Here is a 57,084-nt window from a genome sequence, read left to right as displayed (position 1 = left end):
GTTCAATAGCTGGTGCGAAATAGCGATAAGATTCTATTTTTATGTAGCAATACGCCAAAAAGGCTAAAAAATAGCTTATTTATCCCTATTAACAGCATGAATAATTAGCATGTTGTATATGTCATGTTTATTGGTTTTATATTCTGTAAATTCAGCTTATAAGCAGAATAATAGTCTAATGATAGTCTGTTTAAGTTTGTACATTCTTAGGGCTAATAATAATCTAGGTTGACATAAGGTCTTGCCATGCCTCAATTTGTTCATATTAAGCTAGGATTATTGAAGTGACCGGTATTTTGCAGGGTTATAAAACCGTGAGGATGCGCTAATGACAACTTCAACACCGAAACAGACCGCGCAAGATAAGCGCCTGACTGACGGCCCGGACTGGACATTTGAATTGTTGCAGGTCTATCTGGACCAGATAGACCGGGTAGCAAAACATTACCGGCTTGAGACTTACCCCCATCAAATCGAGGTTATCACCTCAGAACAGATGATGGATGCCTATTCAAGTATTGGCATGCCCATTAACTATACCCACTGGTCTTTCGGTAAGAAATTTATCGAAACCGAGCAAAAATATAAGCATGGTCAGCAAGGTCTGGCCTACGAAATTGTGATTAACTCCAATCCTTGTATCGCTTATTTGATGGAGGAGAACACCATTACCATGCAGGCGCTGGTGATGGCTCACGCCTGCTATGGGCATAACTCTTTCTTCAAAAATAACTATCTGTTCCGTGCCTGGACAGATGCCAGCTCGATTGTGGATTATCTGCTGTTTGCACGCCATTACATCAGTGAATGCGAGGAGCGCTACGGTGTGGAGGAGGTTGAGCGGCTACTGGACTCTTGCCATGCGCTGATGAATTACGGGGTAGATCGCTATAAGCGCCCACAAAAAATCTCGCTGGTTGAAGAGACCGCCCGCCAGAAAAGTCGCGAAGAGTATCTGCAAAGTCAGGTCAACTCACTGTGGAAAACATTGCCACGCAAGGATCGAGGCGAAGTTCAGGCGCAGGCTCAGCGCTACCCCAGTGAACCGCAGGAAAATTTGCTCTATTTTATGGAGAAAAATGCCCCACTGCTGGAGTCATGGCAGCGGGAAGTGCTGCGCATAGTGCGTAAAGTCAGCCAATATTTTTACCCGCAAAAACAGACTCAGGTGATGAACGAAGGCTGGGCGACATTCTGGCACTACACCATTCTTAACCATCTGTATGATGAAGGTCAGGTCACTGATCGATTTATGATGGAGTTTTTGCACAGCCACACCAATGTTGTCTACCAACCGCCCTATAACAGCCCTTATTACAACGGCATTAACCCCTACGCCCTGGGTTTTGCGATGTTTCAGGATATTAAGCGCATCTGCCAATCGCCGACCGAGGAGGACTACTACTGGTTCCCGGATATCGCGGGCAAAGATTGGTTAGATACCCTGCATTTTGCAATGCGCGACTTTAAAGATGAGAGCTTTATCAGCCAGTTCTTATCACCAAAAGTGATGCGTGACTTCCGTCTCTTCACTGTGCTGGATGATGATAAACATAATTATCTGGAGATTTCCGCTATTCACAATGAAGAGGGCTATCGTGCCATCCGTAATGAATTATCAGCTCAATACAATCTGAGCAATCATGAGCCAAACATTCAGGTCTGGAACGTAGATCTGCGCGGTGACCGCTCCTTAACCCTGCGCTACATTCCCCATGACCGCGCACCACTGGATAAAAGCCGCCAACAAGTGATGAAACATATTCATCGTTTATGGGGATTTGATATTCATATGGAGCAACTGAATGACGATGGCAGTATCGAGCAACTGGACAGCGTACCGCCCAGAGCGAATAAGCTCTAGATTTTGCCGCATAATCACTATTTAGGACGGGCAGCAGTGGCTAAGCCGCTGGATTGCCCGGCAGCAATCGTTTGGCCTCATCAGTTAACCGTTGTGTTAATACTGGGATGATTTCACCTAGCTTGGGATAGTGCGTCTGCGTCCGTTTCGCTACTTGCGTAATCAATCAGGTATTTGATTTTATCGCCCGTGGCTAACATTACGCTGGGATGAAAAACTCCGCTGGATCGCGTATATTTGTTTTATCTGCATGTCTATATGTTTTACTGGGGATCGTAATGGCTAATGTAATGACGAGTCTGGCTGAGAAAAAACAGTACTTCGACCGTGTGAAGTTAGAAAATTATCGTCAAAGTATGCGTTTGGAAGGCTTAAACAGCACTAATCAAACGTTGCCAACCTCAAAGAACGAAAGGGCTAAACTGAAGCAAAGCCTGATGAATAAATACGCCACCAAAAACCAGCCGAGTTCGCGGTGAACAGCGATAAATACGGTGACGGCCCAGATCCTTATACCTATCCGAACAGTCAGGTGTTAATCAATAAATTCGGTATTACTGATGATGACCAGTTTATTGAGATGGAAAAAGATTTTTCCGAGTTGGCGATTATGGAGATCGAATTTAGCCCACCGCCCTATGACTTACTTTACTGGCGCTCACTGCATCAAGCCTTGTTTGGCGATATTTATCATTGGGCCGGAGAGCTGCGTACCATTGATATCTCCAAAGGCACCAGCCGATTTTGCAATATCAATCGTATTGCCCCTGAAGCTAACCGGCTGTTTAACCAACTGGCACGAGAAAACTATCTGGTTGGCCTGCCCTATGACTCGCTGATTGTAAAACTGGCTGAGTACTACTCTGATCTTAATGTTATCCACCCTTTCCGTGAAGGTAATGGCCGGGCGCAGCGGCTGCTGTTCGAACACATTATTATCAATTGTGGCTTTCAAATCTCCTTCGCTGGCATCAACCCCGATGAATGGATTCAGGCCAATATTGATGGCTACCATTGCCGCTATCAACGCATGACTGCGTTATTCGCCCGCTGTATTAGCTAAACCACACCGAAATTTCTCGCTAAACGTTGTCACAGCCCCCCTACAACTGCCGCGCGTTGCGCCCCTGCCCGCGCGCGTAAACAATACCGTTACGCTGAATAACGAGTATTGACCGCCATGACCAACGCCGAAATCTATCGCCTGATAATGAATCTGATCCGTTTCGGTATCGTGGAACAGGTGGATTTAACCCTTGATCCGCCCAAAGCCCGCGTACGCTGCGGTGAATTACTCACTGACTGGTTGCCGTGGTCGGTGCGCCGCGCCGGAACCGCTAAAACATGGTGGCCGCCGACCGCAGGGGAGCAGGTGATTATTCTGGCCGCTGGCGGCGAGTTATCTGCTGGGGTGATCATTGCCTCTCTATATCAGAAAAGTGCACCCAACATCTGACCACCGCCACCTTAGAAGTAAAGGAAGGCGGCAAAATGACCGGAAATATTCAGCACTCCGGCGGCAGCTTCTCATCCAATGGCGTAGTGGTTGATAGCCACACCCACGGCGGCGTGCAGCGCGGTGGGAGTCACTCGGACGGGCCAAACACATGATCTACTTAGGCATGAATGCCCAGACCGGGCGACGCATTACCGACATGGATCACATCACCCAGTCGATCACCGATATCGTCACCACCCCGATCACCACGCGCTGTATGCGCCGGGGCTATGGCTCGCTGCTGTCTGACCTGATTGACGACCCGCAGAACCCGCTGTTACGGCTAAAAGCTATGTCGGCGGCCTACAGCGCCATCATGCGCTGGGAGCCGCGTGTGGTACTGACCCGCGTGTTATTGGCACAGCCGCAGGCGGGCAAAATGACGCTGGAGCTTCAGGGCCAGCGCACCGATCTGGCTGACAGCTTTAATCTGGCGATCCCCGTTGGAGGCGGTTCATGAGCACTATCGACCTGTCACAGCTACCCGCCCCACTGGCGGTGGAAGCACTGGATTATGAAACCCTGCTCGCTGAACGCAAGGCGGAGCTGATCGCCCTCTATCCCGCTGACGAGCAGGCGGCCATCACCCGCACCTTATCGTTAGAGTCCGAGCCACTGGTCAAGTTATTGCAGGAAAACGCCTACCGTGAACTGGTATTACGCCAGCGGGTTAACGAGGCGGCGCAGGCGGTGATGGTGGCCTATGCCAACGGCAGCGACTTAGACCAGTTGGGGGCGAACAATAACGTTCAACGCCTGATTATCACGCCCGCCGATCCGGATGCCATTCCGCCCGTCGCGGCGGTGATGGGCGGGTAGCTGATGCCTCGGCGCTGAGTCCGTCACCGGCCTGTGTCACTGTCACCGTGCTGGCGCGGGCCGGAAACGGCGAAGCCTCGCCGTAGCTGCTGGAGATTATCCGCACCGCCCTGAATGATGAGGACGTGCGGCCGGTGGCTGACCGTGTCACCGTGCAATCCGCCGCCATTGTCGAATACCAGATTGACGCGGTGCTCTATATCTATCCGGGGCCGGAAGCTGAACCGGTATGTGCTGCCGCGCAGGCCAGATTAGGTGAGGTGCCGGTGCCGTTGCGCCAGTTATGGAGTGCCGACCTGTGCCCGCTACCGTTACTGCCCTATCTGGCGTGGGCGTGGTCGGTTGATCGCTGGGATGAGAGCTGGCCGGAAGCCACCAAACGCGCGGTAGTGAAATCTTCGGCTTACCTACACAAACGCAAGGGCACTATTGGCGCACTGCGGCGCGTGGTGGAGCCGCTCGGCTACCTTATTCGGGTGATTGAGTGGTGGAAAACCAATGAAGCGCCCGGCACTTTTCGGTTGGATGTCGGCGTACTGGAAACCGGCATTACTGACGAAATGTATTTTGAACTGGAGCGGCTGATTGATGGGGCCAAACCGTGCAGCCGCCATCTGGTGGGCCTGTCTATCAATCTGGATGTCTCCGGTGCGATCCCTGTCAGTGTCGCCAGTTACGACGGCGACGAGCTGACCGTTTACCCCTATTTACCTGAAACTATTACTGTGAGCGGCCAGCACTACACCGGCGGCACACTTCATCTTATTGACAGCGTGAGCGTGAACCCATGACCGCAAAATTCTTTGCCATACTGACCCATCTGGGGGCGGCCAAACTGGCGAACGCCACGGCCCTCGGCACCCAACTACAGATCACTCAGATGGCCGTGGGCGACGGTGGTGGCGTATTACCGCTGCCGAACGCCGCACAAACGCAACTGATTGGCGAGAAACGCCGCGCCGCACTGAACTCATTAAGTGTCGATGCGGCCAACAGTAGCCAGATTATCGCCGAACAGGTGATCCCCGAAACGGATGGCGGGTGGTGGATACGTGAAATTGGCTTGCTGGATAAAGACGGTGATTTGGTTGCCATTGCCAACTGTGCCGAAACCTATAAGCCACTGATGCAGGTTGGGTGATGCGGCTAAAAAAGGGGTCGCGACAAATACGGAAGTTGCCACAGGTATCACGATAAATAGCTTAATTACCCCCTCTGCACTAATGAGTCTCTTTAGCAAAAGAGTATTTACCACAAATGATTATATTCGTATTCCGGATGTTCCCGGTGGGCTGATTATCCAGATTGGGCTAATACCGAGCTTACTTCCTTACGTGATTGGAGCACAGGCGTTTACATGGGCGTTACCAATACCTTTCCCAAATAAATTACTTAATGCGAGTTTAACAACCGCATCGACGGCCACACCAAACTCATCGTTTGCAAATCTAGCTCTTAACCCCGCCAATGTCGGGCCAGTGACTCATTTGACGGGTTTTGTGCAAAATCTTCGAACAGATCAGTCCGTGAGTGTTTTTTATATAGCGATAGGATATTAAAATGAAAGCATTATTTAGCCCGACATTAGTGGCATTTATTCCTGAAAATATGGCACAAGATGGTAGTTTTCATGATGATATTACGAAAAGTCTTATCGTGGTGAGTGATGAAGAACAGGCGCTTTATTGGAAACAACCTGCACCCTTCGGCCAAATGCTGGGGGTGGCTGATAATCGTCCGGTGTAGGTCGATATCCCGCCACTATCACCGCCGCCACCCCTGACGGCTGACGAGCTGGCAGCAAAGGCCCGACAGTACCGTGATGATTTTATTGTGGATACTGATCCCATGATGGTGAGTGATTATTCCATTGATGATAAGCCGCTGACGACGCAGCAGCGCGACGAGTTAACCGCCACCCGCGCCACCTATCGCGCATGGCCGACAGTAGAAAACTGGCCATTGATTGAGTTGCCGGAGCTGCCGCAGTGGCTTTTGATTGAAGCGGTGAATCAAGGTTATATCGTTCCCACATGGCCGCTAGCCAGATAAGTCAGTGGGCTTAATATCGTGCGCCACCTCATTGCACTAATAGGGATTGAGGGTTAATGGTGTAAAAGCCACAATAACGACATAACTATCTGTTATTTATAATTAAAATATTACTCACAAAGGAAAGGAAGCTGTGATAATGGTCGATTAGTGACTGGTTTTTTGGTATACCCTATACAGATCATTACATGTCTTTAAGAGATTAAAAAATTATGAACGTTAACGAAGAAAAGCTTTTAAAATCAGGATTTACAAATGCTGAACTACAAAAGATTAAGAATAACGTGGAAAGCTATGGTGGAACCCTTGGGGAAGCCATTCAAGATTTGGCAAATAAATTTAGGGTTGTTCTTTGGATTACATCAGCTTGTCTGATGGTTTTTATCTTCCTCGTGTTATTTTCATCGAAACAAACCGTGGTAGGTGGGGGATTATCTCTTCTGATCGCGGTAGTGATCGTCACTTTCATCCAACCGCCAGTCCTTTCTTATAAGTCATGGCGGTATTGGAGAGGAAATATAAATTAACTGCCATTATTGTCTGTAGCCAGTAAGTCGAAAACTACTTTTGCTTTAATACCGTAGCCCACTATTTTCATTGTTAGTTTTGGCCGACTCATAGTATCTACCTTTCGGTAGTAATCCCGTGGCAACCATTTGAATAATCGCCAGGCTTCTGGTTTTCTTGCCAGCCCGAAGATGCTGTAAACACCTGCACTTAATGTAACTGCGTTATAAAAAGCCAGACCGGATTCTGGTTTAAACCCCATAAATTGAGCAGCCTCCACGACTCCATCAGCAAAAAAACCCTCGGTTTGGTATTGTTCGCCATACAGGCGAGGGATGATTTCTTTTGATAAACCATTAACGCCGTCCATTACAAGTATTGCTCCAGTCAGCATACCAAGAGGCGTCATTGTTGAAATCATTAAAGCGCCGCCGACAATAGCAGCACCGGAAACAACAATATGTACAGCTGAAATAACATACCCGACAATTTTATTATTTTCCCGGACGAACTCCACTTTGGCGTAAAGTTTCGCGGTTTTCAGCCGCAACATCCGGTCCTGCGCCTGAAGGTTTTCCGTCTCCGCTCTCAGACTTTGTATGCAGACCATACACTCTTCGTCCGATGTAGCACGTCGCGCGGCAGCGAACTGTTGCTCAACAACTTCCTTTATTTCCTGAACAAAATTCATCCGGGTCAGACTATCACTAAGGTGGGAAGCGGACAGCGTGTTCGCGATATTAATCAGCTTACGGGCCTCCAGGTTCACCATCGTTTCTGACCAACTTGTAATCCTGCCACCTGACCGCATCCTTGAAAGTAACGTCGCATCCATTTCTTTATCTCCCTGTATTTAGTTACTCATCCGATAATACGGCATTGTGCTCAGGTGTAAACTGCCGTTTTTTTGACCGCATTAAAACTCATGATATTTAAGGCTATTTCCTCTTAGCGTACAAAACCGTTCCATTGGCCCTCAAACCCCAGATCCACATCAGCCAGCATTTCGCGCAAATCCTCGCTGACCTTTTCCAGACTGAGCGAGAACTCAATTTTTCTCGCCTTGCCATCCTTAAAAAACTCGGTGCGGGTTTCACTGATGCCGGTGATCACAAACATGCCGTAGATCCCGCCAGTGCCTTCTATCAGCGGGTAGGCTTTGCCAGTGTAGGCCATGGTGCGCAGTGCGGCCAGCGACACATCGCCGCCGGTCACTTCCGGGTACAATGTCCCGCCGAGGGTAATTTTATCTTCACCGCGGCCAATATATTGATAGCGTGGCGACTTGCCGACCCGACTGTTATTGACGTGCCGGAAGGTGCTCTCCTGCCCCAGATTCTGATAAGGTGCGGTGCGCAGTTCAAACACAAACAACCCGAAAACCATCATCATAATTATTGCTCCCTGTCTGTGAACGTAGAACGGCGGCGGGACTCTTTCTGGCGCTGTAGAGTGGCGATTTTGTCATACAGCATATTGACCAGCTTATTCTCATCTATGTTGGCCGCCTGCTGACCTTGCAGGTTGATGGTGATGTCGTAGCGGTCGCCCTCATGGGTTATCGGGCCACTATTGCGCTGCGCATTGAGCGGCTTTCTCGCCAGCTGTGGAATATCACCGGCCAGTGATAACGAGTCAAAATCATTCGGCGCGATCATCTCCCGCGTGCGGGCCAGCATATCGCTGGCGCTTTGTTGCATGCTGGCCAACAGGCCGGGCTGCGCCGCCGACAGTGCCATCTGTGCATTGGAACCCAGTAGTGCCATTTTCGACTGCAAGCCACCCAGCGCAGAACCGGCTACGCTGGCACTGGTACGCCACGACAACAACGCCGGAGAGACACGCAGCAGGTTAGGCACTAACCGACTGATGCCACCCGATAACCCGCTGAATTTCGGCAGTAATGCACCCAGTCCCCCATTACCGGCCAGTAGCGAGAACCCCAACCACAGGGCCAGCATCGGCCCCAATAATGCCGCCGCCGCCAGCGCCAATCCGCCCAGCGTAATAGTGGCAATTGACAGCGCCGCCACCACTTTCATAATGGTGCCTGCCAGAGAAGAAACAGAGTAAAAGAATTCGGAGAATGAATAGGTTATACTTTAGCCAAGCAAGAGAAGGTTGGAGTTATTATCATGATGTCATGCCCACAATGTGGTGCCGTCACCCGCACCCGTACCAGCAGAATGATAACCGTCAATACCAAAGAGAATTACCACCAGTGCCAAAACCTGCTTTGCAGCTGTACATTCACCACGCTGCAATCAGTCGATAAAATCCTGTCCCACCCCAGCCGTAATAACACCGCCACCCTACCCCGCGATCTGTTTCTGCCGGGGCATCTGGGTGATGATCAGTTTGATTTAGGTTTTTGATACTCAACAGTTTTCAATCAGCCTGCCGCGTGCGGGCTTTTTTGTTTGACTCAGGATCTCTTCTAATGGATTGCTAACCTATTAATCATTACAATCAGTTAAGTGTTAAAACCACTGAGCTGAAGTTAGCATATTAAAAACAAAATGAAATCAGTACGACTTGTGAGTCCACACAATGAGGTGCCTTGCTGAAACCTCTCAGCAAATTCAGTGCGCTGATTATGATTGTCTTTGAAATTTAGAAGGATTACACATTATGTCAAACATGGTTTTTTGCCGTGGGTGCGGTAAAGAAATACATGAATCAGCAAGAGCTTGCCCAAGTTGTGGTGCAACTCAAAAAGTTACGGGCGAGAGAAATCGTATGGTTGCGGCTCTTCTGGCATTTTTTCTTGGCGGATTTGGCGCGCACAAATTTTATCTAGGTAAGATTGGACAAGGGTTCTTATATCTCATTTTTTGCTGGACATTCATTCCCGCGATTATCGCTTTCATTGAATTCATTATTTATCTTTGCAATTCAGATGAAGAGTTTGCCCGAAAATACGGTTAACAAAAATTGGGTGATGAAATCTAGCCACGTATATAGAACCCCGCAATGCGGGGTTTTTTCTTGTCTGGCTCAATACACACTCACTATTAGAACATAGCAAAAGAGCAACAAGAGCTTAAGCTGCAGTCAGCATGTGGACACCATTAAAATAAAATAAATGTATTTCAACAAGTTACGGGCAAGAAAAAGGCCGCTTGCGCGGCCTTTTGTTTCGAGAAATACTCACTCTTTTGGAGTGGCACCCTCTACTCGGCTTTTTAGCTTTTGCCCTGGACGGAAAGTCACCACACGGCGCGCCGTAATAGGAATGTCCTCACCCGTCTTCGGATTACGGCCCGGACGTTGGTTCTTGTCTCGCAGATCAAAATTGCCAAAGCCAGACAGTTTGACCTGTTCGCCATTCTCGAGGGCACGACGTACTTCCTCAAAGAATAACTCGACCAGATCTTTGGCATCTCGTTTGCTAAGCCCTAGCTTTTCAAATAGATGTTCTGACATTTCAGCTTTAGTAAGCGCCATAGGTTCAATCCCTCAAGGATGCTTGGAATCGCTGTTTTAACGCCTCTACACATCTTGCAACGGTAGCGGCGATCTCCTCTTCTTCCAGTGTACGGGCGGTATCCTGCAACACCAGACTAATAGCCAGACTCTTATAACCTTCTGCTACGCCCTTGCCACGGTACACATCAAACAAGTTTACGCCAACTACCTGATTTGCGCCAACTTTCTTACACTCTGCCAAAATATCTTCTGCGGGAACGTTTTCAGCCACCACAACAGCGATATCGCGACGGTTTGCCGGGAAGCGAGAAATCTCGCTGGCCTGAGGCACAGCGCGGTCTGCGAGCTTGTTCCACTGCACTTCGAACACCACAGTTCGACCATTCAGATCCAGCTTACGTTCCAGTTCAGGATGAACTACACCAATGAAACCAATGTGTTCCCCTGATAAATAAATTGCTGCGCTCTGCCCAGGATGCAGTGCAGGATGTGATTCAGCACGGAACTGAACATCGGATAATTTGCCGGTAAGCTCCAGAATTGCCTCCAGATCGCCCTTCAAATCATAGAAGTCGATCGGCTGACGCACCAGATCCCAATGTTCTTCGTAACGGTGCCCTGCAATGACACCCGCCAGCATTACATCCTGTCTAACACCAAGATCTGCTTTAGTATCAGGTACAAAGCGTAAACCGCTTTCAAATAAACGTAGGCGCGATTGTTGACGGTTTTGGTTATAAACCACCGCTGACAGTAGACCGGTCAACAATGACAAGCGCATTGCAGACATATCTACAGAGATCGGGCTTGGTAAGATTAGCGCCTCTTGCTGTGGATGCAGTAGCGCCTGCACTTTGGGGTCAACAAAACTGTAAGTAATTGCTTCTTGATAACCGCGATCCACTAATGCTGTTTTTACCCGCTTCAGCGGTAAGTCAGCTTCGCGGTGTTTGGTCATCACCAGATCAGCTTTAACTGGCACATCAGGAATATTGTTGTAGCCGTAAATACGGGCAACCTCTTCCACCAAATCCTCTTCGATCTCCATATCGAAACGCCAGCTTGGTGCCACTGCCAGCCAGTCAGTGCCAAGCTCAGTCACCTGACAACCAAGGCGACGCAGAATGTCACTCACCTGTGCAGAAGGCACCTGATGGCCGATTAAGCGGTCTAGCTTCTCGCGACGCAGCGTGATAGTCGCGCGTTTTGGCAACGCTTCAGTTGCCGTCACATCAATAACGGGGCCAGCTTCACCGCCACAGATATCAATCAATAGACGAGTTGCGCGCTCAATCGCTTTGTGCTGCAACGCAGGATCAACACCGCGCTCATAACGATGAGAAGCATCGGTATGCAAGCCATGGCGACGCGCACGGCCAGTAATTGACAGTGGATTGAAGAATGCAGACTCCAGCAGCACGTTGCGGGTCTCTTCATTAACACCTGAGTGCTCACCACCAAAGATGCCCGCCATCGCTAGCGGTTTCTGCTGGTCGGCAATCACCAAAGTGTCAGCATTCAGTTTGGCTTTTGTGCCGTCCAAAAGAGTCAGCTCTTCACCTTCGGCCGCCAGACGAACAACAATCCCGCCATCGATGCGATCCAGATCAAACGCATGCATGGGCTGACCTAACTCCAGCAAAACGAAGTTAGTGACGTCAACCACCGGGTCAATTGAACGAATACCGCAACGACGCAACTTCTCACACATCCACAAAGGTGTCGCGGCTTTGACATTGATGCCCTTCACCACACGGCCCAAATAGCGCGGGCAAGCTTGCGGTGCATCTACGCGGATCGGGAAGCTGTCATTGATAGAAGCTACAACCGGACTCATATCCGGTTCAGTTAATGGCAGTTGGTTAACCACCGCCACATCGCGTGCAACACCGATAATACCCAAGCAGTCGGCACGGTTTGGTGTGACACTGATTTCAATGGTTTTATCATCCAGCTTCAGGTATTCCCGCACATCGACACCAATTGGCGCATCCGCAGGTAGTTCGATAATACCATCGTGATCTTCTGAAATTGCCAACTCAGAGAAAGAGCACAGCATCCCTTCTGATGGCTCGCCACGCAGTTTGGCGGCTTTAATTTTGAAATCACCCGGCAGCACGGCACCCACAGTCGCAACCGCCACTTTCAGGCCCTGCCGGCAATTCGCGGCGCCACAAACGATGTCCAGCAAGCGATCGCCGCCCACATCAATTTTGGTCACTCGCAACTTATCAGCGTTGGGATGCTGACCACACTCCACCACGTGGCCAACCACGACACCATTAAATTCGCCGGCAACGGATTCGACACCATCAACCTCTAAGCCAGCCATCGTAATTTGATGGGCTAATGCATCACTGCTAATGGCTGGGTTTACCCATTCGCGCAACCAAAGTTCACTGAATTTCATGAGATATTCCCGCCTTACTTAAACTGTTTGAGGAAACGCAGATCATTTTCGAAGAAGGCACGCAGATCGGTGACACCGTAACGCAGCATGGTTAAACGCTCCATCCCCATACCAAATGCGAAGCCTGAATAGATCTCAGGATCAATACCAACGTTTCTTAATACATTTGGGTGCACCATGCCGCAACCCAACACTTCAAGCCACTTGCCATTCTTGCCCATCACATCCACTTCAGCCGAGGGTTCGGTAAACGGGAAATAAGAGGGACGGAAGCGAATTTGCAGGTCTTCTTCGAAGAAATTACGCAAGAAATCGTGCAGGGTGCCTTTTAAATTGGTGAAGCTGATATCGCGGTCAACAATCAACCCCTCCATCTGATGGAACATCGGTGTGTGTGTTTGATCATAATCATTACGATAAACACGGCCTGGCACGATAATCCGAATCGGTGGTTGCTGGCCTTGCATGGTACGGATCTGCACACCTGAGGTCTGCGTGCGCAGCAGGCGGGTAGCGTCAAACCAGAAAGTATCATGATCAGCACGAGCTGGGTGATGCGCGGGAATATTTAATGCATCGAAATTATGATAGTCATCTTCAATTTCTGGACCAGACTCAACAGAAAAGCCCAGCTCACCAAAAAAAGTTTCGATACGATCGATTGTTCGGGTAACCGGATGCAAGCCACCATTTTCCATACGACGCCCCGGTAACGAGACATCAATGGTTTCGGCTGCCAATCGGGCATTCATAACCGCTGACTCCAGTGTCTCTTTGCGGACATTCAGAGCTTCTTGTACTTCCTGTTTGGCCTGATTAATCACAGCGCCTGCTGCTGGGCGCTCTTCCGCTGGCAGTTCGCGCAACGATGTCATCTGAAGGGTTAAATGGCCTTTCTTGCCTAGATATTCGACGCGTACCAAATCCAACGCGGCAACATCTTGGGCATCTTCTATGGCTGCTTTGGCTTTGGCAACCAGCTCTGCGAGATGTGGCATTGTTTCCTCTTCCTCTGGCCGGTATGGCCCGCTTATAGTGATCTAAATTTAAGTTATATAAATTAGTGTCGTAGAAATTCATGTTCATAGAGAGTAATACTGGCTCCCAGGTCAGGGTAATACCTTGAAGCACAAACAAAAAAGCCTCCACGATGGGAGGCTTTGGCGTTATTTTTCGTTTCAATTCTTACGCACCAGCCTCCTGAAATCAGGCGCTAAAGTAAAAAGAGAAGCGAAAAGTAACGGTATACATCATAACGATGACCTTATTGCTTAAAAAGCTAAAGATTAAAAGAGGGAGACAAGCTCCCTCTTCAATTCTGACTTACGCCAGAGCTACTTTCGCTTTTTCGACCAGTGCAGAGAATGCCACTTTATCGAATACTGCGATGTCAGCCAAGATCTTACGGTCGATTTCAACAGAAGCCTTTTTCAGACCATTGATGAAACGGCTGTAAGACAAGCCATTCTGACGAGCAGCTGCGTTAATACGTGCAATCCACAGTTGGCGAAATTGACGCTTCCGTTGACGGCGGTCACGGTAGGCGTATTGGCCTGCCTTGATTACTGCCTGGAATGCAACACGATAAACGCGCGAACGGGCACCGTAGTAACCTTTCGCCTGCTTTAAAATCTTTTTGTGACGTGCACGAGCTACCACACCACGTTTTACGCGAGCCATGTACTTCTCCTATCGTCTTAATTCAAACCAAAATTACTTATGCGTATGGCAGACATGCTACGACCAAACCTAGATCGTTCTTAGATACCATGCCTTTTGGACGTAAATGACGTTTACGCTTAGTAGCTTTTTTGGTCAAAATATGACGCAGGTTGGCATGCTTACGCTTAAAACCACCGGCACCGGTTTTTTTGAAGCGCTTAGCGGCGCCGCGTACTGTCTTAATCTTTGGCATTGAATATATCCACTTCGCATTGTTAATTACAACGAGCTAGCTAGGCGAACAGATCTCTTGCTGCGCAAGCGCAGGGAGATCTGTTACTTGAATGCCTTACTGTCTCTTCTTAGGTGCGAGCACCATGATCATCTGACGGCCTTCGATACGAGTCGGGAAAGACTCCACAACGGCCAAATCAGAATCCTCAGTCAGATCTTTTTTGACACGGTTAAGAACTTCCATGCCGATCTGCTGGTGCGCCATTTCACGCCCACGGAACCGCAGGGTGATTTTGGCTTTATCGCCATCTTCCAGAAAGCGAATCAGGTTGCGTAGTTTGACCTGATAGTCGCCATCATCGGTACCAGGCCGGAATTTGATCTCCTTAACCTGAATGACTTTTTGCTTCTTCTTCTGTTCTTTTGTCGACTTGCTCTTCTCATAGAGGAATTTGCCGTAATCCATGATACGGCAAACCGGCGGCTCGGCATTCGGACTGATTTCTACTAAATCAACACCAGCTTCCTCAGCTTTTTCAAGAGCTTCATTCAGACTGACAATGCCAATCTGCTCACCATCGACGCCTGTTAAGCGAACTTCTGTGGCGCGAATCTCTTTGTTGATGCGATTAGGACGCGCCGGTTGAACTCGTTTTCCGCCTTTAATACTTTATTCCTCCAGTTGATGAAGACTACGGCTGCGAATTTCTGCTAGCAGCTGGTCTACGACCACGTTGACATCTAAGCTTCCCAAGTCTTTACCGCGGCGGGTACGAACGGCAATCTTGCCTGATTCGACCTCTTTATCGCCACAGACCAACATATATGGAACTCGACGCAACGTATGTTCACGAATTTTAAAGCCAATCTTCTCATTTCTCAAGTCCGCTTTTGCCCTAATTCCTGCATCTTGCAGTTTTTTGGTCACTTGTTGGACATAATCAGACTGGCTATCGGTGATATTCATCACCACGACTTGTACCGGAGCTAACCAGGTTGGGAAGAAGCCCGCATACTCTTCGGTTAAAATACCGATGAAGCGCTCTATTGATCCCAAAATGGCCCGGTGAATCATTACCGGCACCTGGCGATCGTTATTTTCGCCGATGTAAGACGCACTTAAGCGGCCCGGTAATGAGAAATCGAGCTGTACGGTACCACACTGCCACGCACGATCCAAACAATCATGCAAGGTAAATTCAATTTTTGGACCGTAGAACGCCCCTTCCCCCGGCTGATAATCAAACGGAATCCCGTTTTCAGTCAGCGCAGCCGCTAAATCGGATTCGGCGCGGGTCCACTGCTCATCGCTACCAATACGTTTTTCAGGGCGAGTAGAGAGCTTGACCACAATTTTCTCGAAGCCAAAAGTGCTGTACATGTCGTACACCATTTTGATGCAGCTGTTCACTTCGTCGCGAACCTGCTCTTCGGTACAGAAAATATGTGCATCGTCCTGAGTAAAGCCACGGACGCGCATTAAGCCATGGAGTGCACCTGATGGTTCGTTACGGTGGCAGCTACCAAACTCGGCCAAACGCAATGGCAGGTCACGGTATGACTTCAACCCCTGGTTGAAGATCTGCACGTGTCCTGGGCAGTTCATCGGCTTGATGCAGTACTCGCGGTTTTCCGACGATGTGGTGAACATATGCTCAGCATAGTTCTCCCAATGCCCGGTCTTTTCCCACAGTACGCGGTCCATCATAAACGGCCCTTTCACTTCCTGATACTGGTACTCTTTGAGCTTCATACGCACAAAAGTTTCCAGTTCACGGAAGATAGTCCAGCCGTCGTTATGCCAAAACACCATACCGGGTGCTTCTTCCTGCATGTGGTAGAGGTCTAGTTGCTTACCAATCTTACGATGGTCGCGTTTGGCCGCCTCCTCCAGACGTTGCAGATAAGCATTCAGTTGCTTCTTATCACCCCAAGCCGTGCCGTAAATACGTTGCAGCATCTTATTTTTGCTGTCACCACGCCAGTAAGCACCGGAAGTTTTCTGCAATTTAAAGTGATGGCAGAAACGCATATTCGGTACGTGCGGACCACGGCACATATCAACGTACTCTTCATGGTGATATAAACCAGGGCGATCATCGCGGCTGATATTCTCATCGAGAATCGCCACTTTATAATCTTCACCACGAGCAGCAAAAGTGTCGCGGGCTTCTTGCCAGCTAACCTTTTTCTTAATGACGTCATAATCTTTATCGGCAAGTTCATGCATCCGCTTCTCCAGCAGATCCAGGTCTTCCTGCGTCAGGGTACGGTCAATATCAACATCGTAATAGAAACCGTTGTCGATAACTGGGCCGATTGCCATTTTGGTATCTGGCCAAAGTTGCTTGATTGCGTGCCCTAATAAGTGCGCACAAGAGTGGCGGAGAATCTCCAGCCCTTCAGCATCTTTGGTGGTGATAATGGCCAGTTGAGCATCAGATTCGATCAGGTCGCTGGCATCGACTAGTTCGCCATTAACACGGCCAGCTATACAGGCTTTCGCCAAGCCGGGGCCGATATCTAAGGCAACATCAAGTGCAGAAACGGCGTGATCGTAATGACGCTGACTGCCGTCAGGAAGGGTAATAACAGGCATTCTAATTCCTTATCTACAGTGGTGACCCTCACGACAGATCACATGCAAGACGTAATTATTGTTTGATTTCAAAAAGTTGCAGCATCAATTTAACCCACGTTTGTTATATTGGTCCGCAACTGTGTAAACAGTTTAGTTTGTGACGTAGATCATGCCACAAAGGGGATTCATCTTATCATCACTTAATGCAATGACAATATACCTAGCGAATAATCTATTAATACGCCAGTCAAACAGTGATAATGATCGACGACAAAGTTATCATACTTAAACTGCACTACGATCACCGTATATCAACACCGTACAACTGAGGGTCAACTATTGCAGCGACAACCTGTTACATCTTCCAGAATTTTGTCGATTGGTTATGATCCTGAAAATCGCATGCTGGAGATACAGTTCCGTGAACAAGGGATTTATCAATATTTAGGGGTCCCTGAACGCGTTCATCAGAATTTTATGTCTGTGGTTTCGAAAGGTCGTTTTTTTGATGGCGTGATAAAAGGCAAATTTTTGTGCCGTAAAATTGGCTAAATAAAAAATAATCAATTAAAAATATAATCAAATTATGCTGAAACGGTCGCTTCGATGATAAATATGGGCAAAGAAGCCTACCGTTTCAGAGACTTACCGATCTACCTTTCACGTTTTTAAGCCATGAAATAGCGCCATAAATAGGATATCGGCACGACAAACAGCAAAGCAGGTAAGAGATTGACCACCGCGAATATTTTAATTTGCGCGATGCGCAGCCCGACGGCAATCATAATAATCCCACCGCAGGCCGAAAAATCAGCGAAAGCGATATCATCCATATATGGCATGATGAGTTTTGCTAATAAAACCAGTGCGATTTGAATCAGTAATTGCGGAATAGCAATGGCGACCAGTGCAATGCCGAGTGAGATAGAGAATATCAACGCCGTGAAAAAATCCATCAGCGCTTTGACAAATAGCAACTGAAAATCACCGGTTATCCCTTCGGTCAAAGAGCCGACCACCCCCAGCCCACTGGCACAAAACAGCACAATCATTGCCGTGAAACTCTGTGCAAACTCCTGCGGCGGCAAGGTACTGCGTGATGGAATAACCCGCTCCAGCAAGCCACGTGTTTTATTAGCGCCCCACTTTACGCCCTGCTCCAGAGATAATAACTCGCCGACCGCCGTCCCGATAATTAATGCCAAAATGACTGCTGGCATAAAATGGACTTTCACCACCATCACAATACCAATGGAGATAGAAGCCAAAGCAAAAGTTGAGGGTAAGCCCTCTTGCAACCGTTTTGGGACATGGCGGGCCAGCAATACACCGACAATACCGCCCAGAATAATACCTGCGCTGTTAATAAACGGGCCAATCATTCCCTGCTCCTAACCGCTAAAACGCGTTTTACTGAAAAATTATGTCTGTTTTAGAATTAGGAATATTCGATAATAACTAAAAACAAACCGCTGACTGAGGGTGACTCCAGGCGTGAGATAGAGAGGGGCCATAGCCGATATCCTTACTCTTTAGTGTGAAATGTTACTCCAAAGCCGTGCCATCTGTGAAGCACGAAACAGTGTTCCGTTATCATCTCAAGCACAGAATTCGACAATATTTACCTCAGGATACCCCTGCAACAGCAGCCATATCACGGTGTAAAGATGCTTATCACCATCAACAATGATTTACATTATGATCTATTGCTTTTGAGATGCGCTAGGTGTATTGCTATTTCTACAGGATGTGCTCATAATCAATTTCCGTTTCCGTGTAGCAATGGTTACTGGAACGCCGCCCCGATTGTTCACGCAATCGGGGCGTTTTATTTGGCCGTTACCCCTCGGCACTTACGTCAAACCACCGCTCTCCGCGCTTCCCACGGCTTTTCACATAAAAAATCAGACCGCCCCATATAAATACTGAACAATAAAATATTTTTTATCCGTTTTTCTTCCGCATTTTATTGTCTATGATTTGTTCAGTAGTCAACAAAGGGAGAAATATGATGCAAAAGATTGCAGGCGATCTGTCAGAGCTCGAACGCTACTTCCGCCAAACAGATAAGCAATGCTTGGCAAAAATGCCTTGGTTTACCCGCTGGCTCTATATTTCGGTAGATGAAAGGATGAAAATTCTGGATGACTTGCTGCAACCTTATCCAACCAGGCCACAGGATAAGGGATAAGTGGCGCAAGCAGATGGCCACACGCCTATCGTGGGAAGATAAATCTGCGACGATAGCGGTTAAAACGTATTCACGAAGATGAGTGCGTTTTAGCCATATCTATAGCGGCCTGAATAGCTGAACGCGCTTGGGGGCTATTTTTCCAGCAGGTAGAACCCATCATCGCTGCCGCGCTACTGACAATCTCGCTCATAGCGGCCTGGCTGAGCTGGCTCAGCGAGGTGAAGCCGAGTTGCTCCAGCCGAGTCACCACCGTCGGCCCAACCCCTTTCACCGCCAACAGCGCATCACGTTCATTAGCAGTAAATGCCATCCGACTCTCCGATTAAGATAAGTTGCGCCAAACAAAACGACTAATTAGACCAACAGAATGCCATTAGAGCCGTTTTCTAGCCGCACTTTCCGCACTAAAAAACCATAATTCAGGCAATCGATGTGGGTAAAAGCGAATTTCGTAGGTATCTTTCAACGGAGCTAAACGCCAACGCGGGCGCGCCTCACGTTTAGGCTTTAAAAACCGCAAACGACCACGAGCACGGGCCGCTTGTGTATCGAGCACCCATGCCGCAGAAGCCGATAAGGGCTGGCGAGTATATTCATCTTCAACGCTAATATCACAAATGCACAAAACCCGACTCCTTGCCAAAATTGATGCTGAGGTAATTATTCTAGATCTGTGGCATTGAACCAACTGTTGGCGGCAGGGTATTTGATCTGTATCACAAATACCCTGCTGACTTGAAGCCCAATGACTTTGGGTAATACCCTGCTCACTTGAATCCACCGCCGCGTTATCTGCACTCCGTCAATCCGGTATAGCCTTTTACACAACCTATCGCGTAGAGTGGCTAGATAAGTAATAATACCCTGTGCTGGGTTATTTACCTGATGCGCGCATAATTGTCTGATAAGCATTACTTTCATCGGGCGCGTTTGATGCTATTTTCGGAGCAAGAGTGATGCAGAGTATTTTCGAACTATTTAAGGCCATTGGCTTAGGCCTGGTATTGCTGCTGCCATTGGCAAACCCATTGACAACAGTGGCTCTCTTGCTCGGTTTATCCGGCAATATGACCAGTGAAGAGCGTAATCAGCAGTCGAAGATGGCATCAATTTATGTCTTCTTTATTATGACCATTGCTTACTACGCCGGTCAGGTCGTCATGAATACCTTTGGTATTTCTATTCCCGGTCTGCGAATTGCAGGTGGATTGATTGTGGCATTTATCGGCTTTCGTATGCTTTTTCCACAACAATCGGCCGAAGATACACAATTAGAAGCCAAATCGCAGGATTTGAAGAAACGGAAATCTATCAATATTGCCTTTGTGCCGCTGGCCATGCCGAGTACTGCAGGGCCGGGGACTATCGCCATGATCATCAGCTCTGCCGCCTCAATGAAAGGGCACACTATGTTCAGTCCATGGGTGGTCACTGTCGCACCGGTGCTGATTTTTCTTTCTGTCTCACTCATTCTATGGGGTTCACTGCTCAGTTCCGGTGCCATTATGCGCTGGGTCGGCAAAAGTGGCATTGAAGCTATTTCGCGCCTGATGGGATTCTTGCTAGTGTGTATGGGGGTACAATTTATTATCAATGGCGTGCTGGATATTATCGCTACCTACCAGCCAGCGATGGCATAGACAAATTGTAAGATTGAAGAGAGAAACGCTAGCCGATGTTGATACTGCCAGATGTTGTTACGACAAGAGATTGCTACGGTAATAAAATACCGCGCCTATAAACGACATCGGTTAGCGTTTTAATATTATTCTGTCATCGCCCGGTAAGCGGTATCCACTTTCCACAAATAACGTGGTGCTTGCGCGGCCGGATGCTTCTTTTGTATATGCTGATAAAACTCGTTCGGGCTAAGACTATTAATCTTATTCACTGCCAGGCGCTTATCTGATGAGAAGGTCCGCAGCATGGCACCCGCGCCATTGGCATAAGAGACGATAGTGGCATAACGCAAGGTTTGCGGATCACTGATCCCCGCTAACTGTTGGTTCTGCAAAATATTGATATAAGCGGTGCCAATATCAATATTCTTCACCGGATCTTTTAACTCACCTGAACTTGGTTGACCATTGCGCCCCTTCATCCGGTACGCATCACGGCCCGCGGTAGAAGCTTTAATCTGCATCAAACCCACCGCATTTGAGGTGCTCACCACCTCAGGATTGTAACCAGACTCCACTTGGATAATCGCTTTAATCAAAGTTTCATCAACGCCGTAATGGCTGGCAGCTTGTTTAATAACATCGCTATAAGCGACAGTACTTGAACCTGCGCTGCTTTTCGGTGCGTTAAGAAAACCACCCGGTGGCGCTTTCTTCAGCCAACCGTTATTCGCTTGCGGTGGCGGAGTTTGTTTAGCACACCCCGCCAGCAATAAAATTGCCATTAGGCAACCGACTTTTGGATTCACAGTATTCCCCGTGCTGATAAGCCATTTTGTAGCATATACAAGTTGTCACCTCACCCAAATAGATTTTTTGGCCTAGTTTGACCATTATCAACATAATGATCAGGCTATATTCAGTAACTATCCGTAAGTTTTAGTTTATTGTATGGCAAGGCTTGACTTGGTCGCCAATGATATTGATAATCATTTTCATTTGAGAAAAGGGAACATCGCCATGTTTAGTAAGCAAAAAATACCCTACCTGCCCTCCATTAGCCACTCTACACCGCGTTTTTTACGTGTTATCACCTTGTTGACCTTTGTTGCATTTTCATCACTGATTAGCACCTCGGCGTTGGCTGAAAATAAGCCCAATGACCCGGAAAAAAAATTCAAAGTTGTGACGACCTTCACAATCATTCAGGATATCGCGCAAAATGTCGCCGGTGATGCTGCCGTGGTCGAGTCGATAACCAAACCTGGCGCAGAAATTCACGACTATCAACCCACGCCACGGGATATCGTAAAAGCACAGTCTGCGGACTTGATTCTCTGGAATGGCATGAATCTGGAGCGCTGGTTTGAACGTTTTTTCGAAAATATTAAAGATGTTCCGTCAGCAGTGGTGACCAATGGCATCACCCCCCTACCTATCCGTGAAGGGCCATATGAGGGCATCGCTAATCCACATGCCTGGATGTCGCCATCTAACGCACTTATTTATATCGAGAATATCCGCAAGGCGCTGGTAGAGCACGACCCCGCCCATGCTGAAACCTATAATCGCAATGCCAAAGCCTACGCCGAGAAAATCGCCGCTCTGGATGCCCCGCTCCGGGAGCGTCTGTCGCGCATTCCAGCGGAGCTGCGTTGGTTGGTCACCAGTGAAGGGGCATTTAGCTATTTAGCCAAAGATTATGGTTTTAAAGAGGTCTATTTATGGCCAATCAATGCCGATGAACAAGGCACGCCACAGCAAGTACGTCGTGTTATTGACACTATGCGTGCCAATAAAATCCCCGTGATATTCAGTGAGAGCACCATTTCCGACAAACCAGCGAAACAAGTGAGCAAAGAGACTGGTGCGCAATATGGCGGGGTGTTATATGTTGACTCTCTATCAAATGAAAAAGGCCCGGTCCCGACCTATATCGACCTGATTAACACCACCGTGCAAACTATTGCGAAAGGATTTGGCCAATGAGCAATGCGGTTTTTGTCCGCCCTGAGCTGATGGTGGATAATGTCACTGTCACCTATAACAATGGGCATACTGCTATTTATGACGCCAGTTTTTCGCTCACTGGCGGAACTATCTGTGCGCTGGTCGGGGTCAATGGCAGTGGTAAATCGACCCTGTTTAAAAGCATCATGGGGCTAGTTAAACCCAGTGTCGGCAAAGTGGAACTTAGCAACAAACCGGTCAGCCACGCCTTGAAGCAAAATACCATCGCCTACGTACCACAAACTGAAGATGTGGACTGGAACTTCCCCGTCTTAGTCGAAGACGTGGTAATGATGGGGCGTTACGGGAAGATGAACTTTCTGCGCATCCCCAGCCGCGCAGATAAAACCATTGTTAATCAGGCCATTGAGCGAGTCGGCTTAACTGAGTTGCGGTCACGGCAAATTGGCGAACTCTCTGGTGGGCAGAAAAAACGGGTCTTTTTGGCCCGCGCCCTGGCCCAGCAAGGTTCGGTATTGCTGCTGGATGAGCCTTTTACCGGTGTTGACGTCAAAACGGAAAACGCGATTATTGATTTGCTACGAGCGCTGCGCGATGAGGGCCACCTGATTCTGGTTTCAACCCATAACCTCGGCAGCGTGCCGGAGTTTTGTGACCATGTGATTCTAATTAATCAGACGGTACTGGCCGCCGGCCCCACCGAATCCACCTTTACCCAGAAGAATCTCGAAATGACCTTTGGCGGTGTTTTGCGCCATATCAACCTGTCGGGTAGTGCGCTGCATGACGATAATGATCCCCGCACGGTCACCGTTATCACTGATGATGAGCGCCCGGCGGTGTTCTATGGTCACACCAAAAATGACCCGCCGGCGCAGAGCCAGTCGAAGGAGGATAATCCCTGATGCTGGAACTGTTGCTGCAACCCTTTAACTACAATTACATGGTGAAGGCTATCTGGGTTAGCGCGATTGTCGGCGCTGCCTGCGCATTTCTATCGGCCTATCTGATGCTGAAAGGCTGGTCGCTGATGGGGGATGCGCTATCGCACTCCGTGGTCCCCGGTGTTGCCGGGGCCTATGCCCTTGGCCTGCCCTATGCTGCGGGCGCATTCTTTACCGGTATGCTGGCAGCCCTGGCCATGACACTCGTCCGCCATATCACTCGCCTGCGTGAAGATGCCATCATCGGTTTTATTTTCTCCACCTTTTTTGCCGTGGGGCTATTAATTGTTTCGCTCAACCCCACCTCCGTCAATGTGCAGTCGATCATTTTCGGCAATATTTTGGGGATAGCCGATGAAGATGTGTTGCAGGTAGAGATCATTATTTTGGTCTCCTTGGTGATTTTATGTCTGATCTGGAAAGATTTGCTGGCGGTGTTTTTCGATGAAAGCCACGCCATGTCGATAGGCCTATCACCACTGCGCTTGAAAATTCTGTTTTTCACCCTGCTCAGTGCCTGCACCGTCGCGGCCTTGCAGACCGTGGGCGCAATTTTAGTGATTGCCATGGTGGTGACGCCGGGGGCGACCGCCTACCTACTTACCGACCGTTTTGGCCGTCTACTGATCATCGCCATCGCCATTGGTGCTTTTACCAGTGCCTTCGGTGCCTATCTCAGCTTCTATCTGGATGGTGCAACGGGTGGCGTGATTGTGACCTTGCAAACCGTGGTCTTCCTGCTGGCCTTTATCTTTGCGCCTAAACATGGATTGTTGGCCACGCGCTATCGTTCGCGCCAAAAGCGTCGCCATCCGTTGCCGCAGCTGCCGGAGGATAGTGTATGAATACCTTATTCACGCTGATCAGCGAACCCTTCGCTTACCCCTTTATGCAGCGGGCAATCGTTGCGGCTATCATTACCGGCGTGGTATGCGCGGTGCTATCTTGCTATCTGGTATTAAAAGGCTGGTCATTGATGGGGGATGCCATCTCTCATGCCGTGTTACCGGGGATAGTGCTGGCCTTTTGGCTCGGTATTCCCCTGGTGATCGGCGCTTTTGTCTCAGGGATATTCTGTGCTGTCGCCACCGGCTATTTAAAAGAGCATAGCCGAGTGAAAGAGGATACCGTGATGGGAATTGTGTTCTCCGGCATGTTTGCGTTTGGTTTAGTGATGTTCTCCCGCATAGATACTGACCAGCACCTCAGCCACATTTTATTCGGTAATATGCTGGGTATTTCACTGGCGGAACTGAAACAAACCTTGTGGATCGCCGGCTTCACCCTGCTAGTGGTGCTGCTCAAACGTAAGGACTTGATGCTCTACTGCTTTGATCCTAACCATGCCCGCGTGATTGGGCTGCCGGTCAAGCTTTTGCATTATGGTCTGCTTTGCCTACTGGCATTGACTATTGTGGCATCATTGCAGGCGGTGGGGGTTATTTTGGTTATCGCCATGCTGATAGCCCCCGGCATCATCGCCTTTATGCTCTGCCGCAGTTTCGATCGGATGTTGATAGTTGCCACCCTGGTCTCTGTCGTCGCTTGCGTATTAGGTACGCTAATAAGCTTCCATATTGATGGTGCTACCGGCCCCTGCATCGTAATCATTCAGGCACTATTCTTTGTCTTCGCCCTCATCTACAGCCATGTGAAACCCATGCAGGGTCGCCAGATAACACCGCAGACCAAAAACGCACAGGCCAACGCCGACAGTGCTAAAAACACGCCAAAAAGTCATCTGCTATAATCAGTGCACGCGTGATAAATAAGCCGTAGTTTTTACGGCTTATTCACGACTTTTAACGATGCATCTGGTCTGGTTCTGCCGTGACGTTTTTATCGTCATGGTGGCGGTCATCAGTACGAAAAATAATATGTCACTATTTGGCAGCAGAATCAGTCTTTTGTTTGATCTCTCGTGGGTATCCCTGTGCGCTAGCGCTTGTTTTTTATACAGCAAAGAAGCTAACCTAATGATATCTACCCAAAGTCATAAGCGTTGCAGGTCGGCGGCAAGTGAAGGTCACTAACCGCCCTGCGACTCAGTTCAAAGGATATAACTGGCAAGCTGATAGGGGGTGAATCATGTGGCAAGCTGTAAATCGTCTGTTAGGTGAATACCTAGGCCCGGCTGAAATTCGGGAAAGAACTGAATTACCGGGTGGGGATATCCACGAAGCCTGGCGTCTCAGTTATGGTGAAGCCGAGGTTTTCGTAAAATGTGATGCCCGTGAGATGCTGCCGATATTTACCGCTGAAGCCGATCAGCTCTCCTTATTAGCCCGCAGTAAAACCGTCCAGGTGCCGGAAGTCTATGGTGTGGGCAGTGATCGTGATTACAGCTTCCTGCTGCTCGAATATATCCCTCTAAAGCCCCTTGATGCCCACAATGCCTACTGTTTAGGCCAACAATTGGCGCATTTACATCAATGGAGTGAGCAACTGCAATTTGGGTTAGATTTTGATAATGACCTGGCCACAACCCCGCAACCCAATAGCTGGCAACGCCGTTGGGCGCAATTTTTTGCTGAGCAGCGTATTGGTTGGCAACTACAATTAGCCGCCGAAAAAGGGATGTCGTTTGGTGATATTGACCAGATAACCGACCTTGTTCACGACCGCTTACAGAGCCACCAGCCGCAACCCTCTTTGCTACATGGCGATTTATGGCCCGCTAACTGTGCCGCCAGCGCTAATGGGCCGGTGATTTTTGATCCCGCCTGCTACTGGGGTGATCGGGAGTGTGATCTCTCGATGCTGCCACTCTACCCCACTTTACCCGCACAAATTTACGATGGTTATCAGAGTGTTTGGCCACTGCCCAGCGATTTTATTGAGCGGCAGCCAATCTATCAGCTCTATTACTTATTAAATCGCAGTAACTTATTTGGTGGCCAACACTGGCTTAATGCGCAAAAAGCCGTTGACCAATTGCTGCATCCCGAACATTTCTAATCCTCAGCAGATAAAAAAACAGCACCCCAAAAGTTGGCAGTTCAACCAGTCAGGGTGTTTTTTTATGCCCGGCACTTGAATTGATACCGTCGAGGATATGAAAGTCCTGTTCGACCAAATCCCGCTGGATAAGATGTCAGTCTCAATGATCATGAATGTTTAGCACTATTGCGGCTTTTCTCTCTAATAACAGCTTATCCCTGTGCCATCAATCCCAATAGCTTAATGACAAAATAGGCCACCACACCAGTCACCAGCGGCAGGATATAGAGGGTAAAAAACTGCAAGAAAATAGTGTGGTGCGGTAAGACTATCCTCTCTTCCAACTGTTCACGGCTGCGCCCTTCACTGCCTTTGGCCTGCTCTAAAATCAGCTGATCTTCAATGCCCTCACGAATATGCCGCACTTGCCGCGACATCCGCGCCCCTGACGCCTGCAACGACAGACCGACGAAAATCAACATATAAATGATAAAAAACATAATGTTAGCGGCAGAAAAACCCTGATCGAAATCGGGCACGGGTGAGTTGAACCAGAAGATATCCAGGAAAGTGGTATTAAAGCGGATCATATCGGTCATGACATGGATAAAATCCAGCATCACCGCATTAATCCCGGTACTGTTTTGGCTATATTGATAGGCAAAATTGATAATTGAAATCAACGTTGACAGCAGTGCTGGAATAAAAACGAGCCATCCTGCAATCCGTTTGATAACAGCGACGCGCCCAGCCTGTTGATAGGTCATGACTTCTCCTTGTAAATACCACAACTTATGTAGATTTAGTTTACCTGCTACATTCACTCTTTGTGCAAAATTTTTGTTGTGATCTCCATGGTTAACTCAAATTCACCGTCGGTTCCGTTGACGCAAGATGATTAAGTTAATGCTAAAGTATTCAGCTGATAGCTAAAAACCAACAGGAGTGATGATTAATGGCGACCCCTCATCCGATTAAGGCCGCAATCTTTGATATGGACGGCCTGCTGATTGACTCAGAACCTTTATGGTTACAGGCTGAACTTGATATTTTCACCTCACTCGGGCTGGACACCTCCTCGCGAGATTCACTGCCCGACACCCTTGGTCTGCGTATCGATTTGGTGGTGAAACTTTGGTATCAAACCCGGCCATGGCAGGGGCCGAGTCAGGCGGAGGTGTGCAAACGTATTATTGCCCGCGCAATAGACCTGGTGGAGGAGACGCGCCCGGTGTTACCCGGTGTCGAATATGCGCTGGAGCTTTGTCGCCAACAAGGGCTGAAAATTGGCCTGGCCTCCGCCTCACCGCTACATATGCAAAAACGCGTGCTCGCCATGCTCGGCGTTGAACACTATTTTGACTGTTTAGTGTCCGCAGAGTACCTGCCCTACAGCAAACCGCACCCCGAGGTCTATCTGAATGCGGCGGCGGATCTGGCTATTGACCCGCTACAATGTGTCACGCTAGAAGATTCAGTCAACGGTATGATTGCCACCAAAGCAGCACGGATGCGCTCTATTGTGATCCCATCACCGGAGTACCGCGCAGACCCACGCTGGGCATTGGCGGATATTCAATTGGCATCACTCGAGCAATTGCGCCAGGAGGATATTTCGTAGCTGAGGAGAGTTTGTCGCTGAAGAGGAGTAGAATCCTGGTGATAAGGGGCGGTTAAAGTCGATGCTCAACCGCCCAATAGATTTTAAAGGAAATCATCCCGCTTAGGGGTAAAGGTGTCGATCAAAATACTGTTATCCTCCAACGATACCGCGCCATGCATCTCATTTTTCACCGCACGATACGCATCGCCAGCTTTCAATATGCGCTTCTGCCCCTCAATTTCCACTTCAAAACTGCCTGCGGCAACATAAGCAATTTGGTCATGAATATCATGTTTGTGCGCCACGCCAATCGCCCCTTTGTCAAAGTGAACGCAGACCATCATCAGCTCATCACTCCAGGTCATGACTTTGCGTTTAATGCCATTGCCTAGCTCTTCCCATGGCGTTTCATCATTAATAAAGAACATCTTCATTGTTTCTCCTCATTATTATGCAGAATAGATTTAGCTGTACCGTCGTCACTGTTTTACGCTGGTTTTGACTCATTCTACGGGCAATCTCCATAGTTTGACCATAATTAATCCAAAAATCATGACGCCCCTCAAAAAATAATAAAACATCATTTCATTTTTATTGAATTAACTTCCCGCAAACACTATCATCAGCGAATCAAAAGAAACACTCGGTCAGAAGTCAGATCCGCGCAGGTTGTAAGGCACCATTTTCGGCATCATGCGCACTCTCTACTTTTGCCGTGCTATCTGACTTGGGTGATACCCATTCAAGATGATGTTCTGAAAGATAGGCTCTACCAACCAAAGCCGTCCTTTTGGCGGTTTTCTCCCCAATATTGAAATCGCGGCAATCTTTGACCGCCTTGAGAGAGATGTTAGCTATGATTTTAGATTCCTTTGAATTGAAAGGTAAAATTGCACTGGTTACTGGCTGTGATACCGGTTTGGGCCAAGGCATGGCGATCGGTTTAGCCGAAGCAGGTTGCGATATCGTGGGTATCAACATTGTTGAGCCAAAAGAGACGATTGAAAAAGTGACTGCATTAGGTCGCCGCTTCTTGAGCCTGACTGCGGATCTGAGCAAAATTGATGGCATTCCAGCCCTGTTAGAGCGTGCTGTCGCTGAATTTGGCCAAATCGATATTCTGGTCAATAACGCCGGTATCATCCGTCGTGAAGATGCGATCAACTTCAGCGAAAAAGACTGGGATGATGTGATGAATGTGAACATCAAAACCGTGTTCTTTATGTCTCAGGCGGTTGCCAAACAATTCATCAAACAGGGTCATGGCGGCAAAATCATTAACGTTGCCTCAATGCTCTCTTATCAAGGTGGCATCCGTGTGCCGTCTTACACCGCATCGAAAAGCGCCGTGATGGGTGTCACCCGTCTGTTAGCTAACGAGTGGGCAAAACACGGCATCAATGTGAACGCGGTAGCGCCTGGCTATATGGCGACCAACAACACTCAGCAGTTGCGTAAAGATGAAGAGCGCAGCAAAGAGATCCTTGACCGTATCCCGGCTGGTCGTTGGGGCTTGCCTGATGATCTGAAAGGTCCAGTGGTCTTCCTGGCCTCCAAAGCATCCGACTATATCAGTGGTTACACTATCGCTGTTGATGGCGGCTGGCTGGCGCGCTAAACCAAGAATCATGACCAATTTGAGTTAAGTTCTATTTCTTTAGGTTATTCGCCAGAATTCGACTCAAAATTGTTTAAAGGCACAACTTAGGTTGTGCCTTTTTTATTACTTATTTATCAAATAGTTAACAAATTAGATTCTCAAAAAAACCGCATCAAAAGTGCAAAAATAAAAAATTCAAAACAACGTTCCGACTCCGATCACACTTTTGTCATTCGCTCAATGACTCGCCAGTAAATACAAATATAATAGATTGAAACGATGTTTCTATTTATAAGGAACCTTAAACCGGTTCCGTCCTAACGTTTCGATGATGGGGTTAAGGTGATGGAGTTTGTCGGCAACATTAAAAACAGTGACGCAACCATGATTAACTGGCTCAGCGCTATTCGCAGCTATGTTGATTTAGTCCAATCTGTTGGCCACAGCAATCAAAATCCAACCCCACTGATGGCTGATGGTTTTGATGTGCTGACTCATCAACCAGTCGTATGGGAATTCCCAGATGGTCACAATACCCCAATATCTAATTTTGCCAGTCAGCAAAACTGGCTACGGACATTAGATGCGCTGAGTCTGGTGACTCAGGACCCGCAATACCATCAGCAAGCCCGGGTGCAAAGCAGCTATTTTATGCAGCGCGGCGTGCATGAGCAGAGCGGACTATTTTATTGGGGCGGACACCGTTTCCTGAATCTGGATTCGTTGAACACTGAAGGGCCAGAATCGAAAGCGCAAGTCCACGAGCTGAAGCATCATCTACCCTATTACAATTTGCTGATCACTATTGATCGGGAAAAAACACTGAATTTCTTGCAGGGTTTTTGGCACGCCCATGTGGAAGATTGGCAAACCCTGGATTTGGGCCGCCATGGTAGCTACGACAAGCAGCGCGACCCACATGTATTCACTCATGCCCGTCACGATGTGGTTAACCCTGCGGAGCTGCCGCGCCTACCAGAGACCAAGGGCTTGACCTTTGTGAATGCCGGCACCGATTTGATTTACGCTGCCTATAAGTATGCCGAGTACACCGGTGATATCGCCGCAACGGCATGGGGCAAACACCTATACCGCCAATATGTTTTAGCCCGCCATCCTGAAACAGGTCTGCCGGTTTATCAGTTCAGCTCACCACAGCAGCGCCGCCCACTGCCGGCCGATGACAACCAGACCCAATCTTGGTATGGCGATCGTGCCAAGCGCCAGTTTGGCCCTGAATTTGGTGAGATAGCCCGTGAAGCCAATGTCCTGTTCCGCGACATGCGCCCACTGCTGATTGATAACCCATTGGCGATGCTGGATATTCTGCGCCAACAACCGGATACCGAAGTACTACAATGGGTGATTGACGGGCTAAAAAATTACTATCGTTTCGCTTATGACGTTGAGAGCAATACATTGCGTCCGTTATGGAACGATGGTCAGGACATGAGCGGCTATGTTTTGCAACGTGATGGCTACTATGGCGCAAAAGGGACGGTCATCTCGCCCTTCCCATTAGAGGTTGATTACCTGCTGCCGCTAGTCCGGGCCTGGCGCTTAAGTGAAGATGAAGAACTGTTGGATTTGATTGGCGTATTACTGCACCGCTGGCAGTTGGCTGAATTAAATAAGCCAAAACGCCAGGCGACACTAATTGCCGGTCAAAAACCTAAAGCAACACCCTATCTGCTGCTGGCCTTAACTGAACTGGCGGAACATTGCCAATGTGCTCGACTATTTGAATTAGCCTGGCAAGTGGGGGACGACCTATTTACGCAACATTACCACCGTGGTCTGTTTGTTGAATCGGCGCAACACCGTTATTTCCGTCTCGACAATCCGATTGCATTAGCAATATTGACCTTAATTGCCGCCAAACAGAATAAATTGGCAGCGATACCTCAATTTATTACCAATGGTGGTTACATCCATGGAGATTATCGAGTGAACGGGGAAAGCCGCACTTTATATGATATCGACTTTATTTATCCGACGCTTTTGAATCAGTAGTTTTATTTATCTTTCATGTTATTAAAAATAGGTAAGCATTATGAATGAAAACAGAATGCTGGGGTTAGCCTATTTATCACCTTATATACTTGGGTTGATAATATTTACGGCTTTCCCCTTTGTATCATCTTTCTTTCTCAGTTTTACTGAGTATGACTTAATGAACCCTCCCGTTTTTAACGGGATCGAGAATTATCGTCATATGCTGCTGGAAGATGATTTATTCTGGAAATCCATGGGCGTAACATTCGCTTATGTATTTCTGACTATTCCTTTAAAACTGGCATTTGCCCTGGGGATCGCTTTTGTACTGAACTTTAAATTACGTGGTATCGGCCTCTTCCGTACTGCTTTCTATATTCCATCTATCCTCGGCAGCAGCGTTGCAATTGCCGTGTTATGGCGTGCTCTCTTTGCCATCGATGGCCTGTTAAACAGTTTTATCGGTGTGCTCGGATTTGATGCCATCAACTGGTTGGGAGAACCAGCGCTGGCGCTGACATCCGTCACATTACTGCGTGTTTGGCAGTTCGGTTCGGCCATGGTTATCTTCCTGGCTGCATTGCAGAACGTGCCGCAATCACAGTATGAAGCCGCCATGATTGATGGTGCCTCTAAATGGCAAATGTTTATGAAAGTGACTGTGCCACTGATCACGCCAGTTATTTTCTTTAACTTTATTATGCAAACCACGCAGGCATTCCAAGAGTTTACTGCGCCGTACGTTATTACTGACGGCGGACCGACCCACTACACCTATTTATTCTCGCTCTATATCTATGATACAGCGTTTAAATACTTTGATATGGGATACGGTGCTGCGCTGGCCTGGATACTCTTCCTGGTAGTCGCCCTCTTCGCCTCAATTGCATTTAAATCATCTAAATATTGGGTCTTCTACTCCGCCGATAAAGGAGGAAAAAATGACTGACGTACAACACACTTCCAACCAGAAGAAATTAGCTCTGGCGCAGGAACTTGCTGATGCGGAAATTAACCGTACGCTACGTAAAGCAAAAGTCAGTGCCGCTTTCCGCTATATCATTTTGATTATTGTCGGACTGATGATGCTTTATCCACTGCTGTGGATGTTCTCTGCGGCATTTAAACCTAATAATGAGATCTTCACCACATTAGGATTATGGCCAGAACACCCAACTCGCGATGGTTTCGTGAATGGCTGGAAAACCGGTACTGAATATAACTTCGGTCATTACATGCTTAACACCTTTAAGTTTGTTATCCCGAAAGTCATTTTGACCATTATCTCCTCCACTATCGTGGCGTATGGTTTTGCACGCTTCGAGATCCCATGGAAGAAATTCTGGTTCGCAACATTAATTACCACCATGTTGCTGCCAAGTACCGTGTTATTAATTCCGCAATACATCATGTTCCGCGAAATGGGCATGTTGAATAGCTACTTGCCACTCTATTTACCGACGGCCTTCGCCACTCAAGGGTTCTTCGTCTTCATGTTGGTGCAATTCCTGCGTGGTGTGCCGCGTGATATGGAAGAAGCCGCGCAAATCGACGGTTGTAACTCCCTACAGGTGCTGTGGTATGTGGTGGTGCCAATCTTGAAACCGGCCATTATCTCTGTCGCCCTGTTCCAGTTTATGTGGTCAATGAACGACTTTATCGGCCCACTGATTTATGTCTACAGCGTCGATAAGTACCCGATAGCGCTGGCTTTGAAGATGTCAATTGACGTCACCGAAGGCGCACCGTGGAACGAAATTCTGGCAATGGCAAGCATCTCCATTCTGCCGTCCATCATTGTTTTCTTCCTGGCTCAACGCTACTTCGTGCAAGGCGTAACCAGCAGCGGAATTAAAGGTTAATAGAGGATTTATCATGGCTGAAGTCATTTTCAATAAATTAGGTAAAGTTTACTCCAACGGTTTCCGCGCGGTTCATGGCATTGATCTGAAGATCCATGATGGCGAATTTATGGTGATTGTTGGTCCATCAGGCTGTGCTAAATCCACCACCCTGCGCATGTTGGCAGGTCTGGAAACCATCAGTGATGGCGAAGTGCGCATTGGTGATCGGGTCGTCAATAATCTGGCACCGAAATCACGCGGTATCGCTATGGTGTTCCAGAACTATGCGCTATATCCGCATATGACGGTAAAAGAGAATCTGGCCTTTGGCCTGAAGCTGAGCAAACTGCCAAAAGATCAAATCGAAACACAAGTTGCAGAAGCGGCAAAAATTCTGGAACTGGAAGATTTGTTAGATCGCCTGCCACGTCAGTTATCTGGTGGTCAAGCGCAGCGTGTGGCAGTAGGCCGGGCGATTGTGAAAAAACCAGATGTGTTCTTGTTCGATGAACCCTTATCAAACCTGGATGCCAAACTGCGTGCTTCCATGCGCATCCGCATCTCAGATTTACATAAGCAATTGAAAAAAAGCGGGAAAGCAGCAACCACCGTTTATGTGACCCATGACCAGACTGAAGCCATGACCATGGGCGATCGGATCTGTGTCATGAAACTGGGCCATATCATGCAAGTTGATACCCCAGATAATCTCTACCACTTCCCAACCAATATGTTTGTTGCCGGTTTTATCGGCGCGCCGGAAATGAATATCAAACCGAGCACCCTGGTAGAAAAAGAGGGCCAAATTGGTCTGACTGTCGGCCAATACACCTTGGTACTTAATGAGAAGCAACAAGCTAAAGTCGCCGCCTTTGCGGGTGAAAAAGTGTTCTTTGGTGTTCGTCCAGAATTTATTCGCATGTCAACACAACCGATGGCCAATAACCACTCGCAAGGTGAATTGGTACGGATGGAGAACATGGGGCATGAATTCTTTATGTACATCAAGGTTGACGACTTTGAATTAACTTGTCGTCTACCGTCTGATGAAGCACGGCCAATTATTGAAAATGGCCTGCATCGCACCGTGTACTTCCAGTTTGATATGGATAAATGCCATATCTTTGATGCAAAAACAGAAAAAAATATCTCTCTTTAACAGGAGCAGTACCCAATGAAAAAAGCGATCCTACACACGCTAATAGCATCCACTCTGGCTTTATTATCACATCAGGCTTTTGCACAGGATGAAGTTAACCTGCGTATGTCATGGTGGGGGGGCAATGGCCGCCATCAAATGACACTTAAAGCTCTGGAAGAGTTCCACAAACAGCACCCGAATATTAATGTTAAAGCTGAATATACCGGTTGGGATGGCCATCTTTCCCGTCTGACCACCCAAATTGCCGGTGGGACTGAACCCGATGTTATGCAAACTAACTGGAACTGGCTGCCCATCTTCTCCAAAGACGGCACTGGCTTCTTTGATTTGAATAAAGTATCGAAACAGTTAGATTTGACTCAGTTTGATCCAAAAGAGCTGCAACAAACCACGGTTAATGGCAAATTAAACGGTATTCCAATTTCAGTTACTGCGCGTATTTTCTATTTCAATGATGCGACATGGGCTAAATCGGGTTTAGAGTATCCAAAAACGTGGGATGAATTACTTAACGCCGGTAAAGTATTCCAGGAAAAATTGGGTGAGCAATACTACCCTATCGTATTAGAGCACCAGGATACTCTGGCATTAATTCGCTCTTATATGACACAAAAATACAACACACCAACTATTGACGAAGCCAATAAGAAATTTGCTTATACACCAGAACAGTGGGTTGAGTTCTTTACTATGTATAAGAAAATGGTTGATAGCCATGTCATGCCATCCACTAAATACTATGCATCATTCGGCAAGAGTAATATGTACGAAATGAAGCCATGGATTAATGGTGAATGGGGTGGTACTTATATGTGGAACTCCACCATTACTAAATATTCCGATAACCTGACCAAACCAGCAAAACTGATACTTGGCCCTTATCCAATGTTGCCAGATGCGAAAGATGCCGGTCTGTTCTTTAAACCAGCTCAGATGCTTTCAATTGGTAAATCCACTAAATACCCAGAAGAGAGTGCTATCTTAATTAACTTCTTGCTGAACAGCAAAGAGGGTATTGATGCTATGGGTCTGGAGCGCGGTGTACCACTGAGTGCAGCAGCAGTGACTCAACTGCGTGCTAGTGGTGTGATTAAAGATGAAGATCCATCCGTTGCTGGCTTAAATATGGCGCTGGAATTGCCACATGAAATGAAAACGTCACCATACTTTGATGACCCGCAGATCGTTTCTCTGTTCCGTGACGCAATTCAATATATCGATTACGGCCAGAAGTCAGTTGAAGAATCTGCTGAATACTTTAATAAGCAAGGTGACCGCATTCTAAAACGCGCCATGAGATAATCATTAAGTTTATTTAACTTAAGTTGTTATTAAGCCCTGCCATTAATTTGGCGGGGTTGTTTTGTTTTATGCATCATAAAAAATAACAATCAATTAGATCGCCATCACAAATTAATATCTGATTAAAAAATTAATCACCAACAAAGATCTGGATCACACAATTAATTACAAATATAAATAGAATGTGTATCCACAATAACTGAAACATCGTTTCTTTGATTGTGAAATTATTTTCCAGTCGTGTGTTGAATTTTATAAAATTGTTAATGATTGTTGTTTTAAATAACCATAACCCTGGGATTATATAAAAAAATGAAATTTAAATTAATTACTCTAGCAGTGGCATCTGTTATCAGTTTTAGTTCTGTTGCTACAACAATTGACTATCGGCATGAAATGAAAGACACCAGTAAATCCGATCATAAAGACCGTTTACTGCTCTCCAACCGTTTTGCCAATGGTTTTGGTCTCTCTTTGGAAGGGAAATGGGGCCAGCACAGCTCTGATACTACGCCAAATAAACCTTTCAATGAGCAAGTCAGTAACGGCACCGAAGTGGTTGCCAGCTATGTTTATGCGTTCAATAAAACGTTTTCACTTGAGCCTGGTTTCTCATTAGAGTCATCATCTGACTCAAACAACTACCGCCCTTATCTGCGCGGTAAAGTGGGCTTCACCGATGACTTCTCAACATCACTGCGTTATCGCCCATATTACAAACGTAACCAACCTTCTCAGACCAAATCTGATGAGAAAGGCCATGAGTTCACTATGCTGTTTGCTTACAACTTCTTGAAAAACTACTCTGCTGAGTATGAGTTGAACTACAAGAAATCTGAAGACGAAATTCTGTCCAACAAAAACAAAGACGAATGGAGTCATGATCTGAAAGTTGCTTACAAATGGGATAAAAACTGGAAGCCATATGTTGCTATCGGCAACGTAGCGGGCAGCAAAACCACTGATGAGCGCCAAACTCGCTATCGTGTCGGTGTGCAGTACAGCTTCTAATTGATCGTGTAAATAGTTATATCGTTATGAGTACCCTCATCATTATTTGTTAATTATGCCCATACCCGTATTACTTTGGGGAAAAGTGACTCCCGGTCGCTTTTCCCTTTTTTTACTTAGATTCCCTTATTCAGGCCAGCCACCCAATATCCCACTCCTCAATACCTAGGCTAAACTCCCCTTCTTCAAACAGAAAAATGAGACATTTAGTTACAGCGTCACGGCTATCCATGCCAAGATAAATCTCATATACTGGATAAATCAACAGCTACAGATTCGGAATTCAAGTATGACAGGGGAAGGACACCTTATTTTTTCTGTCGCCTGCGCTATTTTTGCCAAAAAAGTCGGTCTCACACCGGAACTGGCACATGGCGATTGGTGGCACATTATACCGGGCGCCCTGCTAACTTCCCTGCTGCCCGATATTGACCACCCCAAGTCAATCCTTGGCCAGCGGTTAAAGTGGATCTCAACCCCCATTGCCCGTGCATTCGGTCATCGTGGATTTACCCATAGCCTGCTGGCGGTGATCGGCGGTATTGCCCTATTCCAAATGGATATTTCACGCGATTGGATTATTCCTGCGGATGCATTCCACGCAATGATTATTGGCTATTTCAGCCATCTACTGGCCGATATGCTCACCCCCGCTGGCGTGCCGCTGCTATGGCCTTGCCGTTGGCGATTCTGTATTCCGCTATTACGTCCGCAAAAAGGTAATCAATTAGAACGGGTATTATGTGTTCTATTAGTTTGTTTTTCCGTCTATTGGCAAACTGACACCACTATTCCGCTGCTATCCTATATGGAGCAATTGAAAAATTTTCGATTGTGATCACACTTTAATGTGCGAATAATCATCAATCTGAATATATTGCATACAAATCAGGGTAAAAACTTATATAAAATTCTTTTTGGATATAAGTGAGCCTTTATCGGGCTGCTACCATACGCAGCTAACTGCACAATTGATAATTGATTGTGCCTGGCACGATTCTATAAAGAAGCAGAAATAGAATACGTCGCCAGTATTCAAAATAATAATCTGGAGATTTGGGGATGAACCTACCGCTTGTGATTAACGTGCTGGTATTTGTAGCACTGCTATTACTATTGGCACAAACCCGCCACAAACAGTGGAGTCTGGCCAAGAAAGTCTTGGTTGGTTTAGCACTGGGTGTGCTGTTTGGCCTGGGCTTACAATGGATCTATGGCGCAGATAACCCAGTACTTAAAGAGTCCATCACCTGGTTTAATATTGTCGGCAATGGTTATGTACAATTACTGCAAATGATAGTTATGCCACTGGTATTCGCCTCAATTTTGAGTGCGGTGGCTAAACTACATAATGCCGCGTCACTGGGCAAAATCAGTATCCTGACCATCGGCACCTTGCTCTTCACCACCTTGATTGCAGCGCTCGTTGGGGTGTTCGTCACCAACCTGTTTGGCTTAACCGCCGATGGCTTAATTCAAGGCACCCAAGAGAGTGCCCGTTTGAGTGCCATCGAGAGCAACTATTTGGCTAAAGTGACCGACTTGACCGTACCACAGTTAATTCTCTCCTTTATTCCGAAAAACCCATTTGCTGATTTGACGGGCGCTAGCCCAACCTCAATCATCAGTGTGGTTATTTTCGCCACCTTCCTCGGTATTGCATCACTGCAACTACTGAAAGACGATGTGGCGAAAGGCCAACGCGTGATGGTGGCTATCGATACACTGCAAGCCTGGGTGATGAAACTGGTGCGGCTGGTCATGAAACTGACCCCTTACGGCGTACTAGCATTAATGACCAAAGTGGTGGCGGGTTCCAACATCCAAGACATTATCAAGCTGGGTAGCTTTGTTGTTGCCTCCTATCTGGGGCTGGCGATTATGTTTGTGGTGCACGGCCTGCTGCTCTCTTTCACCGGCATCAATCCGCTGAAATTCTTCCGTAAAGTCTGGCCGGTACTGACATTTGCCTTTACCAGCCGCTCCAGCGCAGCCAGTATCCCATTGAATGTAGAAGCACAAACCCGCCGTCTGGGCATCCCTGAGTCTATCGCCAGCTTCTCTGCATCTTTTGGTGCGACCATTGGTCAAAATGGCTGTGCGGGCCTCTACCCGGCGATGCTGGCCGTGATGGTTGCCCCCACCGTCGGCATTAATCCGTTAGATCCTGTATGGATTGCCACACTGGTCGGGATCGTGACCATCAGCTCTGCCGGTGTTGCGGGTGTCGGTGGTGGCGCAACCTTCGCCGCACTGATTGTGTTGCCTGCATTGGGCTTGCCGGTCACATTGGTTGCCTTACTGATCTCGGTCGAACCCTTAATTGATATGGGCCGTACCGCCTTGAACGTCAGTGGTTCAATGACTGCCGGCACCATTACCAGCCAATTAATGAAACAAACAGATAAAGACATTTTGAACAGTGAAGATGATGGCGATTTAACCCATCAATAAAAGCGACTTAATTAATTAAAGCCAGTCATGATGTGACTGGCTTTTTTGCCGGCTGATATTAAGAGCGATACTTCTCGACCAGTGCCAAAGCAATAGCTTCTGTTTCTACATCCGGTATACCGCTAAAATCCTGCGCGCGGAAATGCATCTGAAATGCGGTGATAACCTGACGAGTTTCATCATCCAATATGCCACTCTGAGGAATTTTGTAGCCATAGCGGGCCAGTGTTTGCTGAATCGTGGCGATAGATGCGGTGTCGTGTATATCTCTTCCATCAATATACTTGGTCACCGTTGCCTCATCTGGCCAGGCACCAATACCTTGTTCTGCCAGCCTTTTCCATGGGAATAGGGGGCCAGGATCAGACTTTCTTAGAGGCGCAATATCACTGTGGGCGATAACATCTGTTGGATCAATATTATAACGCTCGACAATATCTTTGGTAAGGCGCTCAATCAATTTAATCTGTGATTCATTGTATGGATACCAAGTGCGACCCAACATCTTCTCAGTGAAGCCCTTGTTGACGATTTCGATACCTATCGAGCTATCATTGAGATTATTGCGCCCTTGCCAATCACTGACACCTGCATGCCAGGCTCTTTGTTCCTCTGGAACCAGTTGCAGAACAACCGGCTTTCCCTCGACGGTATCAGGGTGCGTCTTAACCAAATAGTGCGCACTGACATTGCCCTGCGTCAGTAATCTCAATGACTCTGCATCATCTGTGGCGGTATAGTGAAGTACTAAAAAGCGCACCCGATCGTTTTGTGCCACAGAGGGATGGTTGGTATCGATTTTATAATCACCGCGGTCAATCAATTTATGCGGCTTATTACTTTGTGTGCTACTACACCCCGCCAGCAGCAGTAATAACCCGGCACTCATTACTGCTCTTATGCTTAATAGCGTCCTCATCATTTCTCTCCCTAATATGATTAAGCATGGTCATAGTGACCCAAGAGCATTAAATAAACAGTAAACAAAATATTTAAACAATAGTGAATAAGCCCAAAAAAGGCCTAATGTCAATATTAGTATCACGATAATAATATACGTAAAGAAGTTGTCGTGACAGTAGCCAATGATGTCACGCTGAGTCTAACCCGCTGATCAAGAACAGATTCCCCTCCCTGACTTAGAGCAAAAGCTGGCAACTCAAGCGCCAGTTGCGGTAGATATCAATAAAAACGGCTCCTGATCAGAGGAGCCGTTCGCTATGCAAGAAATAAATAGTTATAATTAACAGCTGATTAAAAATATCCAATAATTATACAGTATTTACCCTGCTTATTAATTTACTCAGAAAGGGTATTCGCGATAACCCATCTGTTCTGAAATATTACGTGCGGCACGATGCAGTGATTTAACGATCTCACTTTTATTCTCTTCAGAGAAACGCAACGTTGGGTATGAAATACTTAACCCCGCAATAACAACGCCGAAACGGTCAAAAACAGGAACAGCGATACAACGCAGACCCTCTTCTTGCTCTTCGATATCTTCACCAAAGCCCTGCTCACGCACCTGATCTAACACCGGCAGCAGTGCCGCCGCGCTATCCAGCGTATACTTGGTGCTGCGGGTAAATTCGATATGAGATAAGATCTCTTCTACTTCACTACGGTCACGCCACGCCAACAGCACTTTACCAATGGCGGTACTGTGCAGTGGGTTACGGCGGCCAATGCGGGAGTGCATCCGCAGGTTGTACATTGAATCAATTTTATGGATATAAACAATGCTGTCTTCATCCAATGCGCCCAAGTGAATGGTTTCACGCGTTTCATTGGATAACTCACGCATTTGTATATCAGCACTACGAATCAAATCAACATTTTGTAGCGCTTTAGCCCCCAACTCAAACAACTTCAGCGTGAGGGAGTACTTCTCTGATTCGCCTTCCTGTGCCACATACCCCAGGGACTTCATGGTCTGGAGGAAGCGGTAAACCGTGCTCTTAGGCATCATTACACGTTGAGAAAGTTCGGTAATACCTATTTCCCGCTCCTCACCCAAGGCTTGTAAGATGCCGAAAACCTTCAGAACCGACGAAACAGAGTCGGGCTGTTTATCTAGATCTGCAATAGCCATTTTTTGGTTACCCTACTCAGTTTTCTGTGTTTCATAAAACAATATGTTTTAAAAAAAATAGAACAGTGGTTTTATTATAAAGGGAAGTCACGAGACTGTGCAATAAACCAATGTGAATAATCGGATAAAAGCCATGCAGACAGCAAACTAGCCTCTTTCCATGAAAGAGGCTAGTGCATAATTCAGCTATTGCCAGACGGATTCAGGCAAAGTGACTAAATATAAGGCCGGTTTACCGTGCACATCTGAGGTAAACAGAATTTGCTTATCATCAGGGGTAAAGGAGGGGTGTGGATGTGTGACCTGGCGATCACCCTCAAACACCTTCCATGAGGTGTCATGGCGAGCAACGCGATGTTGGCTGCCATTTTTCAGATTGAAAACATACAAGAAAGGATCGTTTTCAATCTTATACCCGCTGTCATCTTGCACATCAACTGGCGCATCAGAGCCATCACCGACCAGCAATGAGCCGTCATAGTTACTCATCAAATGAGAGCAAGCAGGCATCTTAGTCAATTGGCGGTTTTCCAGCGTCTCAGGGTTGGCACTGTAGATAAAGCGGTCGGGACTGCTTTTCAGGTAAGAGACATACACCAAAGCGGAACCATCTGGCACCCAGAATTCGTGAGTACAGCTTTCGCCTTCCGCGTGAGTTTTCACTTTCCGCATGTTGCTGCCATCTTCATTGATTAGCCACATGCGGGCGTCAACTAAGTCGTGTGGCCCTTCGTGGCAGAACGCCACAGTGTTGTCATCGTAAGGACGATAGATTGGGTGGCCTAACCACTGATTTTCCTGAAGAATCACTGCGGATTCTCCCGTTTGTAAATCAACACGCATCAAGCGACAGCAAGGTTTAGTGAAGTAGAATTCGTGGAATTTCTTCCAGTCGGTCAGCGGCTGCCAATCTTCCCGCTTAATTTCAATGCCCACTAATTTCGTGCAATCAGAGTTAGCCACCCAAGTGCCGTAGCCCACCCACTCTTCCGGCACCTGATAGACCACACTCTCTTCCAGTGTATCAAGAGAGACGCGCATCAGGTTGCGGCCCTCTTTAACATAAAAGAGCGCATCATCTTCTGGCGACAGGAAACCACCAAAGGTATTGTCGCCACGCCCTTCTGTCAGCTGGGTTGCCACCTGCGTGTTTAGATCCAGCAAGTAGTAGTTCCACGGACCATCAAAAGCGCCGCCGAACAACAACTTACTGCCATCACGGGTGAAACATTTTTGATAGAAATAGTTACGGTGGCAAGTGACATCAGGTGGAGTTAGACGTGTCACTTGTGCACCGGTAGAGGCATCCTGATAAGTATCAAATGTCAGGGGGATCTGTTTACCTTTGGCCATCCGGAAAGTCCTTAAATCGTCAGAGAATTAAAATTTTTGCCCGCAGGCTAACCTGTTCGGCTAATACTATCTCACATTATAGAAACGATGTTTCATTTTTCCGTGATCGCAGTTCTGTTTTTACTGATTGCCACAAATTACTGGTGTTATCATGCTGTTAATTTGCCAGGTTCTCTGAGATATAGCATTGGTATTTACAATTAGCGCCACTTACAGAGATGCATTCGTCAGCAATACTCGTTAGCATGTGAATACTTCATATATGACTATTTTATAGATAAATACCTATGACCCAACCTGTCGCCGATGGCTTACCCACTCCTCAGCGCTATGCCGCAATACTGGTTATCGCCCTGGGTATTACCATCGCGGTACTGGATGGCACTATCGCTAACGTGGCATTGCCGACTATCGCCCGAGATCTCAACGCCAGCCCGGCAACATCTATCTGGGTAGTCAATGCTTACCAGTTAGCCATCACGATTTCACTACTGTCGATGGCCTCTCTGGGCGACATCATTGGTTATCGTCGGGTATATCAGGCCGGATTACTGGTCTTCAGTGTCACTTCGCTGTTTTGCGCGCTGTCAGACTCACTATTAACCCTGACATTTGCCCGTGTGCTGCAAGGGTTCGGCGCCGCCGCATTAATGAGTGTCAATACGGCGCTGATCCGCATCATTTATCCCCGCGCACAGCTGGGTCGGGGCATCGGTATCAACTCGGTAATTGTTGCGGTCTCGGCAGCAGCTGGCCCGACTATCGCCTCCGCTGTCTTAGCCGTCGCCTCCTGGCAGTGGCTGTTTGCCATTAACGTCCCGATTGGAGTGCTGGCATGGGGGCTGGGGATGAAGTACTTGCCCGCGAATAGCGCCAAGAGCAATGGTAACCGCTTCGACTTCACCAGTTCTATGATGAACGCCCTAACATTTGGTTTGCTGATTATTGCTATCAGCGGCTTTGCTCAAGGGCAAAGCCCAACCGTGATTGCCGCTGAAATTGTCGCGCTGCTGATTATTGGCTTCTTTTTTGTTCGCCGCCAACTCAATCAACCCTTCCCTCTGTTGCCGGTTGATTTGCTGCGGATTCCTATTTTTGCGCTATCGATCGGCACCTCGATCTGCTCTTTTGCCGCCCAGATGTTGGCAATGGTGGCACTGCCCTTCTTCCTGCAAAGCGTATTGGGGCGCGATGAGGTAGCAACAGGCTTGCTGCTCACCCCCTGGCCACTGGCGACAGTAGTGGTAGCCCCTATCGCCGGACGATTGGTTGAACGGTATCATGCCGGATTGCTCGGAGGGATTGGTTTGGCGGTGTTCGCCAGCGGGCTATTCCTGCTAGCGCTTCTGCCCGCGAACCCCACCGACCTGGACATCATTTGGCGCATGGTACTGTGCGGTGCCGGATTTGGGCTGTTCCAGTCACCGAATAACCACACCATTATCTCCGCTGCACCACAAAATCGCAGCGGGGGGGCCAGTGGCATGTTAGGCACCGCCCGCTTACTGGGACAAACCTCCGGAGCTGCATTGGTCGCATTGATGTTTAATCTCTTTTCAACCAATGGCACTCATGCTTCGTTGATTCTGGCGGGCTGCTTTGCCACTGTCGCCGCGATAGTCAGCTTGTCTCGCGTGAGTCAGAAACGTAGTTAATCGGAAACGTAGTTAATCAGAAACATAGTTAATCAGAAACATAGTTAGCCTGATACGCAGTTAACCTCATATTAACGATAAAAAAACCCCGCCTGATAAGCGGGGTTTTTATGATAGTGCTAAGTTGCTGGCGGTTACTTCAGATACTGGCCAGAGCGCAGCGCCTCAATGCGTTTATCCAACGGCGGATGGGACATAAACAGCTCGCTGAAAGTTTTGGACTTCCCGTTAATGCAGAAGGCCATCAGGTTGCCCGCCTCCTGCGGCTCATAACTGGTTTTCAGCCGTTGCAGTGCGGCAATCATCTTCTCACGCCCCACTAATCTCGCGGAACCTGCATCCGCGTGGAATTCACGATGACGTGAGAACCACATGGTGATAATGCTCGCCAGAATACCAAACACCAACTCCAACACCATGGAAACAGCAAAGTAGACCATCGGGTTACCGGCGCTGCTCCCTTCATTATCACGATCGCCAGATAAGAAGCCGGCGGCAACTTGCGCAATCAGACGTGAAATGAAGATCACGAATGTATTCACAATCCCTTGAATCAAGGTCATGGTGACCATATCACCATTCGCCACATGACTAATTTCATGGGCAATAACCGCTTCAGCCTCATCACGGCTCATATTCTGCAACAGCCCGGTACTGACGGCTACCAGCGAGGCATCACGACGTGCGCCGGTGGCAAAGGCGTTAATATCCGGTGCCTGATAAATAGCGACTTGTGGCATGGCAATACCCACCTGCTGAGACTGCCGACGCACGGTCTCCAGCAACCAGCGTTCCGTCTCATTACGTGGCTGTTCAATCACTTCACCACCCACTGAGCGCAAAGCCATCCATTTGGACATCAGCAACGAAACAAATGCGCCGCCGAAACCAAATAGGCCAGCCATGATCATCAGCCCCTGCACACTGCTGGACTGAATGCCTGTCAAGCTTAGCACCAACCCGAACACCAACATGACGGCTAAGTTGGTGAGTAGGAACAGAGCGATACGCATCATAAAAATTTATTTCCTTATTATGTTGAATCGATCATCGTATTGAATCGACACTGTATTGAGTCACATTGGTATTAAGTCAAAATTGCCATAAACCTGAATCATGACTCAGCTAAATAACTACTGAGATACGCTGATCGTATGGGCATCTGATAAATTTTCAAGGCTTGTTAAGTTCTAAGTGAGTAAATCAACATAACTTTACAAAATTGGATAGTTTTCATTACATATTCAGTTGGTTTTTCGACAAATGATAAGGTGATTGATGAAAAAAAAGTAAAAAAAATCCGGGCTCAACAGAACCCGGACTCTTTATCACCATGCAGACTTACTTTGCCGCAGTCGCAGTCGGTGCAACCGGTTGAGGCTGAAGCTGTGGTTGCGCTTTTTCGCTATGGGCAAGATCCAAGGCGATATGAACAGTTTCATCCAGATAAGGGTCCGGCTCCTGATACTCTTTTGGCAAATCCTCCAATGATTTCAGTGGCTTTTTACCTTCACGTTTAAGACGTTCATTGAGGCGCTCTAAGCGTCTTGCATCATCATCATGGTTCTCTTTTTCACGCTGAGCGTAGTTGAGAGAGACAATATTACGCTTATCTTTCAATGCTTTATAACGTTCAATATCTTGCTGGATATGCTGGAATTCGGGATCAGCGGCGATACGTGCTACGTGGCTTTTTAACAATTCAGGCTCCAGTGGCTTCAAATCCCCCGTCTTGGTATAACTGGCAGCATTGATGCTGTCCCAAGGCAGGGCATTATCTTCGAAGCTCTCACCGGTTTCTGCTGGATCAACCCCTGTTGGCATCACGATATCCGGGGTCACCCCTTTACGTTGAGTACTGCCACCATCTACCCGGTAGAACTTCTGGATAGTATATTGCAGTGACCCCAATGCCGGCCATTCAGGGCGCAGCATCTGATCGTAAATACGATTCAGTGAACGATACTGCTGAACAGTACCTTTACCGAAGGTTGGCTCACCGACAATTAAAGCACGACCATAATCCTGCATGGCCGCAGCAAAGATCTCGGAAGCCGATGCACTGTAGCGGTCAACCAACACCACCAGCGGGCCTTTATAGTAGACAACGCCGTCAGTATCACTGTCTTCGCGCACTTTGCCGTTGTTATCCCGCACCTGAACCACCGGGCCACTGGGAATAAACAGACCGGATAGTGACACAGCTTCAGTTAGCGCCCCGCCACCGTTGCTGCGTAAGTCAATGATAATGCTACTGACATTCTCTTTTTCCAGTTTCTGCAATTGCACCTTAACGTCTTCGGTCAGGCCAACATAGAAACCCGGAATATCCAGGACACCGACGCGCTCTTTGCCGATGGTTTTCACCGACATTTTCACCGCACGGTCTTCCAGACGAATTCGTTCACGGGTCAAAGTGACAGTGCGTGGCTTGGTGCCTTTCCCGGCGGGTAGAATCTCCAACCGCACTTTACTGCCCTTCGGCCCTTTGATTAGCGCGACCACATCATCAAGACGCCAGCCAATCACATCCACCATCGGTTTACCCGCCTGGCCGACACCAATCACCCGATCACCGACGGCAATCGTTTTGCTTTTCGCCGCAGGGCCACCCGGAACCATGGAGTTGATTAATGTGTAATCATCATCCATTTGCAGAACAGCACCAATACCCTCTAGCGACAAGCTCATTTCGGTATTGAACTGTTCGGTATTGCGGGGTGACAAATAGTTGGTGTGTGGGTCAATTTCGCGAGCAAAAGCATTCATAATCAGCTGAAAGACATCTTCGCTATTACTTTGCGTCAAACGCTTAATCGCCGCCTGATAGCGCTTCGTCAGCGTCTCTTTGATCTCTTTATCCGTTTTACCGGTTAACTTCAAATTCAGTTGGTCATATTTGACTTTGGCGTCCCAGAGCTTATTCAGCTCAGCTTCGCTGGTCGGCCAGGGTGCTTTGCCGCGATCAATATCGATAGTGTCATTACCGGTAAAGACCATGGGCCGATCCAGTACTGACAATGCATATTGATAGCGCTCAAAGCGGCGTTTTTGCGCCAAATTGAATAGCGCAAAAGGCGTGTCTAACTGACCTGACTTTAACTCATCGTCCAGCGAATGTTTTTTATCCGCGAACTGTGCCACATCTGATGCCAACAACACATTATGGCTGTAATCCAGCATGTTGAGGTAGCGATCAAATATTTTGGCGGAAAACTGATCGTCCAATGCAAACTGACGATAGTGAGAGCGAGTAAAGCGCGATGTTACGCGCTCACTCACGGTTGCATGCTCTGGTTCCTGGCGCAGTTGAGGAAGTTGGTCAATGCGATAGGTCGTATCGGCTGCGTAACTCGCCCCCGCCAGTAACAAGCCTGCGATTGCTGTTAGTCTGACAAATTTGTTCATGCCTAGGTTGGCCTCCGTATCAGAACTGCAAGTGTTCTGCGCGCACAATCATCGCCAGACCGGAAGATAGCTGCACCCGTACGCCATCTTTAGCGATTTCTAATACGGTTGCGTCCATCGCGCTCTTACCTGCTCTGACTTTGATTTCTTGACCAATTTGCAGTTTAGAGATATCTGTGACCGGCACAGGGCGTGGCTGGTTCTCCTCGGCCTGTGGACGAGGTGGCCGAGCCTGTGGTGGGCGAGGTGACTGACGAGGCTTACGGTTCTCCACAGCAGCACCCGCTTCACGACGCGGCGCAGGTTTTTTACCTGCCGGACGTGGGCGACGTGGCTCTGGGGTTTCACCCGCAGCAATGGCAGCTTCGCGCTTTTTAGCTTGTTGTTCAGCACGTTGTGCCTGAACACGGGCTTTCGCCTCTTCCAGCTGTTTGCGGGCATGTTCGACATGTTGCTCTTCCAGCACCCCACAAGGGTTGCCGTCTAGATCAACACGTTCAGCACCGACTTTGACCCCATAAAGATAACGCCAGCTTGAGGTGTAGAGACGCAGCGCAGAACGCAATTGCGTTTTGCTTAAATTCTCTTCCCCCTGAACACGTTCGACCAGATCTTGAAAAATACCGATCTTCAGTGGACGTGCTTCGCCTTCGGCGGTGAAGCAAAGCGGGAACCGCTCAGCCAAAAAGGCTATGACTTCTTTACTACTGTTCAACTTAGGTTGATTTTCCATGAAATTTCCTGATTACAACGGGTTTGCCAACCAGCGCAGGCATGAACAGGCGTCATTATAATGACGCCATCAGCAATTGCCACGTTATACGTGTATCAACTTGCAGTCTGTGTGACATATTTCGCACTGTCACAAAGCTCAAGATGCTCGCAAAGCCGTGCCACAACTGAGGTTAAGCCCAATTCGTCGTCTTCATCAAAGCGATCATAAACAATGCTGTCGATATCTAAAACGCCGATAACTTCACCCTTAACAGTGATTGGCAGCACAATTTCAGCATTACTTGCCGCATCACAAGCAATATGACCTGGGAATGCATGCACATCAGCGACCCGCTGAACGCGATTTTCTGTCACCGCCGTGCCACACACCCCCTTCCCGACAGGAATACGCACACAGGCGATCTTCCCCTGAAAAGGCCCAAGCACTAATTGTTTGCCATCGATCAAGTAAAATCCAGCCCAATTCAAACCATCCAGGCGCTCATAAAGTAAAGCGCTGACGTTAGCCAGGGTAGCAATAAAGTGGTTTTCACCTGCAATCAGGGAACTCATGTCACGTTTTAATTCCGCGTAGAATTCTGCTTTTTTCATTTAATAACCGTTAGAAACCCAAGAATAGCCAGCGGCAATTATTATGCTTGGCTTATATAAAATAATCATTAAATGCCCTTTGCCACAAGGTTATTCAACTGTAACAAAGCAAATGAGTTATCAACATTGATGATTTGGCCCTTTTTGCTCCTTGTTTTGCCCCCTTGCTCTGCTAACATCCGCGCTATTCTTTATAAGCCGGTGTCGGTGTCAGGGTTTTATATATGAAGGTACATGCCATTCAACGGCCACTCTCCACCGCACGGGCTCAGCGCTGCTGTCAGTGTGATGCTCTGTTTACCTTGCCACCACTCAATGGCAGGCAAACCGCCTATTGCCCACGTTGCAGTGCCAAAATTGCCAGTGGCCGCGATTGGTCACTGACCCGTCTGACCGCCATCGCGGTCGCTATGCTATTGCTGATGCCTTTTGCCTTCACCGAACCCCTGATCACCATTCGCCTGCTCGGCACCCGGATTGACGCCAGCTTGCTGGAGGGTATCTGGCAGATGAGCCGTCAGGGCCACCCCATCACCGCCAGCATGGTGGCTTTTTGTATTCTCGGTGCGCCCATTACCCTCACGGTGTCGATTCTTTATCTGCGTATCGGCAGCCGGATTGGCATGAACCTGCGCCCAATATTGCTGATGTTGGAGCGGTTAAAAGAGTGGGTGATGCTGGATATCTACCTGATTGGCATGGTGGTGGCCTGCATTAAGGTCAAAGAGTACGCTGATATCATGCCCGGTGGCGGACTGATAGCCTATCTGGCCCTGACCTTACTGACGATCCTGACTCTCGTACACCTGAATTTGGAGCAGTTATGGGAGCGGTTTTATCCGCAGCAACAGCCCCCCGGCCCGCGGGAAACACTACGTGTCTGCTTGTCATGCCACTACACGGGTCATCCTGATGCCCGTGGGCGCTGCCCGCGTTGCCATACGCCGTTGCGCCACCGCCGCCGTCACAGTATCCAAAAAACCTGGGCGGCGCTCATCGCCTCGATAGTATTACTGTTGCCTGCTAACCTACTCCCTATATCCATCGTTTATGCCAACGGCACTCGCATGGAGGATACTATCTTCTCGGGCGTGGTTTCTCTGGCCTCATCGGGTAACATGCCCATTGCCGCCGTGGTGTTTATCGCCAGCGTGCTGGTGCCCTTTACCAAAGTCATTGTCCTGATAACATTGCTGCTAAGCATTCATTTCAAGACAGAGCACAGCTTGAAAACCCGTATGCGCTTGCTGCGGCTAATTACCTGGATTGGCCGCTGGTCAATGCTAGATCTCTTTGTTATTGCGTTAATGATGTCGCTGATTAATCGTGATCAGCTCCTCTCCTTCACTATGGGGCCAGCAGCTTTCTATTTTGGGACTGCGGTCATTTTGACTATTCTTGCTGTCGAGTGGCTAGATAGCCGATTGATTTGGGATGCACATGCAACAGGAAACGCCGAGTACACCGACTGAGGCACAAATTAAGCATAAGCGCCGGATTTCGCCGTTCTGGTTGCTACCTTTTATTGCCCTGCTGATTGCCGGTTGGCTGGTCTATAACAACTGGCAAGAGCGCGGCACCGAAGTCACCATCGATTTCCAGTCTGCCGCCGGGATTGTGGCGGGGCGCACGCCGATTCGCTATCAGGGGGTGGAGGTTGGGATGGTGCAATCCATCAGTCTTGATGATGACCTGCGCAATATTAAAGTGACCGCCAGTATCAAAAACGATATGGAGGACTCACTGCGGGAGGGCACCCAGTTCTGGCTGGTGACACCGAAAGCCTCTTTAGCCGGGGTTTCGGGCTTAGATGCCCTGGTGGGCGGCAACTATATCGGCATGATGCCAGGAGAAGGTAAACCGCAGAGCCACTTTACCGCACTGGATACCCAACCCAAATTTCGCCTGAATACTGGCGAGCTAATGATTCACCTTCATGCCCCTGATTTGGGGTCACTGAATAATGGTTCGCTGGTCTACTACCGTAAAATTCCGGTGGGTAAAGTGTACGATTACAACATCGCGCCTGATAATAACGGCGTGGTTATTGATGTGCTGATTGATCGCCGCTTCGCCAAACTGGTCAAAAATGATACCCGCTTCTGGAATGTCTCTGGTTTTAAAGGTGATTTCAGCCTAAGTGGTGCATCGGTACAGATGGAGAGTCTGGCGGCACTGGTGAATGGCGCCATAGCCTTTGACTCGCCACCAAACAGCCAACATGCTAAACCGGATCAACCGTTCCAGCTTTACCCTGATTTAGCACATAGCCAACGCGGCGTGGCAATCACCCTTGATCTGCCCAACGGCAATAGCTTAAGTGCCGGGCGAACACCGCTGATTTATCAGGGTTTACAAGTGGGCACGCTGACCAAAATGACCCTCCAGCCGGACAGCAAAGTGACCGGTGAGCTGACCATCGATCCCTCTGTGGTGGATTTGATGCGCACGGGTAGCCGCATTGAGATGAATAGCCCGCGCATTACTCTCAGTGATACCAAATTAAGTGAGCTGTTGACCGGCAATACTCTGGAGCTTATCCCCGGTGAAGGCGAGCCACAAAAACACTTTACCGTGTTGCCCAGCAGCAAAAGCCTATTACAGCAACCCAATGTGCTGGAGCTGCAATTAACCGCGCCGCAGAGTTATGGCATTGATGTCGGTCAGCCGATTTCGCTGCATGGCATTAAAATCGGTCAAATTATAACCCGCGAATTATCCGCCACTGGGGTGAACTTCACGGCGGCAATTGAAGCGAAATACCGCGACCTGGTGCATAAAGACAGTAAATTTGTGGTTAACAGCCGCCTTAATGTGCAGCTCGGTATTGATGGTATTAACATCCAAGGTGCCAGTGCGCAGGAGTGGATTGATGGCGGTATTTTGATACTGCCGGGCGGTAAAGGTGATCCGCTGAATAAGTATCCGCTCTATAGCAGTGTCGCCAAGGCCAGCGAGGGTATTTTGGGTAATAGCCCCGCCACCACGCTAACCTTAACCGCCACCAGCTTGCCAGATGTGCAAACCGGCTCCGTGGTGCTGTATCGCAAATTTCAGGTGGGGGAAATTACCGCTATCAGGCCGAAAACCAATGAGTTCGAGGTGGATGTTTATATTCAGCCAGAGTATCGCAAGCTACTCACCGATAAGAGTATCTTCTGGGCTGAAGGGGGGGCAAAAGTGCAGTTGAACGGCAGTGGTTTAACCGTGCAGGCGGCACCTCTCAGCCGCGCGTTAAAAGGGGCTATCAGCTTCGATAATCTGGAGGGGGTCACGCTGGACAAAGGCGCTAAACGCACCCTCTATAGCAACGAAACCGCCGCACGGGCGGTCGGCAGCCAGATTACATTGCGCACTTTTGATGCCAGTAAATTGGCGCCGGGTATGCCAATCCGCTATCTGGGCATCAATATTGGTCAGGTTGAATCGCTCAAGCTGATCCCCGAGCGCAATGAGGTTCTGGCTAAGGCGGTGCTCTACCCGGAATATGTGCAGAACTTTGCCCGAGGGGGGAGCCGCTTCGCCATTGTGTCGCCGGAGATCTCTGCCGCCGGGGTCAATAATCTCGATACTCTGTTCCAACCTTACATTAATGTCGAACCGGGCAAAGGCGATACGCTACGGATTTTTGAGCTGCAAACTGCCACCATCACCGACTCTCGTTACCTTGATGGCCTCAGCATTATTCTCGATACCGCAGAAGCTGGCTCTCTACAGGTAGGAACACCGGTGCTATTCCGTGGGCTGGAAGTGGGCACCGTCACTGGCTTCAATTTGGGGGCAATGTCTGATCGCGTGCAAGTTTCGCTGCGCATTAGCCAGAAGTTCCAGCAGTTGGTGCGGCAAAACAGTGTCTTCTGGCTGGCATCCGGTTACAACCTTGAATTCGGCCTGACTGGCGGGGTGGTGAAAAGTGGTACTTTCCAGCAATTTATTCGCGGCGGTATTGCTTTCGCCACCCCACCGACCACCCCGCTGGCACCGAAAGCCAGTGTGAACCAGCACTTCTTGCTCAACCCGGCGGAGCCGAAAGATTGGCGCAACTGGGGCACCGCAATCCCGCGCTTTTAAGGATCAATCAGGGCGGTTTGGCAAGAGCTGCCCTGATAATCAATGCCGCACACCTCTTGCACACATTGACGTAACCAGCGATGGGCCGGATCGGCATCCATACGTGGATGCCATAACATTGATACCGTAATGCTAGGTAAGGTTAGCGGCAGCGGGAAACTGAACATCCCACGGCGTAAATTTAGGCTATGGCGTTCGGGAACCGTCGCCACCAAGTCGGAATCTTTCGCCAATGCCAGTGCCGTGGATATACCATCAACCGAGGCCGCCAGCTCTCTTTCAAACCCCAACAGTTGCAACGCGTTATCAATCGCCCCTTTATGGCCCTGACGCCGTGAGATCATAATATGCCCCTGCGCCACGTAGCGAGCGGTGGTAACCGCCCCGTCGCTCAAAACGTGCCCGGCCCGCACCACCCCAATAAAGCGGTCGTTAAATAGTGCCCGTGTGCGCAATTCAGGGCTGGCCTCCATGCTCACCACCCCCGTTTCCAAATCCACGATGCCATCGCGCAGTAGTGCGCTCTCTTTATTCAGTTTTTGCATAAAACGCAGCTGTACACCGGGTGCTTCCTGCCGTACCCGTGCCAGCAGTGCCGCACCGAAGTTTTCAACAAACCCATCACTGCTGCGCAGTGTAAAAACGCGCGCCAACTGTGTGAGATCCAGTCTCTGTGCCGGGCGTAGCACCGAGGTCGCATCCTGCACCAATTGGTTAACCTGTTCGCGCAGTTCGAGCGCTCTGGGGGTGGGTACTAACGCCCGTCCGGCCCTGACCAACAAGGGATCGCCCATCGTCTTGCGCAATCGTGCCAGCGCCCTACTCATCGCCGAAGGACTCAGCCCTAATCGCTGAGCTGCGCGCACCACACTCCCTTCGGCCAGCAGCACATTCAGGGTGATTAATAAATTCAGATCGGTTTTTTTCATCTATTCACTCTAGCACAATGAGATGGCGTCAGACGCATCAATAAACTGCAATCAGTGCGTCTTCCGCCACACTAGGGAATGACATAGGCTGTGGATCTGCTCTTTCAGGGGTTAACTTATAAATGAAAAATGATACTAACAGCGTTGATATATCTATTGCCGATAACATAAGAGTCCGCAACGTCATCATCAGCCTGTCGCTGCCAATGCTGCTCTCCTCATTGGCTACCAGCATTGCCAATGTCGGATTACCCACCTTAACGCGGGCTTTCAACGCCTCGTTTCAAGAAGCGCAATGGGTGGTGCTGGCCTATTTACTGGCCATTACCACCTCAGCCATCACCATTGGTCGCATGGGCGATATCATCGATAAGCGCCTGCTGCTAAAAGCCGGGATTGGATTATTCACCCTCGCCTCGCTGGGCTGCGCACTGGCTCCCACTATTCCGCTGTTAATTGCCGCCCGGGTATTGCAGGGATTGGGGGCCGCCGCCATGATGACACTCACCCTGGCCTTGGTTGGCGAAACCATCAGTAAGGGGAAAACCGGGCGCGCCATGGGGATGCTTGGCACCCTCTCGGCCATCGGGACAGCTCTTGGGCCATCACTCGGTGGCGTGTTAATTGCTGGCTTCGGCTGGCCCGCCATGTTCCTGATAACCATCCCTTTTGGGCTATTGGCGTGGCTGCTGGTATCCCGCTATTTGCCGCTGCCGGTGGCCCCTTTACCGCAAGCCCCAAAACTCCAATCCGGTTTTGATCCCCTCGGCATGTTGCTACTGGGCCTGACATTAGCGCTCTACGCCCTCTCCATGACCCTGGGCCACGGCACATTCACGGTTCTCAATTTTGCGCTATTCGTGGGGGCGGTAGTGGGTGTCGGACTCTTTGGCTGGGCCGAAAACAGAGCTGCCTATCCATTAATTCAGATCGCGATGTTACGTCATCCCGTGCTACGTGGCGGGCTTATCACCAGCGCGTTAGTCACCACCATCATGATGGCGACCCTAGTGGTGGGGCCATTCTATCTTTCACAAGCCTTAAATCTACCCGCTGAATGGGTCGGGTTAGCCATGTCCGGCGGCCCAGTGGTTGCGGCATTGTGCGGCGTGCCAGCGGGTTATCTGGTGGACCACTTTGGGGCGAAAGCCATGGTCATGGTCGGGCTATCGGCGCTCACCCTTGGGGCCATCGCCTTGACGATAATATCGCCTGCGGCGGGCGTGTGGGGTTATGTCGCACCGGTCTGCCTGATGACCGCGGGCTATGCCATCTTCCAGGCGGCGAATAATACCGTGATGATTAGCACTGTCGGGGCGGATCAGCGGGGCGTAATTTCCGGGATGTTGAACCTGGCCCGCAACCTTGGCTTGATGACTGGCGCATCAGTTATGGGGGCAATTTTCGCCTTTGCCAGCGCATCCCGTGATATTCAGTGGGCAACGGCTGCCGCAATCAGCAATGGTATGCAACTCACTTACGCCGTCGCCGCCCTATTAGGGGCGACAGGAATATGGGTCGCGGCAAAAAAATCAAAAAACAGATCTAATCAATAACCATTAGTGACATAAGAGAAACTTTCACATCCATTGCAATGCTGAATGGATTCAAATTCAGAATTTACGAGGAAAACATCAGTTAAGCTTAAATATAGGAGTGAATAAATTTACTGCGCGCTACCCGTCAAGAACAAAATAAATGATAAAAATAAGATGGATGCGCGATTTTTTGATTAAATTTAGACACTTTCCCAATCTTGCTGCTATTAATTAAATGTCTAGAATTTTTAATGATTAGTGCACATATATCAGTTGCGCCACGTTATTGGCCCAACGCCCTTCTAGAGTATCTGGCTGCAAATTAGATGATTAAGGAAGAAACAATGAAGAAACCCTTACTTATTATAGGTGTGATGCTCTTATTCCAGTCAGTTCCGTCAGTGGTCAGTGCGGGGACAGTCACCGGGACCTTGGGTATAAAATTAGAAATCATTCAGGGCTGTTATATCAATGACGGGACCAGCGGTGGAGGGCTGAGTAACTTAGGCATCGTAGACTTCAGCACTGTGCCAACGCTAAATACTCGCCTGACCAGAGCCTATAGCAGTACCACTTCGGGTGTACTGAATTTATATTGCAGTGCGGGCACCGCCTACAGTATCGGGATTGATAATGGCGCACACGCCTTGAGTACACAGCGCCGCTTAGCTGGCGGGACATCGGAATTTGTCAGCTACAATTTGTATAAGGATAACGCATACAGCGCCGCATGGGGCAGCTCAGGTAGCGCGGCATTGAGTGGCACCGCAACCTCCATCAGTACCGCCATTCCACTCACTATTTACACTGAGATCCCTGCTCAAGCGACCCCCAGTGTCAGCGTCTATACCGACACCGCCAACGTGACTGTCACTTGGTAGTGATGATGGCATTGGGCACCCAGCCGGATAATGTGCTGATCAATAAAGATAAAGCCGCACTGTTATGGCTGATTATCTGTTTGGCATTACTGCCAACTTATCCGGCTTACGCCAAAACCGCCAATATCACGGT

At 48.5% G+C, this 57,084-nt stretch carries 60 protein-coding genes, 3 pseudogenes and 1 other annotated feature (1 of these 64 cut by a window edge); of the genes and pseudogenes, 39 read left to right on the top strand and 24 right to left on the bottom strand.

Features of this window, described 5'->3' with window-relative positions:
- The first annotated feature begins 328 nt into the window (after window positions 1–328).
- The 12 genes and pseudogenes from HRK25_RS15155 to HRK25_RS15105 all read left to right on the top strand — a co-directional run bounded on the left by HRK25_RS15155 (window position 329) and on the right by HRK25_RS15105 (window position 6,760).
- Window positions 329–1,864: a SpoVR family protein gene (locus HRK25_RS15155; RefSeq protein ID WP_005278639.1), complete on the top strand. Its 1,536-nt coding sequence runs from the start codon at window positions 329–331 to the stop codon at window positions 1,862–1,864.
- 278 nt (window positions 1,865–2,142) lie between these two features.
- Window positions 2,143–2,343 carry a YhfG family protein gene (locus HRK25_RS15150; protein WP_226713267.1) on the top strand — a complete coding sequence of 67 codons (201 nt, stop codon included), beginning with the start codon at window positions 2,143–2,145 and terminating at the stop codon, window positions 2,341–2,343.
- Complete coding sequence (locus HRK25_RS15145) at window positions 2,340–2,927, top strand: Fic/DOC family protein (RefSeq protein ID WP_005278645.1); 588 nt, start codon at window positions 2,340–2,342, stop codon at window positions 2,925–2,927. The genes HRK25_RS15150 and HRK25_RS15145 overlap by 4 nt, the downstream gene beginning before the upstream one ends.
- 117 nt (window positions 2,928–3,044) lie before the next feature.
- A pseudogene (locus tag HRK25_RS15140) lies at window positions 3,045–3,475 on the top strand (phage baseplate assembly protein V).
- A complete protein-coding gene (locus HRK25_RS15135; RefSeq protein WP_032898770.1) occupies window positions 3,472–3,822 on the top strand; it encodes a GPW/gp25 family protein in 351 nt (116 codons plus the stop codon). The pseudogene HRK25_RS15140 and the gene HRK25_RS15135 overlap by 4 nt, the downstream one beginning before the upstream one ends.
- A complete protein-coding gene (locus HRK25_RS15130) occupies window positions 3,819–4,181 on the top strand; it encodes a baseplate J/gp47 family protein (protein ID WP_050413710.1) in 363 nt (120 codons plus the stop codon). The genes HRK25_RS15135 and HRK25_RS15130 overlap by 4 nt, the downstream gene beginning before the upstream one ends.
- 200 nt (window positions 4,182–4,381) lie before the next feature.
- Window positions 4,382–4,972, top strand: coding sequence for a phage tail protein I (locus HRK25_RS15125; RefSeq protein WP_032898779.1), 591 nt, complete (start codon window positions 4,382–4,384; stop codon window positions 4,970–4,972).
- Window positions 4,969–5,319 (top strand): annotated as a pseudogene (locus HRK25_RS15120) (phage tail protein); the annotation flags it as partial. The gene HRK25_RS15125 and the pseudogene HRK25_RS15120, both read left to right, overlap by 4 nt.
- Window positions 5,320–5,404: 85 nt before the next feature.
- Complete coding sequence (locus HRK25_RS15115) at window positions 5,405–5,740, top strand: gp53-like domain-containing protein (protein ID WP_420895949.1); 336 nt, start codon at window positions 5,405–5,407, stop codon at window positions 5,738–5,740.
- 1 nt (window position 5,741) lies between these two features.
- Window positions 5,742–5,927: a hypothetical protein gene (locus HRK25_RS20235; protein ID WP_005278665.1), complete on the top strand. Its 186-nt coding sequence runs from the start codon at window positions 5,742–5,744 to the stop codon at window positions 5,925–5,927.
- Between the two features lie 102 nt (window positions 5,928–6,029).
- Window positions 6,030–6,233, top strand: a complete 204-nt coding sequence (locus HRK25_RS20230; RefSeq protein WP_032898772.1) for a phage tail fiber protein — start codon at window positions 6,030–6,032, stop codon at window positions 6,231–6,233.
- 212 nt (window positions 6,234–6,445) lie between these two features.
- Entirely contained in the window at window positions 6,446–6,760 is a 315-nt protein-coding gene (locus HRK25_RS15105) for a hypothetical protein (RefSeq protein WP_032898773.1), read from the top strand.
- Here HRK25_RS15105 and HRK25_RS15100 read toward each other — a convergent pair.
- The 3 genes from HRK25_RS15100 to HRK25_RS15090 form a co-directional block, all read right to left on the bottom strand.
- Window positions 6,757–7,575 (bottom strand): DUF4225 domain-containing protein, encoded by an 819-nt coding sequence (locus tag HRK25_RS15100; protein ID WP_173361772.1) that lies wholly within the window; start codon window positions 7,573–7,575, stop codon window positions 6,757–6,759. The two genes, HRK25_RS15105 and HRK25_RS15100, sit on opposite strands and share 4 nt — an antisense overlap.
- A gap of 113 nt (window positions 7,576–7,688) precedes the next feature.
- Window positions 7,689–8,132, bottom strand: coding sequence for a phage tail protein (locus HRK25_RS15095; RefSeq protein WP_005272309.1), 444 nt, complete (start codon window positions 8,130–8,132; stop codon window positions 7,689–7,691).
- A gap of 2 nt (window positions 8,133–8,134) precedes the next feature.
- A complete protein-coding gene (locus tag HRK25_RS15090; protein WP_005272312.1) occupies window positions 8,135–8,782 on the bottom strand; it encodes a hypothetical protein in 648 nt (215 codons plus the stop codon).
- A 93-nt stretch (window positions 8,783–8,875) separates the two neighbouring features.
- Between HRK25_RS15090 and HRK25_RS15085 the strand changes: the two genes are divergently transcribed.
- Together HRK25_RS15085 and HRK25_RS15080 are read left to right on the top strand one after the other, a co-directional pair.
- Complete coding sequence (locus HRK25_RS15085) at window positions 8,876–9,115, top strand: ogr/Delta-like zinc finger family protein (protein WP_032896990.1); 240 nt, start codon at window positions 8,876–8,878, stop codon at window positions 9,113–9,115.
- 256 nt (window positions 9,116–9,371) lie between these two features.
- Window positions 9,372–9,668: a TM2 domain-containing protein gene (locus HRK25_RS15080; RefSeq protein WP_032896992.1), complete on the top strand. Its 297-nt coding sequence runs from the start codon at window positions 9,372–9,374 to the stop codon at window positions 9,666–9,668.
- A gap of 222 nt (window positions 9,669–9,890) precedes the next feature.
- Here the strand turns inward: HRK25_RS15080 and ihfA are convergent, their stop codons facing one another.
- The 7 genes from ihfA to thrS all read right to left on the bottom strand — a co-directional run bounded on the left by ihfA (window position 9,891) and on the right by thrS (window position 17,074).
- Complete coding sequence (gene ihfA / locus HRK25_RS15075; protein ID WP_004875238.1) at window positions 9,891–10,187, bottom strand: integration host factor subunit alpha; 297 nt, start codon at window positions 10,185–10,187, stop codon at window positions 9,891–9,893.
- Between the two features lie 4 nt (window positions 10,188–10,191).
- A complete protein-coding gene (gene pheT, locus HRK25_RS15070) occupies window positions 10,192–12,579 on the bottom strand; it encodes a phenylalanine--tRNA ligase subunit beta (RefSeq protein WP_005272320.1) in 2,388 nt (795 codons plus the stop codon).
- Window positions 12,580–12,593: 14 nt separating this feature from the next.
- Entirely contained in the window at window positions 12,594–13,577 is a 984-nt protein-coding gene (pheS, locus tag HRK25_RS15065; protein WP_005272321.1) for a phenylalanine--tRNA ligase subunit alpha, read from the bottom strand.
- Window positions 13,578–13,711: 134 nt separating this feature from the next.
- Window positions 13,712–13,834 (bottom strand) — a sequence feature (Phe leader region).
- 68 nt (window positions 13,835–13,902) lie between these two features.
- Window positions 13,903–14,259, bottom strand: coding sequence for a 50S ribosomal protein L20 (gene rplT, locus HRK25_RS15060; RefSeq protein WP_004706556.1), 357 nt, complete (start codon window positions 14,257–14,259; stop codon window positions 13,903–13,905).
- Between the two features lie 37 nt (window positions 14,260–14,296).
- Entirely contained in the window at window positions 14,297–14,494 is a 198-nt protein-coding gene (rpmI, locus tag HRK25_RS15055) for a 50S ribosomal protein L35 (RefSeq protein ID WP_004713020.1), read from the bottom strand.
- Window positions 14,495–14,590: 96 nt separating this feature from the next.
- Entirely contained in the window at window positions 14,591–15,142 is a 552-nt protein-coding gene (infC, locus tag HRK25_RS15050; RefSeq protein WP_011816226.1) for a translation initiation factor IF-3, read from the bottom strand.
- A gap of 3 nt (window positions 15,143–15,145) precedes the next feature.
- On the bottom strand, window positions 15,146–17,074 hold the full coding sequence (gene thrS, locus HRK25_RS15045) for a threonine--tRNA ligase (RefSeq protein WP_005272322.1): 1,929 nt from the start codon (window positions 17,072–17,074) through the stop codon (window positions 15,146–15,148).
- A 321-nt stretch (window positions 17,075–17,395) separates the two neighbouring features.
- Here thrS and HRK25_RS15040 point away from each other — a divergent pair, with 321 nt between their 5' ends.
- Window positions 17,396–17,608 (top strand): KTSC domain-containing protein, encoded by a 213-nt coding sequence (locus HRK25_RS15040; protein ID WP_005161573.1) that lies wholly within the window; start codon window positions 17,396–17,398, stop codon window positions 17,606–17,608.
- A gap of 116 nt (window positions 17,609–17,724) precedes the next feature.
- Here HRK25_RS15040 and HRK25_RS15035 read toward each other — a convergent pair whose 3' ends face one another.
- The gene (locus HRK25_RS15035; protein ID WP_005272323.1) at window positions 17,725–18,438 is read right to left on the bottom strand and encodes a DUF554 domain-containing protein; all 714 of its coding nucleotides are present in this window, start codon (window positions 18,436–18,438) and stop codon (window positions 17,725–17,727) included.
- A gap of 626 nt (window positions 18,439–19,064) precedes the next feature.
- On the opposite strand from HRK25_RS15035, the gene HRK25_RS15030 reads away from it, so the two are divergent.
- A complete protein-coding gene (locus tag HRK25_RS15030; protein ID WP_005272326.1) occupies window positions 19,065–19,247 on the top strand; it encodes a hypothetical protein in 183 nt (60 codons plus the stop codon).
- Between the two features lie 70 nt (window positions 19,248–19,317).
- On the opposite strand, the gene HRK25_RS15025 is transcribed toward HRK25_RS15030, so the two are convergent.
- A complete protein-coding gene (locus tag HRK25_RS15025; RefSeq protein WP_005272329.1) occupies window positions 19,318–19,560 on the bottom strand; it encodes a hypothetical protein in 243 nt (80 codons plus the stop codon).
- Window positions 19,561–19,623: 63 nt separating this feature from the next.
- Window positions 19,624–19,875: a hypothetical protein gene (locus HRK25_RS15020; RefSeq protein ID WP_004875248.1), complete on the bottom strand. Its 252-nt coding sequence runs from the start codon at window positions 19,873–19,875 to the stop codon at window positions 19,624–19,626.
- Between the two features lie 331 nt (window positions 19,876–20,206).
- On the opposite strand from HRK25_RS15020, the gene HRK25_RS15015 reads away from it, so the two are divergent.
- Window positions 20,207–20,890 (top strand): MarC family NAAT transporter, encoded by a 684-nt coding sequence (locus tag HRK25_RS15015; RefSeq protein ID WP_005272344.1) that lies wholly within the window; start codon window positions 20,207–20,209, stop codon window positions 20,888–20,890.
- A gap of 125 nt (window positions 20,891–21,015) precedes the next feature.
- Here HRK25_RS15015 and HRK25_RS15010 read toward each other — a convergent pair whose 3' ends face one another.
- Entirely contained in the window at window positions 21,016–21,678 is a 663-nt protein-coding gene (locus HRK25_RS15010; protein ID WP_005272347.1) for a transglycosylase SLT domain-containing protein, read from the bottom strand.
- A 211-nt stretch (window positions 21,679–21,889) separates the two neighbouring features.
- Here HRK25_RS15010 and yfeA point away from each other — a divergent pair, with 211 nt between their 5' ends.
- The 6 genes and pseudogenes from yfeA to HRK25_RS20470 form a co-directional block, all read left to right on the top strand.
- Complete coding sequence (gene yfeA / locus HRK25_RS15005; RefSeq protein ID WP_032897001.1) at window positions 21,890–22,858, top strand: iron/manganese ABC transporter substrate-binding protein YfeA; 969 nt, start codon at window positions 21,890–21,892, stop codon at window positions 22,856–22,858.
- Window positions 22,855–23,745, top strand: a complete 891-nt coding sequence (gene yfeB, locus HRK25_RS15000; RefSeq protein WP_032897003.1) for an iron/manganese ABC transporter ATP-binding protein YfeB — start codon at window positions 22,855–22,857, stop codon at window positions 23,743–23,745. Before yfeA ends, yfeB begins: the two co-directional genes overlap by 4 nt.
- Window positions 23,745–24,629, top strand: coding sequence for an iron/manganese ABC transporter permease subunit YfeC (gene yfeC / locus HRK25_RS14995; protein ID WP_005272352.1), 885 nt, complete (start codon window positions 23,745–23,747; stop codon window positions 24,627–24,629). The genes yfeB and yfeC overlap by 1 nt, the downstream gene beginning before the upstream one ends.
- Window positions 24,626–25,534, top strand: a complete 909-nt coding sequence (gene yfeD, locus HRK25_RS14990; protein WP_032897005.1) for an iron/manganese ABC transporter permease subunit YfeD — start codon at window positions 24,626–24,628, stop codon at window positions 25,532–25,534. Before yfeC ends, yfeD begins: the two co-directional genes overlap by 4 nt.
- A gap of 338 nt (window positions 25,535–25,872) precedes the next feature.
- On the top strand, window positions 25,873–26,742 hold the full coding sequence (locus HRK25_RS14985; RefSeq protein ID WP_005272356.1) for a fructosamine kinase family protein: 870 nt from the start codon (window positions 25,873–25,875) through the stop codon (window positions 26,740–26,742).
- 79 nt (window positions 26,743–26,821) lie between these two features.
- Window positions 26,822–26,899, top strand: a pseudogene (locus HRK25_RS20470) (methylmalonyl-CoA mutase family protein); the annotation flags it as partial.
- A 37-nt stretch (window positions 26,900–26,936) separates the two neighbouring features.
- On the opposite strand, the gene HRK25_RS14975 reads toward HRK25_RS20470, so the two are convergent.
- Entirely contained in the window at window positions 26,937–27,491 is a 555-nt protein-coding gene (locus tag HRK25_RS14975) for a YniB family protein (RefSeq protein ID WP_005272359.1), read from the bottom strand.
- A 188-nt stretch (window positions 27,492–27,679) separates the two neighbouring features.
- Here HRK25_RS14975 and hxpB point away from each other — a divergent pair, with 188 nt between their 5' ends.
- Complete coding sequence (gene hxpB / locus HRK25_RS14970; RefSeq protein ID WP_005272362.1) at window positions 27,680–28,345, top strand: hexitol phosphatase HxpB; 666 nt, start codon at window positions 27,680–27,682, stop codon at window positions 28,343–28,345.
- 83 nt (window positions 28,346–28,428) lie between these two features.
- Here hxpB and HRK25_RS14965 read toward each other — a convergent pair whose 3' ends face one another.
- Window positions 28,429–28,761: a cupin domain-containing protein gene (locus tag HRK25_RS14965; RefSeq protein WP_032814453.1), complete on the bottom strand. Its 333-nt coding sequence runs from the start codon at window positions 28,759–28,761 to the stop codon at window positions 28,429–28,431.
- A gap of 422 nt (window positions 28,762–29,183) precedes the next feature.
- Here HRK25_RS14965 and kduD point away from each other — a divergent pair, with 422 nt between their 5' ends.
- From kduD to HRK25_RS14920, 9 genes are all read left to right on the top strand, one after another.
- A complete protein-coding gene (gene kduD / locus HRK25_RS14960; protein WP_004875262.1) occupies window positions 29,184–29,945 on the top strand; it encodes a 2-dehydro-3-deoxy-D-gluconate 5-dehydrogenase KduD in 762 nt (253 codons plus the stop codon).
- A 327-nt stretch (window positions 29,946–30,272) separates the two neighbouring features.
- Window positions 30,273–31,940, top strand: coding sequence for a pectate disaccharide-lyase (locus tag HRK25_RS14955; RefSeq protein WP_005272370.1), 1,668 nt, complete (start codon window positions 30,273–30,275; stop codon window positions 31,938–31,940).
- A gap of 40 nt (window positions 31,941–31,980) precedes the next feature.
- Window positions 31,981–32,871: a carbohydrate ABC transporter permease gene (locus HRK25_RS14950; RefSeq protein WP_004875265.1), complete on the top strand. Its 891-nt coding sequence runs from the start codon at window positions 31,981–31,983 to the stop codon at window positions 32,869–32,871.
- Entirely contained in the window at window positions 32,864–33,784 is a 921-nt protein-coding gene (locus HRK25_RS14945; RefSeq protein ID WP_049602845.1) for a carbohydrate ABC transporter permease, read from the top strand. The genes HRK25_RS14950 and HRK25_RS14945 overlap by 8 nt, the downstream gene beginning before the upstream one ends.
- 13 nt (window positions 33,785–33,797) lie before the next feature.
- Entirely contained in the window at window positions 33,798–34,925 is a 1,128-nt protein-coding gene (locus HRK25_RS14940; RefSeq protein WP_005272380.1) for an ABC transporter ATP-binding protein, read from the top strand.
- A 15-nt stretch (window positions 34,926–34,940) separates the two neighbouring features.
- Complete coding sequence (locus HRK25_RS14935; RefSeq protein ID WP_004875268.1) at window positions 34,941–36,230, top strand: ABC transporter substrate-binding protein; 1,290 nt, start codon at window positions 34,941–34,943, stop codon at window positions 36,228–36,230.
- Window positions 36,231–36,542: 312 nt separating this feature from the next.
- Entirely contained in the window at window positions 36,543–37,241 is a 699-nt protein-coding gene (locus HRK25_RS14930) for an oligogalacturonate-specific porin KdgM family protein (protein ID WP_005272382.1), read from the top strand.
- A gap of 289 nt (window positions 37,242–37,530) precedes the next feature.
- Window positions 37,531–38,079, top strand: a complete 549-nt coding sequence (locus HRK25_RS14925; RefSeq protein ID WP_005272385.1) for a metal-dependent hydrolase — start codon at window positions 37,531–37,533, stop codon at window positions 38,077–38,079.
- A gap of 224 nt (window positions 38,080–38,303) precedes the next feature.
- Window positions 38,304–39,695, top strand: coding sequence for an L-cystine transporter (locus HRK25_RS14920; protein WP_032897008.1), 1,392 nt, complete (start codon window positions 38,304–38,306; stop codon window positions 39,693–39,695).
- Between the two features lie 58 nt (window positions 39,696–39,753).
- On the opposite strand, the gene HRK25_RS14915 is transcribed toward HRK25_RS14920, so the two are convergent.
- The 3 genes from HRK25_RS14915 to ogl form a co-directional block, all read right to left on the bottom strand.
- Window positions 39,754–40,584, bottom strand: coding sequence for an N-acetylmuramoyl-L-alanine amidase (locus HRK25_RS14915; RefSeq protein WP_005272390.1), 831 nt, complete (start codon window positions 40,582–40,584; stop codon window positions 39,754–39,756).
- Between the two features lie 414 nt (window positions 40,585–40,998).
- Window positions 40,999–41,790: a DNA-binding transcriptional regulator KdgR gene (kdgR, locus tag HRK25_RS14910; protein WP_005272392.1), complete on the bottom strand. Its 792-nt coding sequence runs from the start codon at window positions 41,788–41,790 to the stop codon at window positions 40,999–41,001.
- A 186-nt stretch (window positions 41,791–41,976) separates the two neighbouring features.
- Window positions 41,977–43,143: an oligogalacturonate lyase gene (gene ogl, locus HRK25_RS14905; protein WP_005272394.1), complete on the bottom strand. Its 1,167-nt coding sequence runs from the start codon at window positions 43,141–43,143 to the stop codon at window positions 41,977–41,979.
- Between the two features lie 287 nt (window positions 43,144–43,430).
- Here ogl and HRK25_RS14900 point away from each other — a divergent pair, with 287 nt between their 5' ends.
- Complete coding sequence (locus tag HRK25_RS14900; protein WP_005272396.1) at window positions 43,431–44,798, top strand: MFS transporter; 1,368 nt, start codon at window positions 43,431–43,433, stop codon at window positions 44,796–44,798.
- Between the two features lie 134 nt (window positions 44,799–44,932).
- Here the strand turns inward: HRK25_RS14900 and htpX are convergent, their stop codons facing one another.
- The 4 genes from htpX to HRK25_RS14880 form a co-directional block, all read right to left on the bottom strand.
- Complete coding sequence (gene htpX, locus HRK25_RS14895; RefSeq protein ID WP_005272400.1) at window positions 44,933–45,814, bottom strand: protease HtpX; 882 nt, start codon at window positions 45,812–45,814, stop codon at window positions 44,933–44,935.
- Between the two features lie 325 nt (window positions 45,815–46,139).
- Window positions 46,140–48,206, bottom strand: coding sequence for a carboxy terminal-processing peptidase (prc, locus tag HRK25_RS14890; protein WP_005272403.1), 2,067 nt, complete (start codon window positions 48,204–48,206; stop codon window positions 46,140–46,142).
- 19 nt (window positions 48,207–48,225) lie between these two features.
- Window positions 48,226–48,939, bottom strand: a complete 714-nt coding sequence (gene proQ, locus HRK25_RS14885; RefSeq protein WP_005272404.1) for an RNA chaperone ProQ — start codon at window positions 48,937–48,939, stop codon at window positions 48,226–48,228.
- 95 nt (window positions 48,940–49,034) lie between these two features.
- Complete coding sequence (locus HRK25_RS14880) at window positions 49,035–49,532, bottom strand: GAF domain-containing protein (protein ID WP_005272407.1); 498 nt, start codon at window positions 49,530–49,532, stop codon at window positions 49,035–49,037.
- A 224-nt stretch (window positions 49,533–49,756) separates the two neighbouring features.
- On the opposite strand from HRK25_RS14880, the gene yebS reads away from it, so the two are divergent.
- Window positions 49,757–51,004: a membrane integrity lipid transport subunit YebS gene (gene yebS / locus HRK25_RS14875; protein WP_005272409.1), complete on the top strand. Its 1,248-nt coding sequence runs from the start codon at window positions 49,757–49,759 to the stop codon at window positions 51,002–51,004.
- Window positions 50,973–53,603, top strand: coding sequence for a PqiB family protein (locus tag HRK25_RS14870; RefSeq protein ID WP_032897010.1), 2,631 nt, complete (start codon window positions 50,973–50,975; stop codon window positions 53,601–53,603). Before yebS ends, HRK25_RS14870 begins: the two co-directional genes overlap by 32 nt.
- Here the strand turns inward: HRK25_RS14870 and HRK25_RS14865 are convergent.
- Window positions 53,600–54,532: a LysR family transcriptional regulator gene (locus tag HRK25_RS14865; RefSeq protein WP_032897014.1), complete on the bottom strand. Its 933-nt coding sequence runs from the start codon at window positions 54,530–54,532 to the stop codon at window positions 53,600–53,602. The two genes, HRK25_RS14870 and HRK25_RS14865, sit on opposite strands and share 4 nt — an antisense overlap.
- 122 nt (window positions 54,533–54,654) lie before the next feature.
- Here HRK25_RS14865 and HRK25_RS14860 point away from each other — a divergent pair, with 122 nt between their 5' ends.
- The 3 genes from HRK25_RS14860 to HRK25_RS14850 all read left to right on the top strand — a co-directional run.
- Window positions 54,655–56,088 carry an MFS transporter gene (locus HRK25_RS14860; protein ID WP_005272414.1) on the top strand — a complete coding sequence of 478 codons (1,434 nt, stop codon included), beginning with the start codon at window positions 54,655–54,657 and terminating at the stop codon, window positions 56,086–56,088.
- A 308-nt stretch (window positions 56,089–56,396) separates the two neighbouring features.
- Window positions 56,397–56,951 carry a Csu type fimbrial protein gene (locus tag HRK25_RS14855; protein WP_005272417.1) on the top strand — a complete coding sequence of 185 codons (555 nt, stop codon included), beginning with the start codon at window positions 56,397–56,399 and terminating at the stop codon, window positions 56,949–56,951.
- Window positions 56,952–56,956: 5 nt separating this feature from the next.
- A protein-coding gene (locus tag HRK25_RS14850) for a Csu type fimbrial protein (RefSeq protein WP_032897057.1) crosses the window boundary here: on the top strand, window positions 56,957–57,084 show its start. The gene runs 427 nt beyond the window's last position; the window shows 128 of its 555 coding nt (coding positions 1–128); it begins with the start codon at window positions 56,957–56,959; its stop codon lies beyond the right edge, outside the window.

This window comes from Yersinia bercovieri ATCC 43970, assembly GCF_013282745.1.
Taxonomy (GTDB): Bacteria; Pseudomonadota; Gammaproteobacteria; order Enterobacterales; family Enterobacteriaceae; genus Yersinia; species Yersinia bercovieri.
This window is presented reverse-complemented; position numbering and strand designations above follow the sequence as displayed.

Coding starts and splice junctions, on each gene's coding strand:
- HRK25_RS15155 (WP_005278639.1), top strand. CDS start 329: ATGACAACTTCAACACCGAAACAGACCGCGCAAGATAAGCGCCTGACT.
- HRK25_RS15150 (WP_226713267.1), top strand. CDS start 2,143: ATGGCTAATGTAATGACGAGTCTGGCTGAGAAAAAACAGTACTTCGAC.
- HRK25_RS15135 (WP_032898770.1), top strand. CDS start 3,472: ATGATCTACTTAGGCATGAATGCCCAGACCGGGCGACGCATTACCGAC.
- HRK25_RS15130 (WP_050413710.1), top strand. CDS start 3,819: ATGAGCACTATCGACCTGTCACAGCTACCCGCCCCACTGGCGGTGGAA.
- HRK25_RS15115 (WP_420895949.1), top strand. CDS start 5,405: ATGAGTCTCTTTAGCAAAAGAGTATTTACCACAAATGATTATATTCGT.
- HRK25_RS20235 (WP_005278665.1), top strand. CDS start 5,742: ATGAAAGCATTATTTAGCCCGACATTAGTGGCATTTATTCCTGAAAAT.
- HRK25_RS20230 (WP_032898772.1), top strand. CDS start 6,030: ATGATGGTGAGTGATTATTCCATTGATGATAAGCCGCTGACGACGCAG.
- HRK25_RS15105 (WP_032898773.1), top strand. CDS start 6,446: ATGAACGTTAACGAAGAAAAGCTTTTAAAATCAGGATTTACAAATGCT.
- HRK25_RS15100 (WP_173361772.1), bottom strand. CDS start 7,575: ATGGATGCGACGTTACTTTCAAGGATGCGGTCAGGTGGCAGGATTACA.
- HRK25_RS15095 (WP_005272309.1), bottom strand. CDS start 8,132: ATGATGATGGTTTTCGGGTTGTTTGTGTTTGAACTGCGCACCGCACCT.
- HRK25_RS15090 (WP_005272312.1), bottom strand. CDS start 8,782: ATGAAAGTGGTGGCGGCGCTGTCAATTGCCACTATTACGCTGGGCGGA.
- HRK25_RS15085 (WP_032896990.1), top strand. CDS start 8,876: ATGATGTCATGCCCACAATGTGGTGCCGTCACCCGCACCCGTACCAGC.
- HRK25_RS15080 (WP_032896992.1), top strand. CDS start 9,372: ATGTCAAACATGGTTTTTTGCCGTGGGTGCGGTAAAGAAATACATGAA.
- ihfA (WP_004875238.1), bottom strand. CDS start 10,187: ATGGCGCTTACTAAAGCTGAAATGTCAGAACATCTATTTGAAAAGCTA.
- pheT (WP_005272320.1), bottom strand. CDS start 12,579: ATGAAATTCAGTGAACTTTGGTTGCGCGAATGGGTAAACCCAGCCATT.
- pheS (WP_005272321.1), bottom strand. CDS start 13,577: ATGCCACATCTCGCAGAGCTGGTTGCCAAAGCCAAAGCAGCCATAGAA.
- rplT (WP_004706556.1), bottom strand. CDS start 14,259: ATGGCTCGCGTAAAACGTGGTGTGGTAGCTCGTGCACGTCACAAAAAG.
- rpmI (WP_004713020.1), bottom strand. CDS start 14,494: ATGCCAAAGATTAAGACAGTACGCGGCGCCGCTAAGCGCTTCAAAAAA.
- thrS (WP_005272322.1), bottom strand. CDS start 17,074: ATGCCTGTTATTACCCTTCCTGACGGCAGTCAGCGTCATTACGATCAC.
- HRK25_RS15035 (WP_005272323.1), bottom strand. CDS start 18,438: ATGATTGGCCCGTTTATTAACAGCGCAGGTATTATTCTGGGCGGTATT.
- HRK25_RS15030 (WP_005272326.1), top strand. CDS start 19,065: ATGATGCAAAAGATTGCAGGCGATCTGTCAGAGCTCGAACGCTACTTC.
- HRK25_RS15025 (WP_005272329.1), bottom strand. CDS start 19,560: ATGGCATTTACTGCTAATGAACGTGATGCGCTGTTGGCGGTGAAAGGG.
- HRK25_RS15015 (WP_005272344.1), top strand. CDS start 20,207: ATGCAGAGTATTTTCGAACTATTTAAGGCCATTGGCTTAGGCCTGGTA.
- yfeA (WP_032897001.1), top strand. CDS start 21,890: ATGTTTAGTAAGCAAAAAATACCCTACCTGCCCTCCATTAGCCACTCT.
- yfeB (WP_032897003.1), top strand. CDS start 22,855: ATGAGCAATGCGGTTTTTGTCCGCCCTGAGCTGATGGTGGATAATGTC.
- yfeC (WP_005272352.1), top strand. CDS start 23,745: ATGCTGGAACTGTTGCTGCAACCCTTTAACTACAATTACATGGTGAAG.
- yfeD (WP_032897005.1), top strand. CDS start 24,626: ATGAATACCTTATTCACGCTGATCAGCGAACCCTTCGCTTACCCCTTT.
- HRK25_RS14985 (WP_005272356.1), top strand. CDS start 25,873: ATGTGGCAAGCTGTAAATCGTCTGTTAGGTGAATACCTAGGCCCGGCT.
- HRK25_RS14975 (WP_005272359.1), bottom strand. CDS start 27,491: ATGACCTATCAACAGGCTGGGCGCGTCGCTGTTATCAAACGGATTGCA.
- hxpB (WP_005272362.1), top strand. CDS start 27,680: ATGGCGACCCCTCATCCGATTAAGGCCGCAATCTTTGATATGGACGGC.
- HRK25_RS14965 (WP_032814453.1), bottom strand. CDS start 28,761: ATGAAGATGTTCTTTATTAATGATGAAACGCCATGGGAAGAGCTAGGC.
- kduD (WP_004875262.1), top strand. CDS start 29,184: ATGATTTTAGATTCCTTTGAATTGAAAGGTAAAATTGCACTGGTTACT.
- HRK25_RS14955 (WP_005272370.1), top strand. CDS start 30,273: ATGGAGTTTGTCGGCAACATTAAAAACAGTGACGCAACCATGATTAAC.
- HRK25_RS14950 (WP_004875265.1), top strand. CDS start 31,981: ATGAATGAAAACAGAATGCTGGGGTTAGCCTATTTATCACCTTATATA.
- HRK25_RS14945 (WP_049602845.1), top strand. CDS start 32,864: ATGACTGACGTACAACACACTTCCAACCAGAAGAAATTAGCTCTGGCG.
- HRK25_RS14940 (WP_005272380.1), top strand. CDS start 33,798: ATGGCTGAAGTCATTTTCAATAAATTAGGTAAAGTTTACTCCAACGGT.
- HRK25_RS14935 (WP_004875268.1), top strand. CDS start 34,941: ATGAAAAAAGCGATCCTACACACGCTAATAGCATCCACTCTGGCTTTA.
- HRK25_RS14930 (WP_005272382.1), top strand. CDS start 36,543: ATGAAATTTAAATTAATTACTCTAGCAGTGGCATCTGTTATCAGTTTT.
- HRK25_RS14925 (WP_005272385.1), top strand. CDS start 37,531: ATGACAGGGGAAGGACACCTTATTTTTTCTGTCGCCTGCGCTATTTTT.
- HRK25_RS14920 (WP_032897008.1), top strand. CDS start 38,304: ATGAACCTACCGCTTGTGATTAACGTGCTGGTATTTGTAGCACTGCTA.
- HRK25_RS14915 (WP_005272390.1), bottom strand. CDS start 40,584: ATGAGTGCCGGGTTATTACTGCTGCTGGCGGGGTGTAGTAGCACACAA.
- kdgR (WP_005272392.1), bottom strand. CDS start 41,790: ATGGCTATTGCAGATCTAGATAAACAGCCCGACTCTGTTTCGTCGGTT.
- ogl (WP_005272394.1), bottom strand. CDS start 43,143: ATGGCCAAAGGTAAACAGATCCCCCTGACATTTGATACTTATCAGGAT.
- HRK25_RS14900 (WP_005272396.1), top strand. CDS start 43,431: ATGACCCAACCTGTCGCCGATGGCTTACCCACTCCTCAGCGCTATGCC.
- htpX (WP_005272400.1), bottom strand. CDS start 45,814: ATGATGCGTATCGCTCTGTTCCTACTCACCAACTTAGCCGTCATGTTG.
- prc (WP_005272403.1), bottom strand. CDS start 48,206: ATGAACAAATTTGTCAGACTAACAGCAATCGCAGGCTTGTTACTGGCG.
- proQ (WP_005272404.1), bottom strand. CDS start 48,939: ATGGAAAATCAACCTAAGTTGAACAGTAGTAAAGAAGTCATAGCCTTT.
- HRK25_RS14880 (WP_005272407.1), bottom strand. CDS start 49,532: ATGAAAAAAGCAGAATTCTACGCGGAATTAAAACGTGACATGAGTTCC.
- yebS (WP_005272409.1), top strand. CDS start 49,757: ATGAAGGTACATGCCATTCAACGGCCACTCTCCACCGCACGGGCTCAG.
- HRK25_RS14870 (WP_032897010.1), top strand. CDS start 50,973: ATGCAACAGGAAACGCCGAGTACACCGACTGAGGCACAAATTAAGCAT.
- HRK25_RS14865 (WP_032897014.1), bottom strand. CDS start 54,532: ATGAAAAAAACCGATCTGAATTTATTAATCACCCTGAATGTGCTGCTG.
- HRK25_RS14860 (WP_005272414.1), top strand. CDS start 54,655: ATGAAAAATGATACTAACAGCGTTGATATATCTATTGCCGATAACATA.
- HRK25_RS14855 (WP_005272417.1), top strand. CDS start 56,397: ATGATTAAGGAAGAAACAATGAAGAAACCCTTACTTATTATAGGTGTG.